Genomic DNA, 57,671 nt, shown 5'->3' with positions numbered 1-57,671 from the left:
CGGCTATGCCGCGTACAGGTCGTGAGCTGGCCTACTGGCACGGAGACGGTCACGGCTGCTTTCCTCGAGCCGGTGGATGACAAGCGTCCTGCTGGTTATGCGGCGCGCGAGGCCAATCTGCGCCTGCGCTATGTCATCGAGATGCTGCCGGAGGCGGTCTGCGTGTTCGACGCCAACGACCGCTATGTTCTCTGGAACCAGAAATACGCCGAGCTTTACGCCGATATAGCCGAGCATCTCAGGCCCGGTGTCGCCTTTGAGGATATATTGAGGACCAGTCTCGCCGGCGACGGGATGCGCGAGCTCGTCGAGGACAAGGAGACGTGGTTCAGAGCCCGCATGCAGAAATTTCGTCAGCCGGTTTCGCAAGAAGAGCAGCAATTGCGGGATGGCCGGTGGCTGCGCCACGACGATCGGCGCACGCCCGACGGCGGCGCGATCGGCATGCGCATTGATATTACCGGCCTCAAACAGCGGGAAGACTGGCTTCGCCAATTGTTCAACGCCAACCCCATGCCCATGCTTTTGTGCGACGGCGATAGTCTTACCATTCTGCAGGCCAACCAGGCAGCTGTTGATTTCTATGGCTTCCAACCTGCGACGCTACTATCGAAGCGAGCCTGCGACATGCATGTCGACGGCGAACTCCAGGCATTCGAGAAAGTCCTCCTTCATCTCGACGGTGACTGTGATGCGCGGACGATCTGGCGACAGACGACGCGGGACGGATCAGAGCGCCACGTGCTGATCTATGTTCGTCAGCTCCACGAAGGGGCCGAGCATCGGCTGCTGCTCACCGTGGCCGATGTCAGCGACAGAATTCTTGCCGAGACTGWAGCCAATCGTTTGGCGCATCACGACATTCTCACAGGTCTGCCAAATAGGATGCAATTCTACAAGGCGCTCGAAAAAGCCCTTGCATCGGAGGACCGGGAAAAGGTCATAATCTGCTGTCTGGATCTGGATGGGTTCAAGCCCGTCAATGACACGTTTGGCCATGCTGCCGGGGATGAAGTGCTGAAAAATGTTGCCAATCGGCTGCAGATGCATGCGCGAGGTCATTTGGTCGCCCGGCTCGGGGGCGATGAATTCGCAATCCTGATGACGGGAGAAAGAGGCGAAGCCATCGATCTCGCCGAGCGCTGCATCGGCGCGTTCGAGCAGCCTTTTACCATCAATGGTCTTGCCATCCGCCTCGGCATCAGCGTCGGCATTGCTGCAGCTGATGGAGTGGACCACGAAGCGCTCATGCAGGAGGCGGACCGGGCGCTCTATCGCGCCAAGGCCGATGGTCGCAACATCTGGCGCATGACACTTCAGGATCTGCCTGTTCCGAAGCGGGCCAAAGCCTGATCGGTCCGTCAGCTCTCGTCCTGCCTTGCTGCAAGCAGCCAATCGCGAAACGTTCTTGCCTCGCGCGAGAGGCCCTTTGCCTCGATGAGCCAGTAGGCCTTGTCCATATCGGAAGCCCTCTCGAAGAGGGAGACGAGTGAACCAGCCGCGATCTCCTCTGCGATCAGTGCGGTTGGGCAAAGTCCGATACCCTGGCCGCTGATCAACGAGCCGATCATGAGATTGAAGTCGGCAAAAACAGGTCCGGCCTTCGGCGCGGAATTGATGCCGGCGCCTGACAACCAGCGCGCCCAGGCATCGATCGTCTCGTCGTGCAGGATTTCACAAGCAAGCAGGTCAGCTGGCTTGTGAAAGGGGCCATGCCGGGCGAGGAATTCCGCAGAACAGGTTGGTCTGGTTGCTGCATCCAGGAGCTTGATGGCGCTGGGGCCTGGTCGCACGCCGTGGCAGACCAGGAGATCGGCACCTGCCGCTTCGGGCGTCCTGGCATCGAGCGCATAGACGATGTTGATCCTGATATCGGGATAAGCAATTCTCAGTCTCGGCAGCTGCGGAATGAGCCATCGCACTGCCATCGAGGGAATGCACGCAACGCCGACCGGGCGGCTGTTTGCTTCCAGCCTCAACTGCCCGGCGGCGACTTCGATATGCGCCAACGCATGCGTGACGGCTGCCCCGAATTCCCTGCCCGCGGCTGTCAGTGTCACGCCCCGGCTATGCCGCAGAAACAAGGGGATACGGAGCCAATTCTCCATCGCCCTCACGTGCTGGCTGATGCCGGCCGGTTTCAGGTTCAGTTCGGCAGCCGCCCGGACGAAGCTTTCGTGGCGTGCGGCGGCTTCGAATGCCCGCAGTGATGCGAGGGGAAGGTTTCTCATGTCAGGATGACTAAGCAAAACTTGCCCATAGGGCAAGAAACATCTCGGTTGCCCAATGGCGCAACCTCGCTAAGAGTGCTCGGCGACTTATTGTGTGTCACCGGGCGCAGCACCGGAAGATCGCCAGCAGAGCGGAACTAACCGGATGTCGAAGCAGTCGATAGTGCCAATTCCTTCTGACGCAGCCGAGCGGCGGTCAGCACCGCCCGTGGTGGTCTATCCCGTCGAAACGCTGCCGTCTGCGGATCTCGGTCTGCTCGAGGCCGCCCGCGAAACGCTGACGAAGGTCAGCGAGGTGATCGTGCCACCGCGCGAGGCAAGCAGCTTCCACGTTCCGCAGGGGCATTTCTTTCGCATCGTCAGCATCGACGGTCCGCAGGTCGGTGACCTCAATCTGTGGAACGCTGCCGATCTCACCGAACGGTTTTTCAGCGGCAAGACACGGGCTCTGCACGCAACCCATGTCGGTGTCGGCGATCGTCTCTGGAGCACATTGCCGTATCTGCGCCCTATGGCGACGATCACCTATGACAGCCTCGGCTGGTATGGCTGGGATGACGACGGTGCCGGCATTCATGATGTCATCGGCACACGCTGCGATCCTTATACGAACCGATTGCTGAAGGGTAGCGACTACCACCATTGCTGCCATTCGAACCTGACGCGGGCGCTCGCTGCCGACAGCGGCATGCCGCTCGAGCAGGCCGAGATGCATGTGCATGACGTGCTCAACGTCTTCATGTGCACCGGTTTCACCAGGGACACGCACCAGTATTTCATGAAGGCCAGCCCCGTCAGGCCCGGAGATTTCATCGAGTTCTTCGCCGAGATCGATCTTCTCGGCGCCTTGTCGGCCTGCCCGGGTGGCGATTGCGCCGCAAGCCATTCCAGCGATATGGCCGCATGCTATCCGTTGAAGGTCGAGATATGGAAGCCCGATCCCGCGACACTCGCCAACTGGACGTCGCCGGCGCGAAATCTCTATCCGAGGACGCATCGATAAATCGGTAAGTCGCACGGCTCTTTCATCGAAGAGTGGTCAGACGATCAGGATTGCCCTGAAATCATTCACGTTGGTGCCGGTCGGGCCGGTTTCGAAGAGGTCACCGATCGCCTTGAAACCGGAATAGCTGTCATTGCCGTCGAGCACCCGGCGCGGGTCAAAGCCGGCGGCGCGCAGCCGCTTGACGGTACTGCCGTCGGAAAATGCGCCGGCATTGTTTTCCGAGCCGTCGATGCCGTCGGTGTCGGCGGCAAGCACATGGATGGCGTAGTGCCCGTCGATTGCCAATGCGAGCGCCAGCGCGAATTCACCGTTGCGGCCGCCTTTGCCACCCTTGCCACGCAGTGTCACCGTCGTCTCCCCGCCGGAGAGAATGACGGCCGGCTTCGTGAAAGGCCGGTCGCGGCCGGCGACCTCGCGAGCGATCGCCGCATGTACCAGCGCCACGTCGCGCGATTCCCCTTCGACGGAATCCGACAGGATCGCTGGCGTGATTCCCTGCGAACGTGCAAGTTCGGCGGCTGCCTCCAGCGATACGCCGGCCGATGCGATGATGTAGTGCTCATGGCCGGCAAAGGCCGGATCGTCCGGCCGTGGCGCATCGGCCTTTGGGGAGTTCAGATGATCGATAGCCGCCTGCGGCAGCTTGAGGCTGTACTGCTGGATGATCTGAAGCGCATCGTGCCGGGTCGAACCGTCGGGAACGGTCGGGCCTGAGGCAACATGGGCGGGATTGTCGCCGGGAATGTCCGAGACGATCAGGCTGACGACGCGGGCCTTGGTCGCAGCAGCCAGCCGCCCGCCCTTAATGGTCGAGAGGTGTTTGCGCACGACGTTCATGGCCGAGATCGGTGCGCCGGAAGCCAGAAGCAACTCGTTCAGGAGGATCTCGTCCTGCAGCGTCAGCCCTTCGGGTGGGGAAGGCAGGAGCGCCGAGCCGCCGCCGCAGATCAGTGCGATGACGAGATCGTTTTCACCCAGGCCGGCGACGGTTTCCATCAGTCGTCTGGAGGCGGAAAGGCCGGCGGCATCGGGAACCGGATGAGCAGCTTCGATGATCTCTATATGATCGGTCTCGCAACCGTAGCCATAGCGGGTGACCACCACGCCTTCGAGCGGTCCATCCCACACGCTTTCCAGCGCGCGTGCCATCTGCGCGGCCCCCTTGCCGGCGCCGATTACGACTGTCCTACCATCAGGTCTCTCCGGCAAATGCGCGGTAATACCTGTCAGCGGATCGGCGGCGCGCACGGCGGCTGAAAATAGCGAAGTCAGGAAATTGCGGGGGGAGGGCATGGACATGATGATCTCTCTGGAGACACGGGCAGAAAGGATGGCTTCCACGTTTGTAGGCATGGCTGTCGACATATCGCTTGTCAATGCAGGAGCCGTCCCCATCCGTTCGGTGTGATTGATAATCGTCCGGAGGTGGCTATCTATTGGCGAGAAAAGCAACAATCATTTGGAGAATTTGCAATGGTCAACGAACAGCAGTTGATCTCGAAGATTACCTGGCGGCTCATGCCATTCCTCGGAATCCTTTACCTCATTGCCTATATCGATCGTCAGAATGTCAGCTTCGCCAAGCTGGAAATGGTCGGCGCTCTCGGCATGAGCGAATATGCCTATGGCCTTGGCGCCTCGCTCTTCTTTATCGGCTATTTCCTTTTTGAAGTACCGAGCAACCTATTCCTCGACAGGTTCGGCGCACGCGTCTGGTTCGCCCGTATTCTCGTATCCTGGGGCATCGTTACCATCCTGCTCTCCTATACGCAGAATGCGACAATGTTTTACATCCTGCGTTTCCTGCTCGGCGTCTGCGAGGCGGGCTTCTTTCCGGGCGTCCTCTATCTTTTGACGCTCTGGTTCCCCTCGGATTATCGCGGCCGCATGGTGGGTCTCTTCATGATCTTCAGCGCACTTGCCAATGCCGTCGGCGCGCCTGTTGGAGGCATGTTGCTCGATCTCGACGGCTTCCTCGGCCATGCCGGCTGGCAATGGGTCTTTCTGGCGACAGGCATTCCGGCCGTCATTGCTGGTGTCGTTACCTTCTTCTACCTCTATGACCGCCCTGAAAACGCGAGGTTCCTCAGCAATGAGGAGAAGGGCTGGCTGGCAGACCGCCTAGCGTCGGAAAATTCCGGCATGGATCACAATGCCGAGAACGGCTTCAGGGCACTCATCGACCCTCGTGTCCTGTTGATGGCGCTCTGCTACATCGCCTTCCCGCTTGCCGCCTATGGTCTCAGCTACTGGCTGCCGACCATCGTGAAAGCCTTCGGCGTCAGCAACACGGTGAACGGTTTGCTCAACATCATTCCGTGGATACTCGTGGCGATTGCGCTCTGGGCGGTGCCGACTGCCGCCGACAAGGCGAAGGCGAAGACGCCTTATATCGTCATCCCCGCCTTCATCGGTGCGGCCTGCCTGCTGCTCTCGGCGCTTGTTCCGAACAACACGCTGCAGTTTATCTTCCTCTGCATTGCCGCGGCCGGCATCTTCGCACCACAGCCGGTCTTCTGGAGCCTGCCGTCCCGCTTCCTTAAGGGCGCGGGTGCTGCGGCGGGCCTGGCAGCCATCAATTCTGTCGGCAATCTCGGCGGCTTCGTCGCTCAGAACGTCGTGCCTTGGATCAAGGACGAAACCGGCAGTACGATTGCGCCGATGTTCTTTCTGGCTGTCTGCCTTGCGGTCGGCGCCCTGCTCGTCTTTGTCGTCGCTACGGTGATCGCGCGCAAGGAGCATGATGCCGTGCCGCACGGCGCCTGAGGCCTTAGAAATGTCGAAGCCCCGGCATCAAAGATACCGGGGCTTCTTTCCGCGAATGCAGCCGGACGGGGCATGAATTAGGAGGAAATCTCCTCGAGCCTGCGTCCACCGGTCTCGATCATCTGCGTTGCCGCAAGCGCGCCGATAACGGCGACGATCCCGAACATGATGAAGACCGACTTGATGCCCTGTGCGCCGACCATGTAGCCGACCGTCGTCGGACCGACGGCTGAGGCGATACGCAGCCATGATGTCGCAAGGCCCGTTCCGACCGCGCGCATGCGCGTCGGGTAGATTTCCGGCGTATAGAGGTAGAGTACGGCGTTGACGGAGCCGACGACGCCATAGGCAAGTGTAGCCAGCAGAATGAGTGACCAGAGGCTATTTGCACCACCGGCGGCGAGTGCGGCCAAGAGAACGGCACCGACGAGGAACGAGATGACGGCCCAGGTGCGTCGCCCGATACGGTCGATGCAGAAGGCGCAGGCGAGCAGGATGACGACCTGTGCGACATTGGTCATCGAGGCTGCCCGCAGCGCACTGCCGAGTTCCAGTGAATAGACGGTGTGATAGAGCGTCGGCATCCAGTTGTTGAGGCTGTTGGCGACAAAGAACGAGCTTGCCCAGAGGATCCAGGCGACGATGGTGCGCATACGGAAGGTCGGTGACAATAGTTCCCGCCAGCGGCTGCGTGTCCGGGGCGCAGCGGCCTGGCTTTGACCGCCGAGCGCCAGCGTCGCTTCGTTATAGGCGCGATCGTCGAAGGAATAGCCGGGATCCTTGCGCCGCGCACTTTCCTCGGCGTGGCGGATCACTTTTTCGGCTTCGTCCAACCTGCCCTGGCCGATCAGCCAGCGCGGCGATTCCGGCAGCCGATAGAGCATATAGGTAATCAGCAGACCCGGAATCCCGCCAAGGAGGAACAGTGATTTCCAGCCGAAGACCGGCACGATCAATGTGCCGACCTGGCCGGTCACCATCAGGCCGATCGGAAAGATCAGCTCGTAGAGCATGAAGTTGCGCCCGCGACCCTTGGCGCGCAAAAGCTCGCTGATATAGGTGGCCGCGACGGGCATTTCGCCGCCGACCCCGATACCTTGGATCAGTCGGCAAATGAACAGCATCTGGAAATCGCCGACCAATATGCAGGCAAGACTCATGACCGACATCAGCGCGGTCGCGGATGCGGCCATGTGAACGCGGCCGAGCGTCTCCGCTAGGCGGCTAAAGAGGAGGGCGCCGACGAGCTGGCCGATGTAGCTTGCCGCAATCATCCAGCCGATCTGAGCCGGCGTCAGTGCCCAGAGCTTGATCAGGATCGGCAGAACAAATGCCAGCGAAAGAGCATCGAAGGCATCGAGGAATGTAGCGCTGCCCATGATGATACGCGCCCGGCGGTGCCAGGGCGTAAAGGGGATCGCTTCGAAGCGTGCAGTCAAAACCGCGGCGCGGCCAGCCAACCGCGTCTGCTGCGGGTCGTCGTGCGAGACCTCGCCCGCAACCGGGCCGGCAACCAGTATGCTATTGTTATCGTGCATATCATCCTCCCAGATCGGCACGGTTCAACACGCCGGCGGCGCCCCCTGCCGCCAGCTTCGCCCTAATGGGCGGCAGCTTCAATCATCTTGGCGATCGCCTCTGCGATGACATCGCTGCATTCAATTGGCGTCAGATGCCGGGCGCCCGGCAGGATCGTCAGGGACGCCCCGGGGATTGCCTTTGCAAGCTGGCGGGCACTCTCGATCGGGGTCGCATAGTCTTCTTCGCCGACAATGACGCAGACCGGGAAATGAAAACCGGAAAGCGCACTGCGAAGATCGGCATTGCCGAGCATGATGCAGGTCGCCTCATAGGCATCGAGATCGTTGCGGACAAAGATCTCCATCATCTCCTGGATCTTGCGCGGATTTTCCGCCCTGAAACGGTCGCCGAACCAGCGGGTTGCCTGGAAGGCGGCCATCGAGGCGAGGCCTTCGGCCCGCGCTTTCTGAGCCCGTGCCCGCCATTCCTGCGGTGCCTTTTCTCCATACCAGGCCGTGGTATCGATAAGGGTCATTGCCGACACCCGTTTCGGGTGGCGGGCGGCAAAAGCCTGCGCGATGCAGCCGCCCATGGAACAGCCCGCAACGACCACCTTGTCCCAGCCGACCTTGTCCAGCACCTCGGCGACGTCATCGGCGTAGCGTTCGATTGCTTGGGAATAGGGCGCGCGGCTGCTCCAGCCATGCCCGCGGCAGTCGATGCAGATTATCTCGGCCTGCGCCTTCAATCCGTTGACAACATCCGTCCAGATGCTGCCGTCAAGGGCGAGCGAATGGATTAGCAGCAGGCGCGGCTTTCCCGGCGTGCCGTATCGCCGAAAGGCGATAGTTGCCTCATCCGAGACGGTCACGAACTCGTAGTGACCGTCCATCATGCGGGTTTCTTGCTGCAATATTGCGCTGTTCCGATCAGCCGGCCATGGCCAGTTCGTTTTCGCCGACAAGCGGCACGTTCCAGGCGTCATAGCCGTAGAGCCATGTCGTATCCTCGTTTCCGCCCGACATCCATGTGTTGGCGCTGGAGATGGCCTGAATGCGAGACGTACGCGGCTTGCGGTTGGCCTCGTAACGGCGGAAGGCACTTTCGATGTCGTCATTGTCGACGGCCTCAAGGCAACGCGCCAGCACGGCGGCGTCCTCGATCGAGGTTGCGGCACCCTGCGCCATATAGGGCGTCATTGGATGGCAGGCGTCTCCGAGAAGTGCAACGCGGCCATCGCTCCAGCGCGGCAGCGGTTCGCGTTCGAGAATTGCCCATTTGTGGCAATCCGGGCAGGCGTTGAGTACCATCTGCACTTCCGGATGGAAGCCCTCATAGGCAGCTCTCAACTCCTTGACGTCACCCTTTGCCGACCAGGATTCGGCCGTCATCCAGTCGGCCGACTCCGGAACGCTGGTGACGAAATACAGCGAGCTGCGATCTGCGGCCGTGTAATAGATCACAATGTGCCGGTCGACGCCCCACCATTTCGTTCTTGAAGGCGCAATCTTGCCACCGTTCATCAGGCTGGCATCGAAGACTGCGCGATAGGCGATACGTCCCTTGTGAAGCGGCGCATCCGGACCGACGATGATCTCGCGCACCAGCGAGTGAACGCCATCAGCGGCAATGACCGCATCGGCTTCAACCTTGGTGCCGTCAGCGAAGGAAAGACTGACGCCTCCGTTCTTCTGATCGAGGCCGACGAGCTTCTTGCCGAGATGGACGATCTCAGGCGGAAGCACCGAGTAAAGCGCTTCATGGAGATCGGCACGATGCATGCAGAGGAACGGCGCACAGTAGAGGCTCTCCGGCATCGGCAGTTCGCGCTTGATCTCGCCGGAGTCCCAGACGCGGTTGAGATGGGAATAGGGTTCGAAGGCAATCTTCTTGAGGCGATCCAGCACGCCGATGCCACGTAGCACATGCGAAGAATTGGGCAGCATCTGGATGCCGGCGCCGACGCGCGCGAATTTCGGCGCCTGCTCGTAAACCTGGACGTCGATACCGACCTTGCGCAGTGTCGCCGCAGCGGCAAGTCCGCCCATGCCGGCGCCAATGATTGCGATCTTCGGTTTGCTCTTGGCCATGTCGTCTCCTCCGTGTCTCGGTCAAGTTGGGGAGAGCCTAGAGGCGTGACATCGGGATGTAAAATATTTATATTGTTCAACACTTAAACTCAAAAAGTCCTAGGATATCCAGTGGAGCTCAGACATCTCAGATATTTCGTCGCCGTCGCCGAGGAGGGGAGCCTCAATCGCGCTGCCGAGCGCCTGCATATCCAGCAACCGCCCCTCGGCCAGCAGATCCGGGATCTCGAACATGAGCTTGGCGTCCAATTGTTCGACCGGTCTCCGCGCAGGGTCGCACTCAACAGTTCGGGCGAGCTGTTCCTCGAGGAGGCACGCGATATTCTGAGAAGGTCGCAATTGGCGGTCGACAATGTACGCCGCTTCAGCCAGGGCGAAAGCGGCCGGCTGTCGGTCGGCTTTACAAGCTCGGCCTCTCTGCACGTGCTTGCGCCCCAGTTCCTCCAGCAGTTTCGCCGGGCCTTTCCGCTCGCCGAGATCGTGGTCGAGGAGAGCGAGACCTACGAGCTAATACTGGCCCTTCAGCAACAGCGAGTCGATGTCGCGCTGTTGCACATCGACGCGAAGCGCTTTCCAGAACTGACGGCACGGGCCCTGTCCGAAGAGGATATGCTTGTCGCAGTCCCGCGCAGCCACCCCTATGCAGAGGCGGAAGATGAACCGCTGACGCTCGATATGCTCCACGGTGTCGATATGGTCGTCTACCGGCGCACGGACGGGCCTGGAATATTCGAACGGCTGATGGAAACCTTCCAGACTGCCGGCGTTGCACCGCGGATCGTCGATGAGGTCTCTCGAATCATCGCCGCCATCAATCTGGTGGCCGGCGGCCGTGGCCTGACGGTAGTGCCGGCGTCCATGCGCGTGCTTCATCGGGAGTCTGTGGTCTATCGGCCGCTATTGCCCGGCCAACTACCGCCCCTGCCATTATACGTCGCCCACCGCGCCGATGCGCGGCTTGCCCTCATCCGCAATTTCGTCGATCTGACGGAGAAGATCGCATCAAGTTCATCCGCGACCAGCGAGGCTGGGCGAACAACCTAGTAGGTTTAGGCCAATTCATCCTGCAGAGAGCGGCTGACAAGCGTCAGGAGATCGTCTCTTACCCTGGGCGCTGCGGCGATGACCGGGCCGCCGGTCAAAAGTGTGCCCTTGCCGGGGAAGGCTTCGGTCCAGCCGCCGGCTTCGCGGATCATCAAGAGCCCGGCCATGCAGTCCCAGGCGTTGATATGCGGTTCATAATAGCCAGCGAGCCGGCCGCAGGCGACCTGCGCCAGCATGAGCGCACCGGAGCCGTTGCGGATGAACATGCCGCCCGCCTCCAGCAGCAGGTGGATGAAGATCGACACCTGCTTCAGCGGAATGCGGAAATTGGCGCCCACACCGAGAAGCCCGGTGCCGATGCTGGTGGCCTTGTCGACGCTGATTGCCTTGCCGTTCAGAAAGGCACCTTCGCCTTTCCTCGCCACGAAAAGATCGCCCGATGTCGGCTGGCAGATGAGGCCAAGCACCGTCTCGTCGCCTTTCATGACGGCGATCGAGATGCACCACTGATCGATGCCGTGCACGAAGCAGCTCGTACCGTCGATGGGGTCGACGACCCAGAGGTAGCCCGAGGGGCCTTCCGCCAGTCCTTCCTCCTCCCCGAGCACGCCATCATCGGGAAATGCGGCGGTGATGCGGTCGCGGATCATCGCCTCCACGGCTTTGTCGGCCTGGCTCACCACATCCTGGCCGTTCAGTTTATGGCCGGTTTCCAGTGATGAAAGATCGGAGAAGTAGGAGAGCGCCTTTCCCGCCGCATCGAGGATCACGTCCTTGGCAAGTACGAAGCGGGCATCATCAGGAAATTCGCAGTGCATGGGAATCTTTCGGAAGGGAATCAGGGTCTGAAGCTCTGGCGGATGACGAACTCTGGAATGACGCGTTCATAGCCCGGCGGCAAGTCCGGATTTCCAAGGCGTCGCTCCATCAGTTCGACGGCGCGCATCGCCATGACGAGTGGGTCCTGGCGGAAGGTGGTCAGCTGATAACTGAGCCAGGACGCTTCGGGAACGTCGTCGAAACCGATGATGGCAACATCCTCCGGAATCCGCAGCTTCACCTCCTGCCGCACATAATCCATCAGGCCGAAGGCGATCTGGTCGTTGGCGCAATAGACGGCGTCGGGGCGTACAGAATTCGAAAACAGCGCCCGCCCCGCGGCGATGCCGCTCTCATAGTCGGAATCCGCGCCACGGCCGATGAAGACCTCGGCGCCGAGCCCTTCCGCCGTCGACAGAAAGGCGCTCTCGCGCTCGATAATGCTCGGCGTACCGGTGTTGGAACCGGCAACCGCCAGCCGGCGCCGTCCGGCCTCGAAGAACACCGTCGCCGCCTTGCGGGAGGCTTCCGAATTGCCGGCGCGCACATGGTCTGCATCCGGTTCGGAACGGCCGATGACGACGAGCGGCTGGCCATTACGCTGGGCAAGCTCGAAGAAGCTCGCCGGCGGCGAGCCCGACAGGATGATGATTGCCTCGGCGCGGTGGCCGATCAGCATCTTCTGGGCGGCCAGCAGTTCGTCCTCGGTCTGCCCGGTGTTGATGAGGATCGGTATGCTGCCGCGCTGGATCAGGAATTTGGCAAGGGCGGCGGCAAGATGGGCGCGGAAGCCGATTTCCGGTTTCGTGGCGACGATGCCGACGAGGCGGCTCTGATTGGCCAGCACGCCGCGCGCAAGATCGTTGACGTGGTAGCCGAGCTCCTGGGCGGCACGCAGCACCTTCTCGCGCGTCGCGGGCGCAACGCTTGCGCCCGGCGTAAAGGTGCGCGATACGGCCGAGCGGGAAACGCCGGCGAGCTGCGCCACCTGTTCGGCGCTCACGAAGCGCATTCGTTCCTTCTTCGGCGTCTTGCTGTCATTCACAGGACCATCCCTCATCGGTTTTCCCTCAATGCCCAGCGCGCGACAAAACATCCGCCTCCCAAAACCGCCCGGTATCAGCATTGAAAACTGGTGCTGGACGAGCCGCAGAAAGACGGGTGATGCGATCTGGCAGTCTCCGCCAGCACATGTATAGAGGAGCGATGGCAGCAAGTTGACATTGGTCCGCGCCGGAGAGGCTGGCCATGTTTTGCCGTTTCAGGAATCCGTCCCGGTCCATTTCTCTGCCCGTTGCACAGGTGCAATCGTGTCGCACAGCCGTGCAATTGCCCGGACCGACAACTAGCGGCGGTTCTTTGCAGACGCATGACAGATGGAGGATTTTTCCGCCTCGGCGGATGGGTCACAACTGATGTCGCCGACAGCTTTCGTCAATTCTGGGGAGCATGGCCGAGATTGCAACTGCAATCCCGGCCGAGGGGGCGAAAGGCAGCGGCGATGACCAAGGATCAGGTCAACGCCGCTTCAATGCTGTACGGTATCGGTTGTCGCAAGCGGCTAGTCGCAGACCCGGACGGTTTCGGTATGATAGCCGCCGTCGTAACGATTACGAACGTCACGGTCCTCGTACCAGCATCTCGGCGGCGGTGGGCCTGCATCGTAATAGCGAGGGCCGTCGACATAGCGAGGACCGCTATTGACTATCGCGCCACCAATCAGGCCGCCAACGACACCTGCGGCAAGGCCGCCGGCAATGGCACGGCCGGTATTGTCGTGGTGATGGTGATCGCGCGCCGCAGCAGGCTGAATAGCCGAGCCTATAAGGGCCGTCGCAATCAACAGACTGCCAACAATTCTCTTCATAACATTCTCCTTAGTCGCAAATCGCCCCTATAGAACATAAAATGCTCCACGGCGGCGTTTGTTCGTTCAAATCTTGCACCTTTTGAGGCAAGCCCGCCAAGAAACGGTGCGTGGGGCCTCAATTTATGTTTTGCACTGAAATCCTCACGGCGAATTCCACCGAGTCAAACGCGCAATCGCAACTGCGGGCATCAGGAAGTCAGCGAGAGCTGTTCTACGATCCGCCGGATTGCCTCCCGATCACTGATCTCGCCCGTATGGACGCCATAAGTCGTAACGAATGCACCGTCAGCGCCTCTGCCAAATGGCGGATGAGATCCGTTCGCCATTGATGATCTGGTTTCCTCATCTCCTCAAGGATGGCGCCAGCGATATGAAGCGCAAAGGGGTCGTTCGCGTAGAGAATGGGGCCAGTCTGATCGTCATTGCCGTGGATGGACGTATTCAGGCATGAACTGTCACTGAGTTGCTCCGGATCGATCCCAATTCGAAGCATTGCCGGAATCGCGCCACCCAGCCGGGCAGGACTTCCAACAGGAACCACAATGATATCGCCTGCCCGGCAGGAGACTTCGCGGGACGCCACCTGGGTGTAGAACCGAAATTGCCTGGAAGACCTTAGTCCTTCAGGATTCGCTTTACGCATCTGAAGCCAACGTGGCTGGTGGACGTGTCTTCGGGTTCCGCATGGCGGGCGGCGGGACGGTAGCGCCGGCAGTAGTTCGGCGCGCAAAGATGCGATCCGCCTTTCAGCACCCGCCTTGGAATTCGTATTTCCGGCTCGCGGGGATCGAAGCTCGCCTCTCGATCGCCGCCTCGGGGATTCCGCGGAATGCAGCATGATTTCGCCGCAGGCTCCGAATGGCGAGGCGACCAGAAATCCGACGTCCATTCCCAGACGTTGCCGATCATGTCGTGGATGCCGTAGCCGTTCGCCGGGAACGATCCGACAGGTGATGTTCTATCCGCTCCTGTGGGCTTTGTGCTCACTGTGGGAAACGCGCCCTGCCAGATGTTGGCCATGAGCTTTCCGTCAGGGATCAATTCGTCGCCCCATGCGAATTCGGCGTCCTCGAGACCTCCCCGAGCGGCCAGCTCCCATTCGGCCTCGGTCGGCAGGTCCTTCCCGGCCCAGTGGGCATACGCTAGGGCGTCGCTATAGGCAACATGGACGACCGGATGGTCGAGCTTCCCGCGGATATCGCTGCGGCCGCCATAAGGATGCCGCCAGTCGGCGCCGAACTTGAACGACCACCACTGTCGGATGTCGGGGCCGACGACGGTTTTCGGCTGAGTGAATACGAGCGATCCGGCGCGCAGCATCCTGGGAATCGCGCCGGGATAGTCGGATGCGTTTGGAGTTTTTTCTGCGACGGTGACATGACCGGTGGCTTTGACGAACGCCGCGAACTGACGGTTGGTCACGGGGGTCACGTCCATCCAGAGGCCGTCAACCTTTACCGGATGGGCGGGGGCCTCCTCAGGATAGTGCCTATTCGATCCCATGGTGAACGTTCGGGCAGGCACCCAGGCGAAGCCACCAAATCCCATATCGTGTGCGTCCACTGCGCTCATGGCACTGCCCCCTGCGAGCAACTTATGACACGTGGTTGCGGTTGCTGCCTATTGTCCTTTAGGGAGGTCTCGATGCGGTCGCAGGGATACGGCGTGGACGTCTCCCATCACTGGCAACTCGTAGCCTCGTCCAGACGGATTCCCCAAAGGGCAATATCTGCTGCCGACAATACAATGTAGAAAATGGATGGAAGAGCGGAAATCCCTCTTCCGCAAGCCGAGGGTGGCCGTGCGGGCCGAGGAGCCGCGTCTTCACCGAAAAGATCTGGTCCAATTTGCTGGTCAGTAAACTTGGACGTCGCCGACAAGCCCCTCTTTTGCTCTGACTTATCTTTCAACTAACCTTGGCCGCCAATGCGGCCCCGTGAGGGAGGAATTCGAAATGAGGCGGACTACAAAGTTCATAACAGCAGCAATGGCGGTCGCAGGCAGCCTGTTGGCGAGCACGGCGGCAATACATGCGCAGGAGAGCAGGAAACCCAACATCCTGTTCATCATGGGTGACGACATCGGCTGGATGCAGCCGAGCATCTATCACCAAGGTCTCGCGGTCGGTGAAACGCCCAATATCGACCGCATCGGCCGGGAAGGGGCGAAGTTCATGACCTACTATGCCGAGCAGAGCTGCACGGCAGGGCGGACCGCGTTCATCACCGGCATGCAGCCGGTGCGCGTCGGTATGGTTCTGCCGGAGATTCCCGGAAGCCCGTCCTACCTGCGGGCCGGCACGCCTCACCTCGCCAAATTCCTAAATGATCTCGGCTACTCGACAGGTGAGTTCGGCAAGAACCATCTCGGAGATACCACCGAATCCCTGCCGACGGCACACGGGTTCCAGGAATTTTGGGGCTACCTCTATCACCTCGACGCCATGCAGGGGGTGAGCTTCCCCGACATCAACAAGACCCCAACCGAGCAGGGGATTGCACCACCATGCAGGAACACGCCGATTCCCGGGATAGCGGAAGACCCGGCGGCGGTGGACGCCAAGACCACGACCTGTCTCACCCCGCCGCGCCCAATGCTCGCATGCGCATCCTCCGACGGATCCCCGGCAAATCAATCCTGTAAGGACGAGGGGCCGCTGACGCTGGAGCGCTCAAAAACCATTGACGAGGAGATCTCGGCCAAGGTCATCGACTTCCTAGACAGGAATGACCCGAAGAAGACCAACAAGCCCTTCTTCGTCTGGTACAACCCGGCCCGCATGCATATCACGACAGTGTTGCCCGACAAATATCTGAACATGGTCGGCGAAGTCGGCGGCAAGGACTGGGGCGTCAACGAAGCCGGCATGAAGCAGATGGACGACAACATCGGCTACGTTTTGAAGAAGCTCGAGGAGATAGGAGAACTCGACAACACGATCATCGTCTTCACCACCGACAACGGCGCCGAGACGATCACATTCCCGGACGGCGGCACTACCCCGTTCAAAGGCGGAAAGCTCAGCACTTGGGAAGGCGGCATGCGGGCGCCGCTTGTGGTTCGCTGGCCGGGGCACATCGAGCCCGGTACGGTCAAGAACGACATGTTCTCGGCGCTCGACTGGCTGCCGACGTTTGTGAACATCGCAGGCGGCCCGAAGGGCGATGGTCTTAAGAAAGAGATCGAGGCGGGTACGTATCCCGGGATCGTCAAGACCACGCTCGACGGCATCGACCAGCGTGACTACCTGGAAGGCAAGTCTCCATCCGCGCGCGACAGTTTCTTGTACTATTCTGGCAAGGAGCCGTCGGCTGTGCGCTACAAGAACTGGAAGATGTATTTCGCCATGGTCTCCGACGATCCGGCTGGCTTTATTGGCGGGGTGATGCCGTACGCCTGGACACAGGTCGTCAATATCAAGCGCGACCCGTTCGAGACCTCGGTCGGGCAGCAGATCAAGACACTCTTCGGTATGGGCGGTGCCATCGCTTCGCCGTCCACCGCCTATGTCTATGACTGGAACATCCTGCCCATCGGGCAGCAGTTGTGGCTGAAGCATCTCGAGACCTACATCGACTTCCCGCCGCTTCAGAGCCCTGCAAGCTACAATCTGGAGCAGGTCATGCAGCAGGTCCGGGAGATGAAGACAGGTCACGATTGACGCGGGCGGTAGCGTAACGATGTCGGAGCGGACACCCTTCAGGGCGTCCGCTCCGCGCTTCACCTGTCAGGTCCTTGGCTCCCCCGATCGCCTCTATGCCATCGGCACGCAACGGATTAGGAGCCTCCGCGAGATTGATGAAAACGATGTCGCCCAAGTCTGGCTCGGGGAGCTGACGAAACGAGAACTTCTCTTGAACAGTGCGTTGCACCTGTCTGTTCTGGCCGGAATTGGCGTGACGGTTCTGCTGCTGTTTGGCTTCGGTGTCGCCTTCATGAGATACCGCCACGAACCGGGAGCCGCCGCGCTGTTCATGGGCGGCTCTTTGTTTCCTGGGGGCGTTGCTCTTCCGGCTTCTGCAGGACATCAGGCTGTCGCAAGCTGAGCACGACGACCGTCAGTTGCGATGATCGCCGAATTGCTCAAGGCGCTCTCGCCTCATCAGAAATGGAAGGACACCCCGACGATCGGCCCCTGTTGGACGACGTCGAAGACAAAACCATCGTTTTCGTAGTTGACGCCCAGTGCGCGGTATCCGGCCACTGCCGAGATGGTGTCGTTGAATTTGTAGCCGAGGCCGAGGCCCACGTCCCAGTCGACGTCGGCGCCGCCACCGCCCACCAGACCCCATCCCGTGAGATAGATTTCCGGGGTGAAGAAGTAGTTCCCGCGCAGGCCGACAACGGCATCCACCCACGTGGCACTGTCTTCCCGCTCCACGCCGGCCAGAAGTCCGCCATTGAAGGAGATGTCTGTCTCGACCGACCAGACTTTCACGCCGCCGACCACGTCAAGGTGGCCATTCTGATCTTCGAGCACCGCGTAACCCACGCCGAGAAGTCCTGCGAAGGTCTTCGATGTCACGTCGACGCTGTCGGCGAAGATGCCGCGGGGGGTATGCGCATCCGCACCCAGTTTGGTGTAGATCACGTCACCGACGATGCTGAAGCGATCATATCGTGCTTCGCCTGTCGCCATGAAGGCGAAGTCGAGATTGTCGAGAATGTCGCTGAAATCGGCATCGATGTCGACCTCGGGAAGCCCGAATTGCCGTACGTCCCCTGAAATCCCGGCAGCCCAGAAGTATGGAGCGACCGTGAATTCCCAGCCGCTCTGGGTCTCGACCGTTTTCGCTTCGGGCGTGAGCGGTGTGAGATCCGCGGCATTGCCGATCGATGCGGCAGAAACACCGGCCAGCAAGACTATCGCATGCAAGTGAATGGTCTTCATGAGAATCCCCCGATCTCGTTTGAACGCAGCACTGCTTCGAGTGAGGACTGTGTGGCGGGAAATGGATTCCCGCAACATGAAACACCTATTGGGGGTTGCTGTCGAGAAGGGAAAACCTAAGGGTGTGGCCCGCCGGCATCAGGCCTGTCTCCCGCTGGGAGGAGAGGGAAACGCGGTCAAAGTGGCGTTTCCCTGTTGAAGATCAATAGCAAGGCGGGTACGGATAGTAGCCGCATTGCTGGTCGTTGTAGTAGGGATAGTAGGGGCGGGCTGCAGCGGCCCCGATAGCGGCGCCGGCGACCACGCCGGCTGCGACCGGAGCACCGCGATACCAGGCGCCGTGGTAGACGGGTGCGTGCCAATAGGTGCCTCCGACACGGTTGATGTTGGTGTCGCCAATATGCACGTCGTCTCCACGGAAGTCGCCGCGGAAATTACCTCCCGCGAAGTCTCCGCCGTGGAATCCGCCGCCCCCGAAGCTGCCGCCGCCATGGAAGCCACCGAAGCCCCCACCGCCAAATCCTCCTCCACCCCCGAAGTGATCGATGAACAGCGCGGCCGGCCCAGACACACCGCTTAGGGTGCCCTCCAGAATGGTGATGTCGAAGGTCAGCGTCGTGCCATCGAGTTTCGGAGTCTTCAGCGTCACGACGGCGTCGCTGACGTCCGATCCATCGCCGCCCAGCACCGACACAGTCGCATTCGGTGGATCGACTGCGAAATTGTCCTTCCCCTCATCCCATTGCATGATGAATTGTTCGGTTGCCACATGACCGGCGGCTCGCACCGGTCGGTCAGCAAAGACGATCGAGTTTGCAGAGACACCGGTCAGAACGAGCTTGCCGTTTTCGATTTTGGCTCCGGCCGAATTGATGACCGCCAGCGACGGCACCGGGCCGGTTGGCGTGACTATCCCAATAGACTTTTCGAGCGGTACATGCGGCTTCTTCGGGGTGTCCTGCGCAAGGGCAGCGGTGGTGAGCGCGAAACCTCCGGCAAAGACCAACGTAGCCAAACGATCGATTTTCATGGTGATATCCTCCCAGCGGCGACGGGCGGCATGCCCGTCGCCTGATGAACCCATTTGGAATCTGCTGTCACAAGTCTTTGAGGCGCATCATCCTTAGTCCTTGAACATCTGCTTCCAGTCCGCCTTCATGTCGATGATGGTCCAGCCGGTGATCGCCGCCGCGTCGAGCGCCTTGTCGAGGCGGCCGAATTCGGTATTGCGGTCGTAGGCGTATTCGCGCTCCGCATCAGTGTGATGAACGAGCATGCCGAGACGCGCAGGCGCACCCGCCATCGTCGTCCACTGCAGCATTTCGAGATCGCCGTCGGAATTGCCGAAGGCGGCAATCGGCCGGCGGCCGATCTGCTCGTTGATCCCAACCGGCTTGCCGGCCTTGTCATCGATGAAGTTGACCTCTGGCAGGCGCCGCAAAGTCGGCATGTCGTCCTGCATCTTGAACTGCGTCTTGATCGAGGAACCGATGACCTGCTCCGGCGGGACGCCGTATACCTCCTCCGTCCATGGCCGCATGAACTCCACGCCACCACCGGACACGATGAATGTCTTGAAGCCATTGGCGCGCAGATAGGAAAGCAGCTCGACCATCGGCTGGTAGACGAGCTCGGTGTAGGTACGCTTGAACCGCGGATCGCGTGCCGTGGAAAGCCAATCGGTCACGACCTTCTGGAAGTCGTCGTTTGTCATTCCCGCATGGGTGACCATGATGAGTTCCAGAAGGCCCTTTTCGCCTGATGCGGCAAGTGTTTTCGTATCGCCTTCGAGCACTGCCTTGAACGGCTCGACGTTTTTCCACTCCGGATGTTGCGGAGCGAGCGCCTTTACGCGGTCGAGGGCGAAGGCAAGCTGGGTGTACATGGGATGCTCGACCCACAGGGTTCCATCGTTGTCGAACACGGCAATCCGTTCCGGTTCCGGCACGAAGTCAGGCGAACCCTGCTCGGTTACTCTCTCGACAAAAGAGACGATAGCCGCCTTGGGCGCGGTATCGTTCCACGAGGGCAGCGGATCGCTCTGGGCTTGTGCCGAAGCCGCGAGGAAAAGTGCTCCGATGACAATCGGGATCGGGTTCAGTGCCGAGTTGACGAGGTGGCAGACATTAAACATTGGATGTACCCCCATCAGTGAGAGTCCGCGCCCGGCGAGTTGCAGTGCACCAGCGCTTTCCAAGTCTACCGAATGCGTTCTCCCACCGATATTGCCCTTTGGGGAATCGAAGAACTCCAGCGGCAATCAACAGTGGTGCTTGCAGCGGATGACGCCACACCAAAAAGGTGTTATCCTCGCGCAGCTTTGGGGGGACGACCAATGGCCTTGGGCCAGGGGGTAGGTCGATTGCGGTGCGCTGGTGTCTTGCTGGCGTGGGTTTTGCTGATCGCTTCGAACTGCTGCGCCATCGCGTCGGAGACGTCGCAGGCAATCGTTGATCGGGTTCCACGGGTTCTCATTCTCTACCCATACGACGAGAGGCTCGTGGCGACGACTGTTGCCGGAGAGGCGTTGCGAAGCCGCTTGCTGCAAGCCACAGACAGCAGGATCGACCTGTTTTCGGAGTTCCTCGATCTGTCGAGATTCCCGGAATCCGATCACGTCGCGCGCATGGCGCGATACCTTGCGGAGAAGTACGCCAATTACCGCCCGGATGTGGTCGTCGCGCTCGGCAAGGAGTCTGCCAGCTTCATATCGACCAACCGCGAAACGATCGCTCCCGATGCGAAGATAGTGGCGGCAGGCTTCGGCAACTCCACTGCGGAGAACATCGATCTACCCGATGACGTGATCGGGGCGTTCACGACATTCGACATTCTGAAGACGGCCGAAATGGCCCGCAGCCTGCAGCCCAGTGCCCGTCATCTCTACGTCATGGGCGGATCGTCGGAGTTCGACCGAGAATGGCTGGCGACGGCGCGCGCCGATCTCGACGAGTTCTCCAAGTCGTACGAAACCACATACCTCGAAGATTTGACGATCGATGAATTCGTCGATCGTGCAGCCCATGTTCCCTCCGACAGCATCATCCTCGCGCTGACGGTGTTCAAAGATCGGGCAGGGCGGAATTTCATCCCGCGCGAGGCGATCAGGCAGATCGCAACAACGGCCAGCGCTCCAGTCTATGGCCCCTATCAGACCTACATCGGCTACGGCGTCGTCGGCGGCAATACCGTCACATTCGACACTTTGGGCCGCACCGTCGGAGATCTAGTCCTTGATCTCATTGCCGGCCGGGCGGTCGCGGATATGCAAGCACCTCAGACATACGTCGTGGATGCCCGGCAGCTCCGGCGTTGGGGGCTTTCGGAGGTGAACCTGCCCGCGGGCACCATCCAGATGCACAAAGAAAAGAGCCTCTGGGAAGAACACTGGTTGGCGGCAGCGGCGACGCTCGGACTCGTTTTGATGCAGGCGGGCGTCATCGCAGCATTGCTGCTCGAGCGACGCCGTCGCCGCGATGCGGAGAGCAGGTCACGCCTTCACCTGCTCGAAGCTGTCCATCTCAACCAGTCCGCAACGGCCGGCGCCTTGTCCTCGTCGGTCGCCCACGAACTGAACCAGCCTCTGGCGGCCATCCGAAACAATGCCGAGGCTGCGTCGGTGCTGCTGCGAAGTGGCAGCCCCGATCTGGAGTTGATCCAGCAGATACTTCTCGACATCCAGGAGGACGATCAGCGTGCGGGCGACATCATTGGCCGGATGAGAGGATTGCTCAAGAAGAGAAGCGAGATCGATTGGCAGGAGTTCGACCTGAACGACGTGGCTTCGAGTGCAATCCATATCATTCATGGCGAGGCCGAACGCAGGGGGATCGCGCTCAATACGAATCGACCGACGACGGAGCTGCCGGTGCGGGCGGACAAGGTCCATGTGCAGCAGGTCGTTCTCAATCTAGCCACCAATGCGATGGACGCCATGTCGGACGCTCCAGCCAAAAGAATGCTCACCTTTGCGACAGGAGTGGCGAACGAGAAGGCGGAGCTTTGTGTCGCGGACACAGGCAACGGCATTCCCGAAGACAGGTTGTCCAGCATCTTCGAGCCGTTCTACACGACCAAGCAGGCGGGCACGGGGCTGGGTCTTTCCATAGCGCGCGCCATTGTCGAGACCTATGGCGGCACAATCTCTGCTAACAACCGGCCTGAAGGCGGGGCCATCTTCCGCGTGGTCCTGCCTCTTTCTCGACGAGTGGAACGAGGCTGATGAAACCGGTCGTCCATATCGTCGATGACGACGAATCCTATCGAACGGCGACTGCACGGCTCCTCTCAGCCTTTGGTCTCAAGGTTGAAGCCTATGAGTCCGGAGATCAGTTTCTTGACCGCCTCCCAACTTGCGAGCCCGGCTGCGTTCTCCTTGACTTGCAGATGCCCGGCTTATCCGGACCGCAAGTTCAACATCGACTCTCCGCGCTTGCACCTCTTATCCCGGTCGTATTCCTGACGGGCGAAGGTGACATAAAGGCAGGCGTCGACGCGATGAAAGCAGGCGCACAGGACTTCTTGGAAAAGACCAGCTCGGCGGCGGTGCTGATGGAGGCGATCGAGCGAGCGCTAGCGCAATATGAGAGGCGACGGGCCGAGCACGACCGTCTGCGGAAACTGAGAGCCTTGATTGCGAGCTTGAGCGCGCGTGAAGCCGAAGTCTTTGGGCTGATCATCCGTGGCCATCTCAACAAGCAGATTGCGTATGCCCTTGGCATATCGGAGCGAACGGTGAAGGTGCATCGCCATCAGGTCATGGAGAAGCTCGGAGCACGCTCGCTGGCGGAGGTCGTATCGATCGCCGCCGACATCGGTCGTACTGCGACCCCGGGGTGATCGGACAATCTTCCCCTTAGGGCAATATCAAGCAACCGCCGACACGCCTACAATGACAGACAATTGTGTATCTCGCGCACTGTCACGCATGGGGGCATGAGGTGGGAAAGCTGCGCCGCACTGTCGCTGTCGTCGACGATGATGCGAGTCTACGTCGAAGCGTCGGGCGGCTCCTCAATGCCTACGGATTTGCGGCTGTCGAATATGCTTCGGCGGAAGCTTTTCACGTCCGCGATCCGAAGACGCCGATCGACTGTCTCGTGCTGGACATCGACCTCGGAGGCATGTCCGGCATCGAACTGCAGCGCAGGCTGAAAGGGGCTGGAGCGAAGCTGCCGATCATCTTCATCACCGCCCTGGAAGACATGCGCCTGCAGACCGAGGCGGAGCAGGCTGGATGTATCGCATATTTGCGGAAGCCCTTCGCGGGATCCGTACTCATCGACGCAATCAAGAAGGCGCTCGGATTGTGAGTTCTTGATCGAGGAGAGACCGCCACGACGGCAGGTCAAAAGGCGGACCAGTTATTCACCCCTTGGCAGGGAGGCTGAACATGGAATGGCTCAGACACTGGCGGCCGATGGCCGAAGCGCTGGCAATGGCATCATGCCTTAGTGTATATCCATTGACTGTCGGAGCGGCGTCCGCGCAGCAGGCGAAGCCGAACATCCTGTTCATTCTGGCGGACAATATCGGCTATGGCGACATCGGAGCTTACGGAGGCGGGGAGTTGCGCGGATCGCCAACGCCGCGCATCGACCAGCTCGCCTCGGAAGGACTGCGGTTGACGCAGTTTCTGGTCGAGCCTTCCTGTACGCCCTCACGGGCCGCCTTGATGACAGGGCGGTATTCCATCCGTTCCGGACTGTCACTGGTTGCGGTTCCCGGCACTCAATTCTCACTGCCTGAGAACGAGATCACCATGGCGGAGATGCTGCACGACGCCGGCTACGCTACTGCTATCTTCGGCAAGTGGCACCTCGGCGCGCAAACCTACAGTCAACCGCAAAACCAGGGCTTCGATGAATATTACGGAATTCCGCCCGGCGACACCTGGGACGCGTTCGGAATGATCCGCCAGGGCAGGCAGACCAAGACCGCCGATATCCCCCTCGACAAGGGGCCGCAAATAGTCACGGCGAACCGAGGCGAGCCGCTCAAATCCGTGAAACCTTACACAGAGGAGGTGCGTCGCGGGATCGACTGGGAGCTGGTGGATCACGGCGTCGATTTCATTAGACGTCAGAAGGCCGCGGACAAACCGTTCTTTCTGTACATGCCGATCTCCCGAACCCATTTTCCGAACCTGCCCTCGAAACGGTTCGAAGGCGTATCCCGGATCGGCCAGTTCGGTGACTCCCTAATGGAGGGCGATGCCATCGTCGGTACGATGCTGGACACATTGAAGGAGCTTGGCGTCGAGGAAAACACCGTCGTCGTCTTCGCCTCCGATAATGGGCCGGACGGTCCCGGCGCGAGTCGGTTCGGCGCCGACATGCCAGACATCGGGACCTCCGGACCGTACCGCGGCGCGTTGGGCGAAATTAGCGATGGCGCCATCCGCACCGCTGCCATGATCCGTTGGCCGCAACGGATCAAGCCGCGATCCTCATACGCGATGTTCTCCATCATGGACTTCTTTCCCACCTTCGCGGCTCTAGTGGGCGGCAAGATCCCGAGCGACCGGCCGATCGATGGTGTCGACCAGAGCAAACTCCTGCTCGGCGAAGATGACAATGGAGTGCGCGAGCATCTGCTGACCTTCGTCGGCTCGGAACTGGTCGCAGTCCGCTGGAAGCAGTTCCGGGCCTATTTTGCCGACGTAGCGCCGGGCCGCAGCGGTGCGGGCGGCGCAACCCTGATGGGTGGTGTCGGAGCGAGTGCTGCACCCATGAATGGTTATCCCAAGGTGTTCAATATCGAGGCCGACCCGCAGGAGGAGCACAATATCGGCGAGATGTACAACTGGATTCTCGGACCGATATTGAAGGTAGTGGAGGAATACAAGATGACCCTCCAACGATCTCCCAATCCGCCCGCGGCAAACATGACGAGGTTCTGATCCTGTGCTGCTCTGGGCACGATAAACGACTGGGCGAAAGCCAAATTCTCTGCGGCGGTGAGACCTGCCCGTCATCGTTCGTCTTGAAGCCATTTTGCCCAAAGCTGCATCATGCCCATGCGCAGAAAATGCAGGCCTTCGACCTTGCCGTTTTTCCCTTTCGTACTCACGAAGCAGAATGTCGTTTGCCAGTTAACCGTGAGAATGCGCCGTTTCACGCTACCCATGGCATTTAATCTGAGATTCGCGGGCGCGATTATCGGCCACTAACCACTTCTAATGCATCAGCAACGTTTTGAAATGGAGGCAATTTCTCGAAGAGATTAGCCTCCGACAGCCGACACACTAATCACTGCGATTCTCAAGTAATGTGCCAAAAACGGCATTCTCACGCTAACTGCCGCGTCTCGAATTAAGTGTCGAGGTATCCTCTTGAAGTCGTTGCAGACAGAATCTCATGATTAAATGCAAAACGACATCAGCCACGGAATGGATCAGCCTCAAATGCAAGTCCAGGTCAAAGCGTTGTGAAACTGAACACCTCTGGCGCCTTGCAGCGGTTCAGGGCATCCTGTGATGGCTGAAAATTGTGTTTATGGCAGTTGGAGGAATGCCGATGCGCTGCTTTACCGTGCTTGGACCCTCGCAGACCGGAAAATCAACAGTCGTGGAAAAGCTCGGCTCCCTGGAGGGGGCGCCGAGAAAATCCAGCTCCCCTTATGGATTGAACCTCACAGAATTCACCTTTGGAAACGAGGCGTGGTGTGCGCTGGATGCGCCAGGACCCAACGAAGCGTTGGCGCATGCACAGCACGCGCTTCTTGCCAGCGACGCCTGCATCCTGTGCGTTTCATCGGCACCCGAGGAGGCTGTGCTCGCCGCGCCCTATCTGCGGATAGTCGAAGCCTCGGGGACGCCGTGCATCCTCTTCGTCAACCGAATGGACGAACCGAGAGGGCGGCTGAGGAACGTGATCGCCGCGCTTCAAGACTATGCCAACCACACGCTTTTGCTTCGCCAGATCCCGATCCGCGAGGGGGACAGGATCATAGGCAGTTGCGATCTGATTTCGGAACGGGCGTGGCGCTACCGGGAAGGCCAGACTTCGGCGCTGATCGCAATCCCCGAAAGCGCCGCCGAACGCGAGCACGAAGCGCGCAGCGAGCTCCTGGAACACCTGTCCGAATTCGATGACTGGCTTCTCGAGGAACTGATCGAAGATCGCGAGCCGCCCAGCGACGCGCTCTATGCCATTTCATCGCGGGTTCTCAGGGAAAACAGGATTATTCCAGTCCTGATCGGTGCCGCAAGTCACGGCAATGGCATGATGAGGCTGATGAAGGCGCTGCGCCACGAGGCGCCGCCGGTAGGGGTTCTTCGGCAGCGTCTCGCTCGTGCAGGCAATGTCGATGAAAACAAGCTGACCGCCGTGAGCTTCCATGCCTATCATCGCCAGAATGTCGGTAAGACAGTGCTCGTGCGCGCGCTTGGCGAGGGACTGCGGCAGGGCGCATCACTGGGCGGCTCCAGCCTCGGCGCCGTACAAAATCTCGCAAACGGGCGGTCCAATTCGGCGGTTCTGCCTGCGCCGGGGGATGTGTTTGCGACGGTCAAGTCCGATCACTTGCACGTCCCTTCGCTCTTGACATCAGACGCAGTGGTTGCCCCGCCTGAATGGACGGAGCCACCCACGCCGATGCTCGAAAGGATCCTAGTTCCGGGCAGCGAGCGCGATGAAAACAAGCTTTCCGAAACGCTGGCAAAACTTTCCGAGACGGATCGCGGCCTGAAAGTCTTGCAGGAGGAAGGCACGGGCGCTCAACTCGTCCGCGCCCAGGGGCCGGTGCATCTGCGTGAACTTTGCCGAACGCTGTCCGATGTCTTTCACATCTCCGTGACCGACCGAACACCCAGCCCGATCTACCGCGAGACGATCACGAAACCAACGGAGGTTCATTACCGCCATCGCAAACAGACCGGCGGTGCCGGGCAATTCGCGGATGTGAAGCTGAGCATTCACCCTAACGAGCGTGGCCAAGGCTTCACCTTTGGCGAAACCGTCAAGGGCGGCGCCGTTCCGCGCAACTACATCCCTGCTGTCGAAGCAGGCGCGCGCGAAGCGATGGAGAAAGGGCCGCTCGGCTTCCAGGTCATCGATGTCGGCGTAACGCTGTTCGATGGTCAGCACCATGCCGTCGACAGTTCGGAACACGCCTTCAGGACTGCGTCGAAAATGGGGGTGCGACAGGCGCTTTCCGAAGGGTCGGCCGTTTTAATGCAACCGGTCTTCCGCAGCGAAATTCACATTCCGTCGATCTATTCCGGCAGCCTCGTCCAGATCGTCTCCGCTCTCAAGGGTCAGGTTCTCGGCTTCGACCGGGATGAAACCGCTAAGGGATGGGACATCTTCCGGGCGCTCATTCCGGGCGGCGCACTTGACGATCTGGCGCGAGCGCTGCGCTCGGCGACGCAGGGCATTGGGTATTTTTCCAAGACCTTCGATCACTTCGATGAGCTATACGGCAAGGAAGCGGACGCCATCGTGAGGGCACATGAGGAACTAGGCGTCGCACACTGAAATGTTCGCGCCACTTCATGCTCGTTCGCAGAATGGGGCTCATGTCGTTTGGCAGTTACACGTGAGAATGCGCCGTTTTTGCCGCGTCTAGAATTAAGTGTCGAGGTATCCTCTTGAAATCGTTGCATTCGCGGCGCTCACCGAAACTTCGCCGCCGATAGACCCGAGCAGGGCTACACGATGGGGGCCGTTGGCGGGAAGCGGGACGAACTCTTCAGCAAAAGCCGGTGAGTGCGAGCTGTTACCGGGCAGGCCCGGAAAATGTCATGTTCGGTGACGTTGTGTCATGTCGCGTGACGCGTGATAGCATCAGGTCGCCGATTCCGTCACCGTCTCTTCCAGCACATCTTCGGGAATATCGTCGAAGGAAGCGTAGTTGAGGTTATAGAGCTTTGAATAAAGCTTGCCGTTTTTCATGAGCTGCTGGTGATTGCCGCTTTCGACGATTTCGCCATTCTGCAGCACGATGATGCGATCGGCTTCGCGGATCGTTGCCAGGCGGTGGGCGATGACGAGGCCGGTGCGGTTTTCGAGCAGCTTTACCAATGCCCTCTGGATCAGCATCTCGGTATAGCTGTCGATATTGGCTGTCGCCTCGTCGAGCACGAGGATCTTGGCGTCCGCCACCAGCGCGCGGGCAAAGGAGAGAAGCTGGCGCTGGCCGAGCGAAAGATTGCCGCCGCGCTCGCCGAGTATGCTGTCATAGCCTTGGGGCAGGTGCATGATGAAGTCATGCGCACCGACGGCCTTGGCGGCCTCGATCACCTGTTCGCGCGTGGCCTCCGTTTTATGGTAGCGGATGTTTTCGAACACCGTGCCGGTGAAGAGGAAAGGCTCCTGCAGCACCATGGCGATCTGCTGGCCGAGCGAATCCTGCGTCAGCTCGCGAACATCGTGGCCGCCGACCACGACCTGGCCCTGCTGCACCTCGTAGAAGCGGTGGATCAGTGACATGCAGCTCGACTTGCCGGACCCCGTCGGGCCGACAAGGGCGACCGTCTCGCCCGGATTCACGCTGAAGCTCACATGCTTGAGCACCGGATGTTTGGGATTGTAGCCGAAGACGACGTCGCGGAATTCGACGGAGCCGTCCATGTCGGGCGACAATACCTTGGCATCCGGAGCGTCCTTGATGTCGATAGGTACATCGAGAACGTCGGTCAACCGCTGGCCGGAGGCCATCGCGCGCTGCATGACCGAATATTGCAGCGTCAGTGAGCGGATCGGGTCGAAGAAGCGCTGGATGTAGAAGAGGAAGGCGACGAGCACGCCGACGTCGAGCGCCTGATTGAGCACACGCGAACCGCCGACGACGATGACGAGCGCCATGGCGATGCCGGTCAAGGAATCGACGATCGGTACCATGACCTGGGCGTAACGCGCTGCCGTCAGATGCGTCAGCAGGTTGGCATGCGCCTTGTCGTCGTAAAGTTGGAAATTGACGTCCTGCCGGTCCATGCTCTGAACGGCGCGAACGCCGTGGATCGCTTCGGCAAGTGCGCCGTTTGCCACCGAATTCGTCTCATGCGCGGCCATGAAGGATTTACGGGCCAGCGGCAGCCAGAACAGGCGTACAACGAAGAGCACCGGCAGCGCGGAAAGCGTCAGCAGGCCAAGCTTGAAGTCGAGATAGAGCATCACGAAGACGATGCCGAAAAGTAGGAAAATATCGCCGACCGAGAGGACGCAGGTTTCCAGGAATTCCTGCATCGAATTGACGTCGCCCTGCAGGCGCGACATCAGTCGGCCGACCTCGGTCTTGTCCATAAAGGAAAGCGAAACGCGCTGCAGATGCGAGAACATCGCCTTGCGCATGTCGAAGAGCACGTTTTCGGCCACGCCGCCGACCAGCATTTCCTGCCAGTAGCTGGCTGCGTAGTTGATGAGAATGGCGATCAGGAAGGCGACGATCGCACCTATCAGCGCCGAGTTGCTGTCGTCCGGCTGCATGCCGTGATCGATGGCATAGCGGATGATGAGCGGAATGAGCAGCTGCATGCCGGTGAAGACAAGCACCGAAATCACCGACAGAATGACATCGCGCCGGTAGGGATGCACGAAGGCCCAGATGCGCTTGACGATGTTGGTATCGAAGACCTTGCCGAAGATTTCCTCTTCGACGCGCTGCGATCCGACGACCGCCCTTGGCGGGCGTCTGCCATCCTCGCGAACGTCCGGACGCTCGGTTTCCAGTTCCTCGGCCATGCTGTTTCCTCCTGCGCCGGTTTCTTACGCGCTCAAAGCGTCGTCGCCCGGTCGCACCTGCAAATCGTAAAGTGCCTTGTATCGTCCGCCGAGCGTCAGGAGCTCGTCATGCGTGCCCTGTTCGACGATGCGGCCGTCCTCGATGAAGAAGATCCTGTCGGCATGCATCAGCGAGCTCAGACGATGGGCGACGATGATCGTCACACGGTCGGCGGCATAGCGGCGCATGGCGCTGCGGATGCGCTGCTCGGTCGCCGCGTCGATTGCTGCGGTCGAATCGTCGAACACCATGACTGCAGGTTTCAGCATCAGCGCGCGGGCGATCGAAAGCCTCTGGCGCTGACCGCCCGAAAGCGAGACACCGCGTTCACCGACAACGGTACCGTAGCCGGTCGGCAGGCCGAGCACATAGTTGTGGAGCTGCGCGCTTTCGCTGGCGCGCTCGATGCGGCCTTCCTTTGCCCAGGGATCGCCATAGGCGATGTTGTTCTCGATCGTCGTGGTAAAGAGGAAGGAATCCTGTTGCACGACGGCGACGGAGCGGCGCAGCGACTGCAGCGTCGCCTCACGGATATCCTGGTCGTCGATGGTGATCTTGCCGCCGGTTGCGTCATAGAAGCGTGGGATCAGGTGCGCGAGCGTCGACTTGCCGCTGCCGGGCGGGCCGACGATGCCGATCGTCTCGCCACGCTTTGCCTCGAAGCTCACCTCATGCAGAACCTCATGCATCGGCGAACTCGGATAGGCGAAGCTGACATTCTCGAATCGCAGCGTGCCATCGGTGACCTTCAGCTCCTTGGCATCAGGGGCATCGCGAACGGCGATTTCCAGATCCAGCAGCTCGAAGAGGCGCGTGCCGCAGGTCGAGGCGCGGGCAAAGGCGTTGACCATCAGGCCGAGCTGGCGCACCGGCATCTGCAGGATGGTCATGAAGGTGAGGAACGAGGCGAGTGTGCCGACGGTGATCTCGCCGGAATGCACCTTGGTGCCGCCGACCCACAAGACCAGACCCATGGCCGCAAAGAAGGAGAAGGTCATGGCGCTGGTGTTGATGACGCGGATGCCGACGCGCTGATGGGCAAGCTCCAGCGCATTCTTGGAGGCCGCGTCGAATTTCGAAAGCTCGTGCTCCTGCGCAGCGAAGGCGCGGACCACGCGGATGCCACCGAGGTTTTCCTCCATGATACGCGTCAGCACCGACAGCCGCTGCTGCAGGTCGAGCCAGGTGGCGCGCAGGCGAAGCTGCGTGACGGAAGAGCGCCAGCCGACGAAAGGCACGAAGGAGAGCGCCAGCAGACCGAGCACGACATCCGTGGTCAGAAGCATATAGGCGCCGATGCCGATCAGCATGGAAAGCAGGAAGACGCGCACGAGGGCGGTCGAGAAATACATGCGCACGCCTTCCAGATCGAGCAGGCCAATCGTGATCAGGTCGCCCGAATGCACGCTGTCATGGAAGGAGAAGGAGAGGCGCTGGATTTTTTCGTAGCAGGCGAGGCGCAGTTCGTAGCCCATGTGGTGGCCGACGGATTCGCTGTAGTAGTTCTGGATCATCGTGAAGATGCCGCGCAGCACACTGGCGCCAAGCAGAAGCAGCGCCGTTGTCAACAGCGCATCTTGCGCCTGCTGCCCGAGCGTGCCGCCGTGAAGCGCCACCTGCGTATGGTCGACCGCCTGGCCGAGCAGGCGGGGGATCAGAAGCTGGAAGGTGGAGGCGATCAGGGTAGCGCCGATGGCGAGGCCGGCTTGCCAGGGATGGCGGAAGGCCATGACGGTGATGCGGAACAGTGTGTAGAGGCCCTTGCCCCACCCTGCCGCGGTTGCAAGCGCCATCGAAGCCGAAGGCTTCGTCGCGCGTAAAGACGCATCGCTGCTCACGGTATTTTTTCCAATAGATGTGTGCTCAGACCAAGTGGCCCGGAAAGAAGGCAAATCCATGAAGGGATTGATAGCGCACCCACATTTGCCGATTCCGACAGGGGGTTCAAGTAAAGAATTCACCAGTCGGTTATTTTTACGTGAGCCTTCCTCGCATTGCACGGTAACGCTACCGTTGGGGCCCGCCGACTGCACGCAGCAGGCGCATTTTTCTGCCGGAAAACGAAAGTCCCGTAGCAGCGCATCGCGAGTGGAAATCCGTGTGCCGCGCATGTATGGTCCGCTCGCCAACCAGCACGAAGAGGGCGTTCGATGTCATCCACGGTCCGGATCGCAAATCAGTTTCTCACCGTCGACATTTCCTCGCTCGGCGCCGAAATGCAGGCGCTAACATCTAGCGACGGCCGCTCCTGGGTCTGGAACGGCGATGCCGCCTTCTGGACAGGCCGATCGCCGATCCTGTTTCCGATGGTTGGCAAGGCACCGAACGACATTCTAAAGGTTGGCGGTCACATCGCGCCGATGGCCCAGCACGGCTTTGCCCGTCGCAGTGAATTTGTGCTGGCATCCTCGTCCGAAGCGAGCTGCCGCTACGAGCTTGCCGCTTCGGAGGCGACGAAGGCTGTCTATCCTTTCGATTTCCTGCTGGCCGTCATCCATAGCGTCGAAGGCCGGGCTCTGACCGTTGCTGCCGAAGTCACCAACCGCGATATCAGGCCGATGCCTTTCGGTATCGGCTTTCATACTGCTTTCCGCTGGCCGCTGCCGGGTGCCGAGAACAAGCCGCATACAGTCACGCTGGACAATGGCGCCGAGCCGGCACTCGTCAGGCTTGAGGGCGGTCTGATCTCGCCGAAGAAACTTGCTTCGCCCTTCAAGTCCGGCAGCCTGGTGCTCAACCATTCTATGTTCGAGCACGATGCGATGATCTTTCCGGAAGGCGCAGGCCCCGGCCTGCGATATAAGGCTGAAGGCGGCCCATCCATGCATTTCAGCTTCGAGAACCTGCCCAATCTGGCGCTCTGGACCAAGCCCGACGCTCCCTTTCTCTGCATTGAGCCCTGGCACGGAACGGCTGCAGAAAATGGCGGCCCGGACGATTTGGAGGGTCGCCCCTATACAAAGGTGCTTGCTCCGGGCGAAACGGTGCGTTTTTCCTTCGCCGCCGAAATCCTCGCATAGGCTCGGACCCATTTTCCATTTTGGATCAGGGTGTTGGGCAGGTGGTAAAATAAACTTCTTGCCACCATGCGCTTTTCGCGCTTTCATACACGACTAGTTTAATAGACTATGGGGCGGACTGAGAATGTCTTTTCCGGCCTGGAATGGTTCCGAATGGAACCCGATTTAGCGGCGAACGTTTTGCATGGCCGCATGAACCTGCCCAACGCAGGGCTTCAAATGTTCTGCGTTGAAACCTTGATCGAGACACATGCGGATGAGCCGCAAGGGAGTTGAGATGACGGTTCAGGGACTTTTTTCCGGCAAGGCGAATGCGGCGGCCCAGATTTCCGCCGTGCCGCGCATTGCGATCGTTGGCCGCGGCTTTTCCGGCATGATGATGGCGGTGGCGCTGATGCGCACTGTGCGCACGCCGTTTCACCTCCAGCTTTTCGATCCGAACTCTACGGTCAATGGCGGCCAGGCGTTGGCGTCAGCAAGGTCCTCGACCATCCTTAATACGCGGGTGCGTGATCTCTCCGTTTCGCTCGGCGATCCCGACGATTTCAACGACTGGCTCTGTAGCAACGCCGAATTCCGCGCCGCCGTGCCAGCCGCAATCCCCGGTTTCCGGCAGATCTTCGTACCCAGGGAAATCTTCAGCGACTACGTCTACCAGCGCTTTTCAGAAGCGCTCGCTGCCCGCCGGGACATCACCGTCCAGGTTTGCCATGATCCGGTCGTGGCGATCCGCAGGAGCCATGGCAGCCGATTCCTGCTTGAAAGCGCCAATCCGTCTAATCCGCTTTTCGATACCGTGATCCTCGCGACAGGATACGGCCTGCCTCGACCCGAGGCCGAGGAGCAGGAGGTTTCACCGGTCAGGGCGCAGCGCCTCGTCGCTCGGCCGCATACAGTGCTGCTCGGCAGCGGCATTCGCGTCGTGGACCAGCTGCTGCAGCTTCGCGACGCCGGGTATGCCGGGCAGGTAACTATCATTTCACGGCACGGTTTCCTGCCGCAGAGCCATACGCCGAATTCCGCCGATCCGGTCTTCCCCGCTGAGGCGCTACCGCAAAGCCTGTCTGACATTGTCAGCTTCATCCGCCAGGCCTGCCGCGAGGCGGAAGAAGAGCGGCGAAGCTGGCAGTCGGTCATGAACGGCCTTCGCAGACACGCCCGTTCGCTCTGGCGATCGCTGCCGGCGCGTGAGAAGCGGCAGTTTAACCGGCATCTGCGGGCGATCTATGACAGTCACCGCAACCGCCTGCCGGAGACCATGCATCTGCGCCTCAAGCGGGAGCTTGCCGAGGGCCGCACGGTGCTCAGGCGCGGCCGCGCTGGGCGCCGAGGTCTCAGCGGACTGTTCTTCACGCCGGCCGGTTCGTCGAGCGAGGAGGTCATCCACGCCGAGCGCATCATCGATTGCCGCTGCCATGCGCCTGATCTTTCCGCTCCTCTGATTCAGAGCTTGCTCGCGGCGCGTCTCGCTATGCCTGACGAGCTTGCGCTTGGACTGGCGGTCAATGCCCGCGGCGAAACGTTCCTGGACGACGGCTTGTCGATCGATGGGCTTTTTGCGGTCGGCCCGCTCGGCCTCGGCAGCCTGCCGGACATCGATCTCGTGCCTGAAATCGTCACGCAGGCCTATTCGGCGTCGGAACGAATTGCGGAACGCTTCTATCCGCAGAGCCAGGCGGTCTGAGGGAATTCGTCGTTTCAGCTGGAACCATCGGCCCAAGCCGGCGTTATAGTGCGCTGGTAAAGCGTTTAGAGGGGCAGATGGAAGCGGTGGATCGATATGATACGTCTCTACAGAACGAGGGGCGTTTTCGGGTGCTCGTCGATGCAATCACCGACTATGCGATCTACATGCTGAGCCCCGAAGGACATGTGACGAGCTGGAATTCCGGCGCCCAGCGTTTCAAGGGGTATCGCGCTTCCGAAATCCTCGGCCAGCATTTTTCCCGATTTTATCTTGATGCCGATCGCGAAGCCGGCCTGCCAGCCCGCGCCCTGGCGATTGCCACGAAAGAGGGACGCTTCGAGGGTGAGGGCTGGCGCCAGCGCAAGGATGGTACGCGCTTCTGGGCACATGTCATCATCGATCCGATCCGCCATTCCTCGGGCGAGCTGATCGGCTTTGCCAAAATCACCCGTGACCTGACGGAGCGCAAGGCGGCAGAGAACGCATTGAAGCGCAGCGAAGAGCAGTTTCGCCTTCTGGTTCAGGGCGTCTCCGATTATGCGATCTACATGCTCGACCCCGAAGGCAACGTGACGAGCTGGAATTCCGGTGCCGAACGCATCAAGGGTTATAGGTCGGAAGAGATCATCGGCCGACACTTCTCCACTTTCTACACGGATGAGGATCGCCTTAACGGATTGCCTCAGCAGGCACTGGCCACCGCGAGCCGCGACGGACGGTTCGAAAAGGAGGGCTGGCGCCAGCGCAAGGACGGTTCCCGCTTCTGGGCCAGTATCGTGATCGACGCGATCAGGGACGATTTCGGCGAGATCATCGGCTTTGCGAAAATTACCCGCGACATTACCGAGAAGATGGAGACACAGCGTGCGCTGGAGCGGACCCGCGAAGAACTTTTCCAGGCACAGAAGATGGAGGCGATCGGCCAATTGACCGGCGGCATCGCGCACGACTTCAACAATCTGCTGATGGCAGTGCTGGGCAGCCTCGAAATCCTCAAGAAGCGCATGCCGCAGAACCCTGCATTGTCGCCGCTTGTCGACAATGCCATGCTCGGCGCCCAGCGCGGCGCGGCGCTGACCCAGCGCATGCTCGCCTTTTCCCGCCGCCAGGAGTTGCAGGTGGAGACGATCGATGTTTCCGAGCTTCTGCATGGCATGATGGACATGGTCGCGCGATCCCTCGGGCCGGTCTCCTCGCTTGAAACCGAATTTCCCGAGAGCCTGCCGACGATCGCGACTGACCCGGCACAGCTTGAGACGGCAGTGCTCAACCTCGTCGTCAATGCCCGCGACGCCATGCCTGGCGGCGGGCTTATTAGGATCAAAGCCACTGAAGAGGTTGTGCCTGACGGCGGCACCATGCCGGCCGGCCATTATGTGCGCGTCGCCGTTGCCGATGAGGGCGAAGGTATGGACGAAGAGACACTGAAACAGGCGGTGACCCCGTTCTTCACGACCAAGGGCGTCGGCAAGGGTACGGGTCTCGGTCTTTCCATGGTGCAGGGGCTCGCGGCTCAGTCCGGCGGCAGGCTCGTGCTGAAAAGTCGGCTCGGTGAAGGCACGGCAGCTGAGCTCTGGTTTCCTGTCACAGTAGCCGAAAACATTGTTGAACAGCCTGAACAATGCATGCCCGAAGCCGCAAATAACTCACGGCCGCTACGCATTCTTGCAGTCGATGATGACGGGCTGGTCCTGATGAACACCGCGCTGATGCTGCAGGATCTCGGCCACACGGTGATCGAGGCGACGGCCGGCGCCGACGCGCTCGATATTCTTCGCAACGAAAACGTCGATCTCGTTATCTCCGATCATGCCATGCCGCGCATGACAGGCTCGCAGCTTGCGCTGGCAATCCGCAGAGAGTGGCCGAAGATGCCGATCATCCTCGCAACTGGTTTTGCCGAGATTCCTGAGGGTTCTGGCATTATCGATATACCGCGCCTCGGTAAACCCTTCTCACAGGCGCAGCTTGCGGAGGCGATCAGCCGCATTGCCCAATAGATCTGTCGTTAAGACATTCTGCGAAGCCTGACTTCATTCCGCACGATATAGACGAGCAGCCCCGCCACCATGATCGCCAGCACATACCAGGTGATCGCATAGACAAGGTGGTTGTTCGGAAAGTCGAGGACCGTCAGCCCTCCGACGGGTAAGCCGCCGGCGTTGGGTGTCGCGTCAGCGTCGATGAAGAAGGGGGCAACGTCCGCAACCCCACGCTTTTCGGCGATGGCTGCGACATCGCGCGAATACCAGCGGTCGGCAGCCGGATCGTTGGAGCGCAGCAAGATGCCCTTCGGCTCGGTCATGCGCATCAGCCCAGTGACGGTTGTCGGCCCCGTGATCTGGCTTCGCGACCGTGAGGCGGGGTCGCGACGGTCGGTCGGTACGAAGCCGCGATTGATTGATATCGCGCTGCCGTCCGCGAGCCTGAACGGCGTCAGCACCCAATAGCCGGTGCCGAGCGCTGTCGATGCTGTGACCAGCGTTTCCTTGTCGTTTTCGAAAGTGCCTGTAGCCGTCACTCGCCGGTATTCGTCATCGGCGGCGCTGACCTTGCCCCAGTCGGCGCGAGTCGGCGGGGTGACGGGTTCGGCGTGGACGCGCGCATCGACGCGAGCGATGAGATCGAGTTTCCAGGAGAGGCGATAGACTTGCCAGGTGCCGAGCGCGATCAGGGCGGCGACGAGAGCCAGAAGGCCGAGCCCAAGGATCGCAAGGGTTAAGGCCGAACGCGGCCTGTCCTGTTGGTCGGAAGAGATATCGGTCATAGGTAAACCGCAACGGGCGGCGTTGCCGCCGCCCGTTCCTTTGCCTTTATGGCATGTTCTTCATCATTTCAGGGCTCATCGGCATCATGTTCGTATTCAGATGATACATGACCCAGAGCGAACCCGAGAGAGCGATGGCGACGATGATGATCGTGAAGATCAGCGCCATGATCGTCCAGCCGCCTTCCGACTTCGTGTTCATGTGCAGGAAGAAGATCATGTGAACGACGATCTGCACGGCGCCGAGCACCATCACGAAGATGGCGGTCACGACATGATTTGCGAAGACCTCTCCCATGACCAGCCAGAAGGGGATGGCAGTCAGGATGACGGAGAGAATGAAGCCCGTCACGTAGCTCTTGAAACTGCCGTGACCGGCCTGGTGCCCATGGCTGTGGCCGTGGTGAGCCTCGTGGGCATCCTCATGTGCAGGTGCTTGCGAACTCATCCGAGAACTCCCATCAAGTAAACGAAGGAAAAGACGCCGATCCAGACGACATCGAGGAAGTGCCAGAACATCGAAAGGCACATCAGACGGCGGCGGTTGGCTTCATGTAGGCCATGCATGGAGACCTGCACCATCAGCGTGATCAGCCAGATAATGCCGAAGGTGACGTGCAGACCGTGCGTACCGACCAGCGTGAAGAAAGACGACAGGAAGGCGCTGCGCTGCGGACCGGCGCCCTCGTGGATGAGGTGCACGAACTCGTAAAGTTCGAGGCCGAGGAAGGCCGCGCCGAAAAGGCCGGTTACGGCCAACCAGAACAGCGTTTCCGCCTTTGCGTTTCGCTCCATCTGCAGCATGGCAAAGCCATAGGTGATTGAGGAGAGCAGCAGCATCGAGGTGTTGATGGCGACCAGCGGCAGATCGAAGAGATCGGCCGGCGAAGGGCCGGCTGCATAGCTGCGGCCGAGCACGGCATGGGTGGCAAACAGCACTGAGAATATCAGGCTATCGCTCATCAGATAGAGCCAGAAGCCCAGATTGGTGCTGTTCTCCGGATGATGGTCTTCCGTCAGATAGAATTCAGGCTTTTGGGCCGTGTCGATAGTATGATCGCTCATGGTCTCTTACACCTGTTCGGCAAGCAACTGCGTGCGCTTGCCTTCCGTTTCGGTGACTTCATCCGCGGGGATATAGAAGTCGCGGTTGTAGTTGAAGGTATGGCCAATCGCGACGACGAGCATGGCAACGGCTGAGACGACCACCAGCCACCACATGTACCAGATCAAGCCGAAGGCGAGCGCGATACTGATGGCGGACAGAATCGCACCGGTGCCGGTATTCTTCGGCATGTGGATCGGCTTGAAGCCGCCGAGCGGACGCTCATAGCCGCGATTCTTCATGTCGTACCAGCTGTCGTGATCGTGCACGACCGGCGTGAAGGCGAAGTTGTAATCCGGCGGCGGTGAAGAGGTCGACCATTCCAGCGTGCGGCCGTTCCACGGATCGCCACTGTCGTCGCGCAGCTCTTCGCGCCTCATGAAGGAGACGACGATCTGGATCAGGAAGGACGCGATGCCAAGCGCGATCAGGCCAACGCCGAAGGCAGCGATGATGAACCAGATCTGCAGCGACGGATCGTCGAACTGGCTCATACGGCGGGTGACGCCCATCAGGCCAAGCACGTAGAGCGGCATGAAGGCGAACCAGAAGCCGATCTGCCAGAACCAGAAGCTCATCTTGCCCCAGAAGGGATCGAGCTTGAAGCCGAAGGCCTTCGGGAACCAGTAGTTCACGCCGGCGAACATGCCGAAGAGAACGCCGCCGATGATCACGTTATGAAAGTGGGCGATCAGGAATAGCGAGTTATGCAGCACGAAGTCGGCCGGCGGGACGGCAAGCATGACGCCGGTCATACCGCCGATGACGAAAGTCACCATGAAGCCGACCGTCCAMAGCATCGGCACCTCGTAACGGATACGGCCGCGATACATGGTGAAGAGCCAGTTGAACATCTTCGCCCCTGTCGGGATCGAGATGATCATCGTGGTGATACCGAAGAAGGAGTTGACGGAAGCGCCCGAACCCATCGTGAAGAAGTGGTGCAGCCAGACGAGGTAGGAGAGGATCATGATCACGCAGGTGGCGTAGACCATCGAAGCGTAGCCGAAGAGGCGCTTGCCGGAGAAGGTTGCGACCACTTCCGAGAAGATGCCGAAGGCCGGCAGAACCAGGATGTAGACTTCCGGGTGGCCCCAGATCCAGATGAGGTTGACATACATCATCGGATTGCCGCCGAGGTCGTTCGTGAAGAAGTTCGTGCCGGCATAGCGGTCGAGCGACAGGAGAGCGAGCGTTGCGGTCAGGATCGGGAAGGAAGCGACGATCAGGATGTTGGTGCAGAGTGCGGTCCAGGTGAAGACTGGCATCTTCATGAAGGTCATGCCCGGGGCGCGCATCTTCACAATGGTCGCAATCAGGTTGATGCCTGACAGCGTTGTGCCGACACCGGCCACCTGCAGGCCCCAGATGTAATAGTCGACGCCGACTCCAGGACTATAGGCGGCGCCCGAGAGCGGCGGATAAGCGAGCCAGCCTGTCTGAGCGAATTCACCGATGAAGAGCGAGATCATGATGATGATCGCGCCCGCCGTCGTCATCCAGAACGAGAAGTTGTTCAGGAACGGGAAGGAAACGTCGCGGGCACCGATCTGCAGCGGCACCACGAAGTTCATGAGGCCGGTGACAAAGGGCATCGCCACGAAGAAGATCATGATGACGCCGTGGGCGGTGAAGATCTGGTCGTAATGGTGCGGCGGCAGCGGGCCTTCATTACCGTTGAAGGCGATCGCCTGCTGCACGCGCATCAGGATGGCATCAGAGAAGCCGCGCAAAAGCATGATGACGGCCAGGATCACGTACATGATGCCGATCTTCTTGTGATCGACGCTGCAGATCCAGTCGCTCCAGAGCGAAGCCCAGAACTTGAAATAGGTGATGATGCCAAGCACCGCGATGGCGCCGATGACGACGCCGATGAAGGTCACGACCAGGATCGGCTCGTGATACGGGATCGAGTCGAGGGTCAACCGGCCGAAGATGAACTTCAGGAGGTCAGGATTGGAAAACATGGAACAACCCGTTCATTATGTCTTGCGACGCAAAGCGCCAGGTTAATTGTTATTGTTGTTGCTGAGCCGGCGCCGGAGTGCCGCCATTGTTCATGCCGGGCATGGAATGGCCGTCATGCTGCATGTCCATTCCGGGCATGTTCTGCATGCTGTTGCCATCGGCGCCAGCGGGCGCTTCCGTAGCTGGGGCTGCGGCCGCCGGTTCGACGGTGCCTTCCTCGGCATGGCGGTTGTCGTAGGTCAGCTTTTCGCGGTTTTCTTCGCTTTCCTTGCCGCCGCCGCCCATCATGTCGATGTGCATCATTTCGCTCGCACACATCTTGCCGGGCGTGGCGCACATGTTAAGGATCGCGTCGTAAAGATCAGCATCGGCGCCGGCGTAATAGCGCACCGGCTCCTTTTCGCTCGGCTTTTCGAGCTTCAGATAGGCGTCGCGGTTGAGCATCGTGCCGCGCTGCTTGACCTGCGCAACCCAGGCATCAAAGCCCTGCTGGTTCAGTCCGTGGAACTTGAAGCGCATGTGCGAGAAGCCTTCACCGCTGTAATTTGCGGAGAAGCCGTCATACTCGCCTTCCTTGTTGATGACGGCATGCAGTCTCGTTTGCATGCCGGGCATGGCATAGACCTGGCCGGCAAGGGCGGGGATGAAGAAGGAGTTCATCACCGAGGAGGCGGTGATCTTGAAGTCGATCGGCACGTCGACGGGAGCTGCTAGCTCATTGACCGTCGCAATGCCGAGGTCGGGATAGAAGAATAGCCATTTCCAGTCGAGCGCCACCACCTCGACGGTCAGCGGCTTGGTATCCGCCGGAATGGCACGGTCCGCATCGATACGGTCGAGCGGGCGGTAGGGATCGAGCTTGTGCGTGGAGATCCAGGTGACGGCGCCAAGCGCGATAATGATGGCGAGCGGCGCCGACCAGATCACGATTTCAAGGCGCGTGGAATGATGCCATTCGGGCGCGTAGTCCGCGGCCGCATTGGTGCGCCGGTAGCGCCAGGCGAAAAACAGTGTGAGGAAGATCACCGGAATGATGATCAACAGCATCAGCACCGTGGAGACGATGATGAGGTCACGCTGTTGGGTGGCGATATCGCCTGAGGGCGACATGACCACCATGTTGCATCCTGCCAAAAAAAACAGCGGCAAGATTAATAGAAGGCGGGAAAACTTCYGCAGTTTTGGCACGTCTCTAAGCTCTTTTTGTTTCGTTCGATTGCCGACTAAAGCACTGGCACGATGAGCGATATGAGGTCTTTGGTCGCAGTGCAACATGCATTTTGCACCGCGGGAGAAGTCAGCTTCCACGGCGCCCCGCAAATCCTGATAAAAGTGAGAAGGAAATTTTTCCGGCGCCGCTTCGTGTATAGCTGAAAAGCGTGGCTTTGCCCAATAAAACTCTGGAATAGGTCGGGATAGGTATCACACGATTTTTCCATCGCATCGATTTTTGAGAATTCGGCGTCAACTATTTGCGCAACAAGGACTTGATAAGCTGCAAATATGGAACAAGATCAGCTTGAGGTGCTTTGCAAAAAGCACCTTAAACGAGGGAGGCGTTTCATATGGCTACTGCCACACATTTAGGACCATCATCTTCATCGCTGGAGCGGGATGCGCGGCGCATTCACGATGACAAGCCGGTTTCGCCCGGCAGCATCGCCATCGGCGTGGTGATCGGTCGCATGTCGGAGTTTTTTGATTTCTTCGTTTACGGCCTCGCATCCGTTCTCGTCTTTCCGCAACTCGTCTTTCCCTTCGCCCCGGACCGGCTGACGGCCACGCTCTATTCTTTCGCGATTTTCTCACTGGCCTTCCTCGCCCGTCCTGTCGGCTCCGTCGTCTTCATGACGATTGACCGCTTCTATGGGCGCGGCACCAAGCTCACCATCGCGCTTTTCCTGCTTGGCGGCTCGACGGCATCGATCGCCTTCCTGCCGGGCTACGATGAAATCGGCTACTGGTCGATTGCGCTATTGGCGCTCTTCCGGCTCGGGCAGGGCTTTGCGCTCGGCGGCGCGTGGGATGGCCTTGCATCGCTGCTTGCCCTCAATGCGCCGCCGAATCATCGCGGCTGGTATGCAATGATCCCGCAGCTCGGCGCACCGATCGGCTTTGCGCTGGCGAGTATCCTGTTCGGTTACTTTGTCGCCAACCTCTCCCCGGAAGACTTCCTCTCATGGGGCTGGCGTTATCCGTTCTTCGTCGCCTTCGCGATCAACGTCGTCGCGCTCTTTGCCCGCCTTCGGCTTGTCATGACCAAGGATTTCGGCACGCTCTTGGAACAGCATGAGCTTGAAGCAGCACCAATCCTCGACGTGCTGCGCGTCCACGGCCGCGATATCCTGATCGGCGCTTTCGTGCCGCTTGCAAGCTTTGCCATGTTCCACCTCGTCACCATCTTCCCGCTCAGCTGGATGAGCCTTTACGGCAACCAGCGGATCGGTGCCTTCATGGTGGTGCAAGTCATCGGCGCCGTGGTCGGCTTCGTTGCCATCATTGCCTCGGGTGTGATTGCCGACCGCATCGGCCGGCGTAAGCAGCTTGCGATCTGCGCTGTGCTGATTGCGATCTTCAGCTTCATCGGCCCGTTCCTGATTGGCGCCGGCAACACCGGTCATGACGCCTTCCTCATCATCGGCTTCGGCGTGCTCGGCCTTTCCTTCGGCCAGGCGACCGGCTCCATCTCGTCGCGCTTCGGCCGCGGCTATCGCTACACTGGTGCGGCCTTCACCTCCGATCTTGCCTGGCTGATCGGCGCTGGCTTCGCACCGCTGGTGGCGCTCAGTCTGTCGAGCCAGTTCGGCCTGCCCTTCGTTGGCTACTACCTGCTCTCGGGCGCGATCTGCACGCTGGCGGCTCTTGCATTCAGCAGGGCGCTGGAGCAGCGTGAGTAGCGCATAGGCATAACGAAATGGCCCGCCTGGGAAACCAGGCGGGCCATTTTGTTTGGGATCTATTTTCGGGTTCTACTGCGCCATCTGCGGCTGCTTGGCAGCGCGCGCGGCGGTCAGTTCGGCAGTCGTGTGGTTGAGACGGTCGGCGAGCACGCGCATGATCTCCACGGCCATTTCCGGGAAATCGCTCAGAAGCTTGAGGAAATGTTCCTTGCTGATGCGCAGGACTTCGAGCGGCGAGGTGGCGCGCACGGTCGCGGTACGCGAGACGTCGCAGAGAATGGCAATTTCGCCCACGATGGAATTGACCTCAACATCGGCGACCTTGATTTCGCCGGCAGGTGAGGAAACGATGATATCGGCGGTGCCTGACAGTACGACATAGGCGGCGTCGCCAACATCGCCCTGACGGAACAGGTTCTGGCCGGCGTTGTAGGTCATACGGTCGGAGGTGAACGCCAAGAGCTTGAGTTTCGCCGGTGCGATCCTCGAGAAGATCGGCACCCGCCGCAGCATTTCGACTTCATCTCTCAACAGCATGAGCGTTATAACCCCCTGCCGCATGGTCCTTGATCATGCGCTAAAAACCAATTCCAAGCGCCTTGCGAGCGCCGTCTCTGCCGCCCCAATAGAATATTACGATAACAGTTCCTTGAACATCCCGTTTTTCTCGGAAAGTTCCGGATAGTTGCCCGCCTCGGCAAGATCGCCGCGATTGAAGAGCAGAATCCGATCGAAGATTTCCGCAAGCTTGGCGTTGGACAATACCCAGATGATCGCCGGGCGCTTGCCTTCCTCGTGCAGGCCTTCGATGATGTTGTGGGTGATCTGGTCCTGGATGCGTTGGTCGAGCGCCGGGATCGGCCGGTTGAAGATGAAGTAGTCGGAACGCTTGAGCAGGGCGCGGGCGAGATTGAGCTTCTGCCGCTGCACCCCCGTCAGGCGCTTGCCGCCGGAGCCGACGTCAAATTCGAGCCCGATCGACAATACGTCGTCATAGAGATCGAGCGCATCGAACAGTTCACCCATGATGAGGCGGATGCGGTCGGAGGCATCGGCCTGCTGATAGGCGATGCGGCCGAAGAGCACATTGTCCATCAGGCTCGCGGATGCCGTGAAGCGGCTGATGTCGTAACGCTCGATCAGCTCGGCGAGATCGTCGGGGATGTTCTGGTGGAACTGCTTGCGGGCGCTGACGATCTTGTCCATCAGCGCCTGGGTCAAGAGGCCGAAGCGGTGCCGTGGTTCGATATAGGCRAAGCTCAGGCGGATGATGCTTGCCCGGTCTTCCGGCGTCGCATCCTCGAAGCGCTTGCCCTGCAGCTTCTGCAGCAGCGCCTGGTAGGTCGGAATGTCGTCCGCCGTCATGAAGGTGAGCTGCTGGAAGAAGGGGTGATCCGGCGGCAGGTCGTGGAAGAGTTCCACCGCGTTCTCGGCGATTTCCAGGCCCATAGCATAGAGATCTGTGCTGAGCCCGGTATCGCGGAAGAGCTGCTGGAAATAGGGATGGCCGGCAAGCCGGCGGTTGTTCATCAGCGGCCGCTTCATCGTGCCGAAGAGCAGGTTTTCGCCGACGGTCGCCTGTGTGTTGTAAGCGTCGAAATCGAAGGGCACGACGATAGCGTCGAGGTTTTCCCTGGCAAGCCGCTCGCGCAGCGACGTCCGAAGCTTGACGATATGGCTGCCGAGCGCAGTATGAACCTCGGTGTTGACGGTGGAACGCAGCGCCAGATCCAGAATGTCCTGCGACATCATGACGGCGTCGAGCACCGGCCGGATCGCCTTCAGCAGGTCTTCAGGCCCTTTTGCGCCGGCAGCATCGTAGTCGACCCAGTCGCTGTTGAGATCGAGCGTCGGATTGCCGGCCTTCTGCGATTCAGCCACATGCCATTTGTATTCCTGCGCGGCCTTGCCGTCATATTCGGGCTCTTTCATCGGAGCATGCTTGAGGCCGTAGACCAGATTGTCGCGGAGCGTGCCGTGGAAGAAGTAGCTTTCGGCGGACGCATAGGAGATGCGCCGGCCGGTGATCGATTCCGGCAGATCCAGCAGGTCCTGCCCGTCGATGGTGATGCGGCCGGAATCCGGCCATACGAGACGGCCGAGCGCTTCGGCGAAGGCTTCTGCACCGCTGCCGTTCGGCCCGACGATCGCAACCGTCTCGTTCGGTTTGATCTCGACCGAGACGTGGTCGACGAGGCGGGCGCCGCTGTCGTCGCTGACAGAGAGGTTTGTGACGACGAAGGCACTGGTCAGCGGTGCGACCGGCGCCGTTGCAAGCTCCTGGATGCGGCTGTCGATCAGCGGCTCGACATTGAACTGCTCGTAGACCTGCGCATATTTGACCTGCACGTCCTGGCGCATCTGGTCCCAGTCGATCAGTTCCTTCAGCGGGCCGGGCAGGTCCTTGTAGGCGGAAATGACGGCGACGAGCTGGCCGATGTCGAGCCGACCCTGCAGAGCCAGATAGCCGCCAATCGCGTAGAAGAGGAAGGGTGTGACCTGGGCGAGGAAGTTGTTGATGAACTTGACCAGGAACTTCCACTGATAAAGATCGTAGCGGATCGAGAAGATGCGGCCGAGGCGGGTTGCGATATCGGCGCGCTCGAAGTTGGAGGTGTCGTTGCCGTGGATCGTGCCGATGCCGTCAACGATCTCCCCCACGCGCCCTGAAAGTTCACGCGCGGTCAGCTGCCGCTGACGGCCGAGTTCGAGCAAGCGCTTGCGCATGCGGGGAATGACGATCGCCTGGACGCCGACGATGCCCGCCGCGATCATGCCGAGCCAGAAATTCTGGATGATGATGAAGGCAAGCGCGGTGATCGCCTGGCCGCCGAGCAGGGCGGGCGAGACGAAGGCGTCGCCCGTGAAGCCGCCCATCGGCTCCACCTCGTCCTTGATCATGGTGGCGATTTCGGCCGATTTCACCCGCTTGAAATGGGCGGGCGGGAAGCGCAGCACGCGATCGATAAGCTCGAAGCGGATACGGCGCAGCATGCGTTCGCCGAGCCGACCCTTGTACGTATTGATATAGAACTTGAAGAGGCCGTTCAGCACCACCAGCGCCAGGAAGACGAGGCTCAGTGCCATCAGCATCTGGAAGCGGTTGAGCTCCAGGCCCTTGAAGAGTTCGACATGGCCGATCAGCGGAATGTCGTAGGCGATATGCATGAAGATCTGTCGCGCCCCCGGCCCCTCGAAGCCGTCGCCTTGAATAGGTCCGTTGACGATCTGCTTCGGCAGGTCGAAGGACAGGAAGTAGGGCACCATGGAAAATGCGACGACGAGCAGAATCCAGAGCTGCTGCAGCCGCGTGTTCTTCCAGATGTAGCGCGCGAGGCTTTTTTCCATGGCTAACCGTCAGACTGTGGGAAAAGTCCGTACAGCGATCCTGATGCTGGGGAAGAGGGAATCTCCGAGTACAGGACCATGCAGTCAGACCGCCGATATCGCAACGAAAACAAGGCGGAGCGGACTGATGTCGAAACGCCGATTCTCGCCGGAATTTTTCTTATATCACATGAATTTTAGAATAGGCGAGGGTTTCAGCCGATCATTGAACGAATGATGGCGGCACTTTTTGCGGCTCCGTCGAGATCGAGGGAAATGGCCGGACGCGGTGGGGCGGCAAGCGCCCGCTCGACCGCAGCTTTGACATCGTCGAGGGTCAGCCCCTGCTCCGGCAGGATTTCGGCAAGACCGAGCGCCTGCAGTCGTGCGGCGCGCACGGTCTGCTCCGTTTCGCCTGCGGCCACGAAGGGGATGAGGATCGAGCGGCATTGCGTGCGCAGGAGATCACCCACCGTGTTGTAGCCGGCCTGCGAGATCGAGACTTTGGCGCCACGCAGCAGCGAAGGGAAATCCTTGCGGAACCGTACCAGCGTGACATTGGCGGGTGCATCTTCCGACAATGCGGAAAAATCGGCTGCGGGAAGGTTGGGGCCGGTGATTAGCAGCCAGCTGATATCGGCAGGCAGGAGTGCGGCCGCCTCGCGCGCGGCGCGGATCAGCTCCAGCCCGACGGCGCCGCCGCCTGCCGAAGCGATGATGTCGAATGTCTCGGATGGTTCCGGCGCCGGCGACGGAGCAACGAGACCGGTATAGCGCAGCCGATCGGCGATCTCAGCTGTCAGAGGGAAAGTATCTTCCAGCCGCACGAAGTCAGGATCGCCATGGACGAACACGGCGTCGAAATGGTCCTTGACCAGCTTGACGGTTTCCTCGTCGCGGCCGGGCTTGCGGTTTTCTTGTAGGATGTCGCGCACGGAACTCAAAAGCTTCGGGCGCGGGCTGGCCTTTTCGATCGCCTCGAGCAGCGGCAGCAGTTCGAAGCGCATCTGCCGGCGCCCGAAGGGAAAAGCCTCGATGATGACAACGTCAGGCTTTTCCTCGTCGAAGGCTTTGAGAAGCAGGTCGCGGCGATTGGAGAGGAATTCCTCGTTGGCTGGCTTCCCATCGGCAGCAGCAAGACCGGAAAAGCCGATATTGCTGGCGACGACCGGCGGCAATTCGACTGTTCTGACACCCTCGCCCGGAAAGCCCGGCACGGGCAGGCCGCCGGTAACGACCGTTACCTCGAAACCATCCTTCACCAATGCATTGGCGATACGGCTCGCACGCGCAATATGGCCGATGCCGAGCAGATGCTGGACATAAAAGAAGATGCGGGGAGCCCTCATGACGCCTTCTGCCATTCTGCCTCGAACAGGCCACTCAACTGCCGGATGCTGGAGTGATAATCGAAGTGGCCGCGCACGCGCTCCTCGGCCGCGTCGCCCAACCGCTTGCGCAGATCGGGATTACGGATCGCCGTCTCGAGTGCTTTTGCAAGCGCTGACGGATCTTCCGGTGGCACGACCAGACCGTTCTCACCATCGCTCAGCAGTTCCGGTACGCCTGAGACATTGGTGGAGAGACAGACGAGCCGCTGACTGGAGGCTTCGACCAGCACATTGGGCAGTCCGTCGCGGTCGCCATTGGTGGCGATGCGGCAGGCGAGCGTGAAGAGATCGGCGCGGCGATAATGCTCAAGCACATCTTCCTGCGCCAGCGCGCCTTTCCAGGTGATGCGCTCGGCAAGGCCGAGTTCAGCCGCAAGTTTCTTCAGCTTGGAAAGCTCCTCGCCGCCGCCGATATGGTCCATGTGCCAATTCAGTTCTTTCGGTAGCAGGGAAAGGGCGCGCAACAGTACGTCATAGCCCTTCTTTTCCACTGCGCGGCCGACGCTGAGGATGAAGGCGGGGTCGGCGGGATCGCTGCCATTGCGGTTCGAACGCTCGCCGGCGAAATGGCCGAAGCGGGCAAGGTCCAGGCCGTGATAGCTCAGATGTACCGCATCCTTGCGGCCGGTCAGCGCTTTCATATGCTCGTAGCCGCTGCGGGTGCAGGTCACGGCCCAACGGGCGCTTCCAAGCTTCTGGCCGAGGTCCCAGTCGGGCGAGGTCCAGATATCCTTGGCATGGGCGGAGCAGGTCCAGGGCGTGCCTGTCAGAATGCTCGCATATTCCGTCACGGAAGCTGGCGTGTGTATGAAATGAGCATGCAGCCATTCGCCGTTGTCAGGCCATTCGCGCGCCAGCACCAGGGCCTGTCCGAGCCGGCGGAAGCGGTTGCGAGAGATATCGCGCGGCAGATCGGCGAAGAAACGCTTCATCAGCGCACCGAAGCCTGGTTTCGAAAAACCGGCGAAAAGGCCCTTCAGCACACGGATCGGCTCTTCGTGCAGATATTCCGGCAGATAGACGACGCGCGCCTTGATCTCGTCATGGACAGGATGACGCTTCTTGTCGGTCGGCCGGCGCATGGAAATCAGCGTCAGGTCGAAGCCGGCCTTTTCGAGACCGAGCAATTCCTGGGCGATGAAGGTTTCCGAAAGGCGAGGATAGCCTTTCAGCACAACGAGGATCTTGCGGCGTGGCGGCAAAGGATGGCTCTTTATTCTGCGCCGACGAGGGAAAGATGGCGTCCTCGGCTGTCCAGCCATCCGCCAACGGTGCGGGAAATATGATCCAGCCCCTCAAGGTGCATGTTGCAGCCGCTCTTCGACGGCGGCAGCCGCGAGGGCAGGCGCTTCAGCGTCTCCGCCATGACGGAGGGGTCGGCCGAGTGCTCAGGCAGCAGCATGTCGATGAGACCGAGTTCGCTGGCGCGGCGGGCGCGCAGAAGCTGCTCCTCGCGCGGGGCGACGCGCGGCACGATGAGCGCCGGCTTGTCGAAGGAGAGGATCTCGCAGTAGGTGTTGTAGCCACCCATGGCGACGACGGCGGTCGCGCCGTCGATCAACTCTTCCATGTGATTGTCGAACTCGATCACCTCGATATAGGAGATCTTCTCCCCTTTTTTGACCAGCTTTGCACGTTCGGCCGCCGGCATGTAGGGGCCGAGCACGACAAGCGCCTTCTGCGTCAGCGTCTCGTCGGCCTCATAGGCATTCATCACGTCGTGAACGAGATCGGAGCCGTCGCCACCGCCGCCTGTCGTCACCAGGATATAGTCATCCTTGCGGGCATTCAGCGAGTTCTTGCCCTTGGAGACGCTACGCTGCAGGAAACCGACGAAATCCATCTTGCGGCGAACCCCCGGGGGCACGTCGAGGCCGACAAGCGGATCGTAGAAATCCGGCGGCCCATAGACCCAGATGCTGTCGTAGTACTGGTCGATCTTCTGCATGACGCTGTTTCTCTTCCACTCGGCTTCAAGCAGATGTGGTGCGTCCATGATCTCTCGCAAACCAAGCACCAGAGTGGTGCCGCGCGACTTCAGATAGGCAAGCGTTTCCTCAATCTCGCCCTTCAGGCCCATAGGCTCCTTGTCGACGATGAAGATATCGGGCTGGAAGGTTTCGGCGGTATGACGAATGCTCGATTCGCGCATCTTCAGCGTGTCCTGAAGATCGATATGGCTGGCGAGCGACGTATATTCACCATTGCGAAGCTTGATGACGCTCGGGATCTTCACGAAATCGACTCGCGCGCGGTAGTCGAAGGCGCCGGCAATCGTCGCGCCCGAGATGATGAGAATATTCAGGCCGCGATAATCCTCGACGAGGGCATGGGCGATCGTGCGGCAACGGCGCAGGTGGCCGAGGCCGAACGTATCGTGGCTGTACATGAGGATGCGCGCATCTTCGAGGCGTCTGGCCATGTGGGTGCCCTCTGAGGTGGACGACATACTTCTACCACCCCCGTAAATCGGAGGCCACGAGGCGGCGGACGCGAAGCACCCCGCCGAACTCGACGTTATTTGTAGGGATCTGCCGCATCGCGCAAGCCATCTCCCAGAAAATTGAACGCCAAAATCACCAGCACCACCGGAACGATCGGGAACAACAGCCATGGGTAGAAGGCGATCACGCTTACGCTCTTGGCTTCCGTCAGCAGGATGCCCCAGCTGGTGATGGGCGGCCGCAGGCCGAGGCCGAGGAAGGAAAGCGCCGTCTCACCGAGGATCATACCCGGGATGGAAATCGTGGCGGATGCGATGAGATGCGACATGAAACCGGGCACGAGATGCCGGCCGATGACACGGGGGGTGCTGGCACCCATGAGCTGGGCGGCCTGGACATAATCTTCCTCACGCAGTGCCAGAAGCTTGGAGCGCACGGCGCGGGCGAGACCTGTCCAGTCGATGATGCCGAGAATGACGGTAATGCCGAAATAGATGACGATCGGGCTCCACGTCACAGGCATGATGGCGGCAAGCGCCATCCAGAGCGGCAGCGAGGGCAGTGATTGCAGCACTTCGATCAGGCGCTGCACGATGAGATCGAATACGCCGCCCCAATAACCGGCAAGGCCGCCGATGACGATGCCGAGCACAAAGCTGATGGAAATACCGATCAGCCCGATGGTGAGCGAGATGCGCGCGCCATAAAGGATGCGCGAAAGCACGTCACGGCCGAGACGGTCGGTGCCGAGCAGGAACATCTGCCCGCCGATTGCCGGACAAACGAGATGATAATTGGAAGCGACAAGCCCCCAGAGTTTGTAGCCATCACCACGGCAGAAGAAGCGGATCGGCTGGATGTCCTTCTGATTGTCGGTATAGAGACGGTGCAGGGTGTCGATATCGAGCGTCATCTGCCGGCCATAGACGAAGGGGCCGACGAAATTGCCCTGGCTGTCGAAAAGACGGACGCGCTGAGGCGGCGAATGGATAAAGTCGACGTTGCGGGTATGCAGCCCGTAAGGCGCCAGGAACTCGACGATCAGGATCATCAGGTAGACGGCGGCAAGGAAAATGCCGGATGCAAGCGCCAGCTTGTGGCGCTTGAACTTCCACCACATGAGCTGCTTCTGCGAGGCGAGGTGGATACGCGACTGCGCTGATGTCATCGTCTCCGTTGCGATCGGATCGAACGGGGCGGTCGAAACATAATGCGGCAGCGGTGCACCGGGTGCGGGTAGGGGCGACATTATTTGGTGCTCCTGCCTTGCAGACGGATGCGGGGATCAAGGAAGCCGAGYGCGATATCGGAAATCAGCACGCCGATGACGTTCAGGAAAGCGAGGAACATCAGGAACGAGCCGGCAAGGTACATGTCCTGGCTCTGCAGCGCCTTGATCAGCATCGGCCCGGTCGTCTCCAGGGACAGCACGATGGCGACGATCTCGGCGCCTGATATGATCGACGGCAGGATCGAGCCGATATCGGCAACGAAGAAGTTGAGCGCCATGCGCAGCGGATATTTGATAAGGGCGCGTATCGGATGCAGGCCCTTGGCGCGCGCCGTCGTCACATATTGCTTCTGCATCTCGTCGAGCAGGTTGGCGCGAAGGCGGCGGATCATGCCGGCTGTGCCGGCCGTTCCGACGATGACAACGGGGATCCAGAGGTGAGCAAGGATCGACCTCGCCTTATCCCAACTCATCGGTTCGTTCAGATATTGCTGGTCCATCAGATGGCCGATGGAGAGCCCGAACCAGACATTGGCGAAATACATCAGGATCAGCGCCAACATGAAGTTCGGGATGGCGATGCCGAGCAAGCCCAGGAAGGTCAACCCGTAATCGCCCCAGCTATATTGATGGGTCGCCGAATAGATGCCGATCGGGAAGGCGATCAGCCAGGTGAGAAGGATGGTTGAGAAGGAGACGAGGATCGTCAGCCACAGGCGGTCGCCCACAACGTCGGAAACCGGCAGCTGATATTCGAAGGAATAGCCGAAATCGCCGTGCAGCATGCCGCCGACCCAGAAGAAGTAACGCACGATCTCCGGTTGGTCGAAGCCGTATTGATGGCGCAGCTCCTCGATTTCCTGCAGGTTTGCAGTCTCGCCCTGGGCGCGCAGTTCGGCGATCTGGCTTTCGAAGAAGTCACCCGGCGGCAGTTCGATGATGACGAAGACCAGCGCCGATATCACGAGCAGGGTCGGCACCATGGCGGCGATACGCCAGAGGATATAGCGGATCATCGCTCAGGCCTCCTTGAACCAGAAGGTGTCCGGCATGTAGACGCCGAGGAAGGAGGTTGGATCGAAGCCGTAGAGCGCGTGCTCCGGCACGTTCTGCATTTTGGCGGATCTGAGGATCGGCTGCAGCGTGCTGTTGATGAGGCCGATCGAAAAGACCTGCTGGGTATAGAGGGACAGCATCTTGTGCCAGATAACCTCACGCTCTTCCGTCGTGGCACTTGCGCCCCACTGATTCAGGAGATCCACAAGCTCGGCCGCCTCCGGCAGATCGGGCGCCTTGCCCTCCTGACCGGCCGAAAGATAGTACATGCCCCAGAGCGGCCATTGAAGCTGGTCATCGAGCGTAGGGGCTAGTCCATAGGGAGACATGTCGGCGGTCGGCACGCCGTTATCCAGCCCGTACCAGATCGACATCATGATCGAGCCGCTCATGGCGCGATTGCGGAAGACGTCGCGCTGCGAGGTGCGGGTGAAGAGCGCCAGACCGATATTGGCCCAGTGATCGTGCACGAGTTCCAGAACGTCCGTGTCGAGATTGCTCTCGCCGGCTGTCTCGACGGTGATCTCGGCGCGGCGTCCGTCAGGCAGCAGGCGGATGCCATCGCTGTCGCGCTTGTCGAGGCCGAGTTCGTCGAGCAGCTTGTTGGCGGTGTCGGGGTCGAAATTCACATAGGCGTCGGCATATTCCTGCTTGAAGAGCGGGCTTTCGGGCAGCACCGTATCGGCACTCGCCTTGCCGAGGCCGTAGAAGGCCACCATGTTGATCTCATGCCGGTTGATCGCCAGCGACAAGGCTCGGCGGAAGCGCACGTCGCGAAAGAGCGTGCGCCAGGCTTCGTCGGCGACATTGAGGTTCGGCAACAGTGTGATGCGCGAGCCGCGCGCCATCTTCCAGAGATTGACCTTCACCGGGAAGCGCTTTTCAGCCTCTTTCAGGAAGGTGTAGTCGTTGAAGTCGATGCCGGTCGCCTGCAGGTCGGATTCGCCCGCACCCGCCTTGGCAGCGATGATCGAGGAGGAGGATACGTTGAGGATGAAGCGGTCGAGATAGGGCAGTTGCATGCCGTTCTCGTCCACGCGGTGGAAGAACGGATTGCGCTCGAAGACGAACTGATCGGCCGGCGGAGCCGTGCGGTTCTGCCAGGGATCGAGCGTCGGCAGATCGGGATTGTTGGGTCGGGAAGCGAGGGCCATCTTGATGTGCAGATCGGCCCACTTCTTGGCGCGGTTCTTTTTCATCAGCTCTTCGAGCTTGGCCTTGTCCTGAAAGCCTTTGTGGAACTGTTTCAGGTAATGGCCTGGGCCATAGATAACGAGCGGCAGAGGTCCGGCAAGCGCCGACAGAAAAACCGGGTTGGGCTTGTCCCAGCTATAGCGCACAGTCAGCTCGTCGAGCACTTCGAAGCGCGGCAGGGAGCCGTGCGGACGCAGCTCCAGAGCGCCGCCGCCGGGCGTCAGTTCCTTGTTGAGGATGACTTCTTCCCACCAGTAGCGGAAGGCTTCCGCCGTGAAGGGATGACCGTCCGACCATCTGTGCCCCTCGCGCAGACGGAAGGTGAAGATCGTGTCATTCTCCGAGGTGAAGTCGCGCAGGATATCGGGCTGGAACTGCAGCTTCATGTCATAGCCGACCAGCCGGGAATAGCCGTAGACCGTCATGTAGCGGATATCGCGCACACCGCCGATGATGGTGCGCACATTGCCGCCATAGGTGCCGGGCACGCGGCCCATGTCCTTGAGATTGACGATACGCGGCTCAGTCGGAATGCGCTCAGCCATTGGCGGCAGACTGCCGTCAGCGACCCTGGCCTTCAAAAATTCTGGCTCGGCGACCTGCTGGGCCCGAAGCACCGAAGGCGCGATGACCGAACCGATCAGGCCACCGAGAAAGATGCGGCGCGTCACCATCAGACTAGCTCCTTCGCATCGGCGCCCTTGCGGGCGCGCACCAGATGGCCGCCGCCGAGATCGGCATAAGCGAGTTCGGAGGCGTCATCGTGGTCCGCCCGGAAGACAGGCCCCCAATTTTGCTTATCGGCCGCTCCGTTTTCCTGCAGCGCCTTGAAGTCGAGCGGCCGGTCGAGATCCGGGAATGGAACGGCGGCAAGCAATGACTTCGTATAGGGGTGAACCGGATTGCGCAGAATGATCTCACGCGGGGCGATCTCGACGATACGGCCCTTGCACATGACTGCGATGCGGTCTGCCATGTAGTCGACGACTGCGAGATTGTGCGAGATGAACAGATAGGTGAGCCCCAGTTCTTTCTGCAGATCTTTCAGAAGGTTGAGGATCTGCGCCTGCACAGACACGTCGAGGGCCGATACCGGTTCGTCGAGGATGAGAAGCTTGGGGCCAAGGGCGAGCGCGCGGGCAATCCCGATGCGCTGGCGCTGGCCACCGGAGAAGCTGTGTGGATAGCGGTTGAGGTAGCGCCGGTCGAGGCCGATCGCGCCCATCAGCGCCTCGACCTTGGCCCTGCGCTCGGCGCTGTTGCCACGATCGTGGATTTCGAGCGGCTCGCTGAGGATATTGCGCACCGTCATGCGCGGCGAAAGCGAAGAAACCGGGTCCTGAAACACCATCTGGATCTTGGTGCGCAGGTCCTGCAGTTCCGAACCCTTGACGGAGAGGACGTCGATGACATCCTTGCCGTCGTTGAAGACGACCGCGCCGCTGTCAGGCGTGATCGCGCGCATGAGGATCTTGCTGACGGTCGTTTTGCCGCAGCCGGATTCGCCGACGAGCCCCAGACATTCGCCACGGCGGATATCGAAGCTGACGTCGTCGACAGCGTGCACGACCGTGGCTTCCTGGCCGCCGAAGAAGCTACGCTTGCGTGTCTTGTAGGTCTTCGAAAGGTTGGCGACGGAAAGGAGCACGCCGGGCGCTTCCTTTTCGACCGGCTTCTTCTTGCCGATCATCGATTCCAGGTTGACCGGAACCTCCCGCAGAGCTTTCAATCGCTCGCCCGGCTTCATGTCGAAATGCGGAACCGCAGCCATCAGGGCCTTGAGATAGGGATGTTGCGGATTGCGGAAGATTGCCTCGACCGGGCCGGCTTCCATGATCTCGCCGTGATAGATCACCACCACTTCATCGGCCATATTGGCGACGACCCCGAGATCGTGGGTGATGAGCAGCATGGCCATGCCAAGCTTGGCCTGCAGGTCGCGCAGCAGTTCGAGAATCTGGGCCTGGATCGTCACGTCGAGCGCGGTGGTCGGCTCGTCGGCAATCAGGAGCGCTGGCTTGCAAATCAGCGCCATGGCGATCATGGCGCGCTGGCGCATGCCGCCCGAAAGCTCGAACGGATACATGTCGTAGGTGCGTTTCGGATTGGAAAAGCCGACGAGGCCAAGCATTTCCTCGGTGCGCTCGCGCGCTTCCTTCTTGTCGGCATTCGTGTGGATCAGCAAAACCTCGCCGATCTGATTACCGACCGTGTGGAGCGGTGAGAGCGACGTCATCGGCTCCTGGAAGATGGTCGCCATACGGCGGCCGCGCAGGTCGCGCATTTCGGCGCTATCACGCGACAGGGAGAGAATATCGGTCGCCTTGCCATCCAGCGGGTCGGTAAACAGGATGCGGCCGCTCGCATGGGCCGGTGCCGGCAGGATGCCCATGATCGACTGGCTGATAACAGATTTGCCGGAGCCGCTTTCGCCAACGAGGGCAGTCACTTTCCCCGGCAGGATGCGGAGATTGGCTTCCTTTACGACGCGCAGTCGGTCGCCGAAAACGGAGAAGGCGACGTCCAGATTCTCAATACGCAACAGATCGGCTGCAGACGCCATACCAACGAAATTCCCCAGTCTTTTGTGTTCCCGTTAAGGCACACTATCGTACCGTAAACGGGGTGTCTAGTTGATGACAGGCATGGGGAAAAGCAGCGCATGGCGTCTATTTTACAAGGCGCTTGATGCGAGGGTTCTCATGTACGGTGCAGCGGCTAAAGCGGCTGCAATGTTCGCGCGTGATTACTGAATGAATTTTTCGATCGGCGTACGTTTTACCTGTTTCTTGTCGCGGTGAAGCATGATGACCTGTTCGGCTTCCGAAAGGCCGTTCTGAACGGATTCGCGGAAGCCCTCGTCGACATGGAGGCCGGATGCCGGCGCCCGCGGTTGCAGCACCGTCACCTTCTGGCGAATGCCGCGCAGCTTTTCCTCGCCGAGCGTGATCCATTCGCCGCCGCAATAACCAGCGAAGGCCTGGCTCGCGACGACCTCGCGGCTGTATTTCTTCGTCAGCACCTGCAGGCGCTGCACCTCGTTCACTGCAGAGCCGAAGGCGGAGAAGGTAAGGCGGTCCTTCAGGCCGACATTGCCGAACATGACGTTGCCGACATGCAGGCCGATGCCGTAGCCGATCTTCGGAAGGCCCTTCGCCTCGCGATCCTTGTTCAGTTCGGCAACCCGCGCCTGCGCATGATGCACTGCTGAAAGCGCTGCCTCGCAGGCGATCTTGGACGGGTCCTTGTGGCGACCGCAGGGATAGACGGCCAGGAAGCCGTCGCCGAGGAAACTCAGGATTTCGCCGCCGTTGCGGTTGAAGGGCGCGGCGATCGCGTCGAAGAACTGGTTGAGCGTATCGATGTAGGCCTGCCTGCCTTCCTTCTCGGCATACATGGTCGATTCGCGCATATCCGCCATGACGAGAGCGGCGCGGATCGTCTCACCATCGCCACGGCKAACCTGGCCGTTCAACACGCGTTTGCCAGCATCCCCGCCGAGATAGGTGGTCAGCATATTGTTGGCGAGCTTGGCAAGCACCGCCATCTTGGCGGCAACCGCCAGATGGTTCTGCATGCGCAGCAGCGCGTCGATCATATCGTCGGAAAAACCGGC

Annotated in this window: 44 protein-coding genes and 1 pseudogene (2 of these 45 cut by a window edge); 15 read left to right on the top strand and 30 right to left on the bottom strand. The window is 60.3% G+C overall.

From position 1 onward, the window contains the following. A protein-coding gene (locus AC1DTN_RS13215) for a diguanylate cyclase domain-containing protein (protein ID WP_477921310.1) crosses the window boundary here: on the top strand, nt 1–1,353 show its 3' portion. Its footprint begins 222 nt before the window's first position; the window shows 1,353 of its 1,575 coding nt (coding positions 223–1,575); its start codon lies beyond the left edge, outside the window; it ends in the stop codon at nt 1,351–1,353. A gap of 8 nt (nt 1,354–1,361) precedes the next feature. Here the strand turns inward: AC1DTN_RS13215 and AC1DTN_RS13210 are convergent, their stop codons facing one another. Further along, a complete protein-coding gene (locus tag AC1DTN_RS13210) occupies nt 1,362–2,231 on the bottom strand; it encodes a LysR substrate-binding domain-containing protein (protein WP_477921308.1) in 870 nt (289 codons plus the stop codon). A 145-nt stretch (nt 2,232–2,376) separates the two neighbouring features. Here AC1DTN_RS13210 and AC1DTN_RS13205 point away from each other — a divergent pair, with 145 nt between their 5' ends. Continuing rightward, nucleotides 2,377–3,234 carry an urea carboxylase-associated family protein gene (locus AC1DTN_RS13205; RefSeq protein ID WP_477921307.1) on the top strand — a complete coding sequence of 286 codons (858 nt, stop codon included), beginning with the start codon at nt 2,377–2,379 and terminating at the stop codon, nt 3,232–3,234. A 36-nt stretch (nt 3,235–3,270) separates the two neighbouring features. Here AC1DTN_RS13205 and AC1DTN_RS13200 read toward each other — a convergent pair whose 3' ends face one another. Further along, nucleotides 3,271–4,536, bottom strand: coding sequence for a glycerate kinase type-2 family protein (locus AC1DTN_RS13200; RefSeq protein WP_439017543.1), 1,266 nt, complete (start codon nt 4,534–4,536; stop codon nt 3,271–3,273). Between the two features lie 174 nt (nt 4,537–4,710). Between AC1DTN_RS13200 and AC1DTN_RS13195 the strand changes: the two genes are divergently transcribed. Next, nucleotides 4,711–6,003, top strand: a complete 1,293-nt coding sequence (locus tag AC1DTN_RS13195) for an MFS transporter (protein WP_477921306.1) — start codon at nt 4,711–4,713, stop codon at nt 6,001–6,003. A 77-nt stretch (nt 6,004–6,080) separates the two neighbouring features. Here AC1DTN_RS13195 and AC1DTN_RS13190 read toward each other — a convergent pair whose 3' ends face one another. The 3 genes from AC1DTN_RS13190 to AC1DTN_RS13180 form a co-directional block, all read right to left on the bottom strand. Then, nucleotides 6,081–7,541, bottom strand: coding sequence for an MFS transporter (locus AC1DTN_RS13190; protein WP_477921304.1), 1,461 nt, complete (start codon nt 7,539–7,541; stop codon nt 6,081–6,083). Between the two features lie 62 nt (nt 7,542–7,603). Then, complete coding sequence (locus AC1DTN_RS13185) at nt 7,604–8,419, bottom strand: alpha/beta fold hydrolase (protein ID WP_477921303.1); 816 nt, start codon at nt 8,417–8,419, stop codon at nt 7,604–7,606. A gap of 34 nt (nt 8,420–8,453) precedes the next feature. After that, nucleotides 8,454–9,614, bottom strand: a complete 1,161-nt coding sequence (locus tag AC1DTN_RS13180) for an FAD-dependent monooxygenase (protein ID WP_477921301.1) — start codon at nt 9,612–9,614, stop codon at nt 8,454–8,456. Between the two features lie 111 nt (nt 9,615–9,725). On the opposite strand from AC1DTN_RS13180, the gene AC1DTN_RS13175 reads away from it, so the two are divergent. Further along, nucleotides 9,726–10,658 carry a LysR family transcriptional regulator gene (locus AC1DTN_RS13175; protein ID WP_477921299.1) on the top strand — a complete coding sequence of 311 codons (933 nt, stop codon included), beginning with the start codon at nt 9,726–9,728 and terminating at the stop codon, nt 10,656–10,658. 5 nt (nt 10,659–10,663) lie between these two features. Here AC1DTN_RS13175 and AC1DTN_RS13170 read toward each other — a convergent pair whose 3' ends face one another. The 4 genes from AC1DTN_RS13170 to AC1DTN_RS13155 all read right to left on the bottom strand — a co-directional run bounded on the left by AC1DTN_RS13170 (nt 10,664) and on the right by AC1DTN_RS13155 (nt 14,919). After that, complete coding sequence (locus AC1DTN_RS13170; RefSeq protein ID WP_477921298.1) at nt 10,664–11,476, bottom strand: inositol monophosphatase family protein; 813 nt, start codon at nt 11,474–11,476, stop codon at nt 10,664–10,666. A 20-nt stretch (nt 11,477–11,496) separates the two neighbouring features. After that, nucleotides 11,497–12,537, bottom strand: coding sequence for a LacI family DNA-binding transcriptional regulator (locus AC1DTN_RS13165; protein WP_477921297.1), 1,041 nt, complete (start codon nt 12,535–12,537; stop codon nt 11,497–11,499). 501 nt (nt 12,538–13,038) lie between these two features. Next, entirely contained in the window at nt 13,039–13,344 is a 306-nt protein-coding gene (locus tag AC1DTN_RS13160; protein ID WP_477921296.1) for a hypothetical protein, read from the bottom strand. Between the two features lie 618 nt (nt 13,345–13,962). Further along, nucleotides 13,963–14,919, bottom strand: a complete 957-nt coding sequence (locus AC1DTN_RS13155; protein ID WP_477921295.1) for a formylglycine-generating enzyme family protein — start codon at nt 14,917–14,919, stop codon at nt 13,963–13,965. A gap of 415 nt (nt 14,920–15,334) precedes the next feature. Between AC1DTN_RS13155 and AC1DTN_RS13150 the strand changes: the two genes are divergently transcribed. Both AC1DTN_RS13150 and AC1DTN_RS13145 read left to right on the top strand, forming a co-directional pair. Then, complete coding sequence (locus tag AC1DTN_RS13150) at nt 15,335–17,008, top strand: arylsulfatase (RefSeq protein WP_477921294.1); 1,674 nt, start codon at nt 15,335–15,337, stop codon at nt 17,006–17,008. A gap of 19 nt (nt 17,009–17,027) precedes the next feature. After that, nucleotides 17,028–17,393, top strand: a complete 366-nt coding sequence (locus AC1DTN_RS13145; RefSeq protein WP_477921293.1) for a hypothetical protein — start codon at nt 17,028–17,030, stop codon at nt 17,391–17,393. Nucleotides 17,394–17,449: 56 nt separating this feature from the next. Here the strand turns inward: AC1DTN_RS13145 and AC1DTN_RS13140 are convergent, their stop codons facing one another. The 3 genes from AC1DTN_RS13140 to AC1DTN_RS13130 form a co-directional block, all read right to left on the bottom strand. Continuing rightward, on the bottom strand, nt 17,450–18,238 hold the full coding sequence (locus tag AC1DTN_RS13140) for a hypothetical protein (protein ID WP_477921292.1): 789 nt from the start codon (nt 18,236–18,238) through the stop codon (nt 17,450–17,452). 202 nt (nt 18,239–18,440) lie between these two features. Next, entirely contained in the window at nt 18,441–19,268 is an 828-nt protein-coding gene (locus AC1DTN_RS13135; RefSeq protein WP_477921291.1) for a hypothetical protein, read from the bottom strand. 93 nt (nt 19,269–19,361) lie between these two features. After that, complete coding sequence (locus AC1DTN_RS13130) at nt 19,362–20,372, bottom strand: HAD family hydrolase (protein ID WP_477921400.1); 1,011 nt, start codon at nt 20,370–20,372, stop codon at nt 19,362–19,364. A 201-nt stretch (nt 20,373–20,573) separates the two neighbouring features. Here AC1DTN_RS13130 and AC1DTN_RS13125 point away from each other — a divergent pair, with 201 nt between their 5' ends. The 4 genes from AC1DTN_RS13125 to AC1DTN_RS13110 all read left to right on the top strand — a co-directional run bounded on the left by AC1DTN_RS13125 (nt 20,574) and on the right by AC1DTN_RS13110 (nt 25,139). After that, nucleotides 20,574–22,460 carry a sensor histidine kinase gene (locus AC1DTN_RS13125; RefSeq protein WP_477921398.1) on the top strand — a complete coding sequence of 629 codons (1,887 nt, stop codon included), beginning with the start codon at nt 20,574–20,576 and terminating at the stop codon, nt 22,458–22,460. Beyond that, nucleotides 22,460–23,077 carry a response regulator transcription factor gene (locus AC1DTN_RS13120; protein ID WP_113182319.1) on the top strand — a complete coding sequence of 206 codons (618 nt, stop codon included), beginning with the start codon at nt 22,460–22,462 and terminating at the stop codon, nt 23,075–23,077. Before AC1DTN_RS13125 ends, AC1DTN_RS13120 begins: the two co-directional genes overlap by 1 nt. 101 nt (nt 23,078–23,178) lie before the next feature. Beyond that, entirely contained in the window at nt 23,179–23,550 is a 372-nt protein-coding gene (locus tag AC1DTN_RS13115; RefSeq protein ID WP_113320630.1) for a response regulator transcription factor, read from the top strand. 80 nt (nt 23,551–23,630) lie between these two features. Beyond that, nucleotides 23,631–25,139 (top strand): arylsulfatase, encoded by a 1,509-nt coding sequence (locus tag AC1DTN_RS13110; protein ID WP_477921289.1) that lies wholly within the window; start codon nt 23,631–23,633, stop codon nt 25,137–25,139. 71 nt (nt 25,140–25,210) lie between these two features. Here AC1DTN_RS13110 and AC1DTN_RS13105 read toward each other — a convergent pair whose 3' ends face one another. Beyond that, entirely contained in the window at nt 25,211–25,366 is a 156-nt protein-coding gene (locus AC1DTN_RS13105) for a hypothetical protein (protein ID WP_477921288.1), read from the bottom strand. Nucleotides 25,367–25,755: 389 nt separating this feature from the next. On the opposite strand from AC1DTN_RS13105, the gene AC1DTN_RS13100 reads away from it, so the two are divergent. Next, nucleotides 25,756–27,717 carry an elongation factor G gene (locus AC1DTN_RS13100; RefSeq protein WP_477921287.1) on the top strand — a complete coding sequence of 654 codons (1,962 nt, stop codon included), beginning with the start codon at nt 25,756–25,758 and terminating at the stop codon, nt 27,715–27,717. A gap of 309 nt (nt 27,718–28,026) precedes the next feature. On the opposite strand, the gene AC1DTN_RS13095 is transcribed toward AC1DTN_RS13100, so the two are convergent. Beyond that, nucleotides 28,027–29,922, bottom strand: coding sequence for an ABC transporter ATP-binding protein (locus AC1DTN_RS13095; protein ID WP_477921285.1), 1,896 nt, complete (start codon nt 29,920–29,922; stop codon nt 28,027–28,029). Between the two features lie 24 nt (nt 29,923–29,946). Beyond that, on the bottom strand, nt 29,947–31,800 hold the full coding sequence (locus tag AC1DTN_RS13090) for an ABC transporter ATP-binding protein (RefSeq protein ID WP_477921283.1): 1,854 nt from the start codon (nt 31,798–31,800) through the stop codon (nt 29,947–29,949). A 312-nt stretch (nt 31,801–32,112) separates the two neighbouring features. On the opposite strand from AC1DTN_RS13090, the gene AC1DTN_RS13085 reads away from it, so the two are divergent. From AC1DTN_RS13085 to AC1DTN_RS13075, 3 genes are all read left to right on the top strand, one after another. Further along, nucleotides 32,113–32,982 carry an aldose 1-epimerase family protein gene (locus tag AC1DTN_RS13085; protein WP_477921282.1) on the top strand — a complete coding sequence of 290 codons (870 nt, stop codon included), beginning with the start codon at nt 32,113–32,115 and terminating at the stop codon, nt 32,980–32,982. 277 nt (nt 32,983–33,259) lie between these two features. After that, on the top strand, nt 33,260–34,666 hold the full coding sequence (locus AC1DTN_RS13080; RefSeq protein ID WP_477921281.1) for an FAD/NAD(P)-binding protein: 1,407 nt from the start codon (nt 33,260–33,262) through the stop codon (nt 34,664–34,666). A gap of 77 nt (nt 34,667–34,743) precedes the next feature. Next, nucleotides 34,744–36,669: a hybrid sensor histidine kinase/response regulator gene (locus AC1DTN_RS13075; RefSeq protein ID WP_477921280.1), complete on the top strand. Its 1,926-nt coding sequence runs from the start codon at nt 34,744–34,746 to the stop codon at nt 36,667–36,669. Between the two features lie 8 nt (nt 36,670–36,677). On the opposite strand, the gene AC1DTN_RS13070 is transcribed toward AC1DTN_RS13075, so the two are convergent. The 5 genes and pseudogenes from AC1DTN_RS13070 to cyoA all read right to left on the bottom strand — a co-directional run bounded on the left by AC1DTN_RS13070 (nt 36,678) and on the right by cyoA (nt 41,700). Next, nucleotides 36,678–37,436 carry an SURF1 family protein gene (locus AC1DTN_RS13070; protein WP_439017624.1) on the bottom strand — a complete coding sequence of 253 codons (759 nt, stop codon included), beginning with the start codon at nt 37,434–37,436 and terminating at the stop codon, nt 36,678–36,680. Between the two features lie 46 nt (nt 37,437–37,482). Continuing rightward, the gene (gene cyoD / locus AC1DTN_RS13065; RefSeq protein ID WP_025669824.1) at nt 37,483–37,884 is read right to left on the bottom strand and encodes a cytochrome o ubiquinol oxidase subunit IV; all 402 of its coding nucleotides are present in this window, start codon (nt 37,882–37,884) and stop codon (nt 37,483–37,485) included. Further along, nucleotides 37,881–38,501, bottom strand: a complete 621-nt coding sequence (gene cyoC, locus AC1DTN_RS13060; protein WP_439017625.1) for a cytochrome o ubiquinol oxidase subunit III — start codon at nt 38,499–38,501, stop codon at nt 37,881–37,883. Before cyoC ends, cyoD begins: the two co-directional genes overlap by 4 nt. 6 nt (nt 38,502–38,507) lie before the next feature. Beyond that, a complete protein-coding gene (gene cyoB / locus AC1DTN_RS13055; RefSeq protein ID WP_439017626.1) occupies nt 38,508–40,511 on the bottom strand; it encodes a cytochrome o ubiquinol oxidase subunit I in 2,004 nt (667 codons plus the stop codon). Between the two features lie 42 nt (nt 40,512–40,553). Then, nucleotides 40,554–41,700, bottom strand: a pseudogene (cyoA, locus tag AC1DTN_RS13050) (ubiquinol oxidase subunit II). A gap of 377 nt (nt 41,701–42,077) precedes the next feature. On the opposite strand from cyoA, the gene AC1DTN_RS13045 reads away from it, so the two are divergent. Next, nucleotides 42,078–43,409, top strand: coding sequence for an MFS transporter (locus AC1DTN_RS13045; protein ID WP_439017627.1), 1,332 nt, complete (start codon nt 42,078–42,080; stop codon nt 43,407–43,409). Between the two features lie 72 nt (nt 43,410–43,481). On the opposite strand, the gene AC1DTN_RS13040 is transcribed toward AC1DTN_RS13045, so the two are convergent. The 10 genes from AC1DTN_RS13040 to AC1DTN_RS12995 form a co-directional block, all read right to left on the bottom strand. Further along, the gene (locus tag AC1DTN_RS13040; RefSeq protein WP_025669918.1) at nt 43,482–43,949 is read right to left on the bottom strand and encodes a cyclic nucleotide-binding domain-containing protein; all 468 of its coding nucleotides are present in this window, start codon (nt 43,947–43,949) and stop codon (nt 43,482–43,484) included. A gap of 96 nt (nt 43,950–44,045) precedes the next feature. Continuing rightward, the gene (locus tag AC1DTN_RS13035) at nt 44,046–46,760 is read right to left on the bottom strand and encodes an ABC transporter transmembrane domain-containing protein (protein ID WP_477921279.1); all 2,715 of its coding nucleotides are present in this window, start codon (nt 46,758–46,760) and stop codon (nt 44,046–44,048) included. Between the two features lie 194 nt (nt 46,761–46,954). Further along, nucleotides 46,955–48,088 (bottom strand): glycosyltransferase family protein, encoded by a 1,134-nt coding sequence (locus AC1DTN_RS13030; protein ID WP_477921278.1) that lies wholly within the window; start codon nt 48,086–48,088, stop codon nt 46,955–46,957. Next, nucleotides 48,085–49,332 (bottom strand): glycosyltransferase family 4 protein, encoded by a 1,248-nt coding sequence (locus AC1DTN_RS13025; protein ID WP_439017630.1) that lies wholly within the window; start codon nt 49,330–49,332, stop codon nt 48,085–48,087. The genes AC1DTN_RS13030 and AC1DTN_RS13025 overlap by 4 nt, the downstream gene beginning before the upstream one ends. A gap of 11 nt (nt 49,333–49,343) precedes the next feature. Next, the gene (locus tag AC1DTN_RS13020) at nt 49,344–50,552 is read right to left on the bottom strand and encodes a glycosyltransferase family protein (protein ID WP_439017631.1); all 1,209 of its coding nucleotides are present in this window, start codon (nt 50,550–50,552) and stop codon (nt 49,344–49,346) included. Between the two features lie 95 nt (nt 50,553–50,647). After that, nucleotides 50,648–51,823: an ABC transporter permease gene (locus tag AC1DTN_RS13015; protein ID WP_310382422.1), complete on the bottom strand. Its 1,176-nt coding sequence runs from the start codon at nt 51,821–51,823 to the stop codon at nt 50,648–50,650. After that, the gene (locus tag AC1DTN_RS13010; protein ID WP_439017632.1) at nt 51,823–52,821 is read right to left on the bottom strand and encodes an ABC transporter permease; all 999 of its coding nucleotides are present in this window, start codon (nt 52,819–52,821) and stop codon (nt 51,823–51,825) included. The genes AC1DTN_RS13015 and AC1DTN_RS13010 overlap by 1 nt, the downstream gene beginning before the upstream one ends. Nucleotides 52,822–52,824: 3 nt before the next feature. Continuing rightward, complete coding sequence (locus AC1DTN_RS13005; protein WP_477921277.1) at nt 52,825–54,729, bottom strand: ABC transporter substrate-binding protein; 1,905 nt, start codon at nt 54,727–54,729, stop codon at nt 52,825–52,827. Further along, nucleotides 54,729–56,618 carry an ABC transporter ATP-binding protein gene (locus AC1DTN_RS13000; RefSeq protein ID WP_113323664.1) on the bottom strand — a complete coding sequence of 630 codons (1,890 nt, stop codon included), beginning with the start codon at nt 56,616–56,618 and terminating at the stop codon, nt 54,729–54,731. Before AC1DTN_RS13000 ends, AC1DTN_RS13005 begins: the two co-directional genes overlap by 1 nt. A gap of 183 nt (nt 56,619–56,801) precedes the next feature. Then, nucleotides 56,802–57,671, bottom strand: the 3' portion of a protein-coding gene (locus tag AC1DTN_RS12995; protein WP_477921276.1) for an adenylate/guanylate cyclase domain-containing protein. 471 nt of this gene lie beyond the right edge of the window; 870 of the gene's 1,341 nt are visible here — the last part of the coding sequence; the start codon falls outside the window, past its right edge; its stop codon occupies nt 56,802–56,804.

This window comes from Rhizobium sp. 01T444 (assembly GCF_056398305.1).
The sequence above is the reverse complement of the archived record's forward strand: the minus strand, read 5'-3'. Positions and strand labels throughout refer to the sequence as shown.

What these genes read in the sequence shown, in the direction of transcription:
- AC1DTN_RS13095 (WP_477921285.1), bottom strand. Translation starts at nt 29,922, where the DNA reads ATGGCCGAGGAACTGGAAACCGAGCGTCCGGACGTTCGCGAGGATGGC.
- AC1DTN_RS13145 (WP_477921293.1), top strand. Translation starts at nt 17,028, where the DNA reads ATGTCGGAGCGGACACCCTTCAGGGCGTCCGCTCCGCGCTTCACCTGT.
- AC1DTN_RS13080 (WP_477921281.1), top strand. Translation starts at nt 33,260, where the DNA reads ATGACGGTTCAGGGACTTTTTTCCGGCAAGGCGAATGCGGCGGCCCAG.
- AC1DTN_RS13085 (WP_477921282.1), top strand. Translation starts at nt 32,113, where the DNA reads ATGTCATCCACGGTCCGGATCGCAAATCAGTTTCTCACCGTCGACATT.
- AC1DTN_RS13195 (WP_477921306.1), top strand. Translation starts at nt 4,711, where the DNA reads ATGGTCAACGAACAGCAGTTGATCTCGAAGATTACCTGGCGGCTCATG.
- AC1DTN_RS13180 (WP_477921301.1), bottom strand. Translation starts at nt 9,614, where the DNA reads ATGGCCAAGAGCAAACCGAAGATCGCAATCATTGGCGCCGGCATGGGC.
- AC1DTN_RS13155 (WP_477921295.1), bottom strand. Translation starts at nt 14,919, where the DNA reads ATGAGCGCAGTGGACGCACACGATATGGGATTTGGTGGCTTCGCCTGG.
- AC1DTN_RS13015 (WP_310382422.1), bottom strand. Translation starts at nt 51,823, where the DNA reads ATGTCGCCCCTACCCGCACCCGGTGCACCGCTGCCGCATTATGTTTCG.
- AC1DTN_RS13165 (WP_477921297.1), bottom strand. Translation starts at nt 12,537, where the DNA reads ATGAGGGATGGTCCTGTGAATGACAGCAAGACGCCGAAGAAGGAACGA.
- AC1DTN_RS13100 (WP_477921287.1), top strand. Translation starts at nt 25,756, where the DNA reads ATGCGCTGCTTTACCGTGCTTGGACCCTCGCAGACCGGAAAATCAACA.
- AC1DTN_RS13030 (WP_477921278.1), bottom strand. Translation starts at nt 48,088, where the DNA reads ATGAGGGCTCCCCGCATCTTCTTTTATGTCCAGCATCTGCTCGGCATC.
- AC1DTN_RS13105 (WP_477921288.1), bottom strand. Translation starts at nt 25,366, where the DNA reads ATGGGTAGCGTGAAACGGCGCATTCTCACGGTTAACTGGCAAACGACA.
- AC1DTN_RS13005 (WP_477921277.1), bottom strand. Translation starts at nt 54,729, where the DNA reads ATGGTGACGCGCCGCATCTTTCTCGGTGGCCTGATCGGTTCGGTCATC.
- AC1DTN_RS13140 (WP_477921292.1), bottom strand. Translation starts at nt 18,238, where the DNA reads ATGAAGACCATTCACTTGCATGCGATAGTCTTGCTGGCCGGTGTTTCT.
- AC1DTN_RS13150 (WP_477921294.1), top strand. Translation starts at nt 15,335, where the DNA reads ATGGCGGTCGCAGGCAGCCTGTTGGCGAGCACGGCGGCAATACATGCG.
- AC1DTN_RS13000 (WP_113323664.1), bottom strand. Translation starts at nt 56,618, where the DNA reads ATGGCGTCTGCAGCCGATCTGTTGCGTATTGAGAATCTGGACGTCGCC.
- AC1DTN_RS13170 (WP_477921298.1), bottom strand. Translation starts at nt 11,476, where the DNA reads ATGCACTGCGAATTTCCTGATGATGCCCGCTTCGTACTTGCCAAGGAC.
- AC1DTN_RS13070 (WP_439017624.1), bottom strand. Translation starts at nt 37,436, where the DNA reads ATGACCGATATCTCTTCCGACCAACAGGACAGGCCGCGTTCGGCCTTA.
- AC1DTN_RS13040 (WP_025669918.1), bottom strand. Translation starts at nt 43,949, where the DNA reads ATGCTGTTGAGAGATGAAGTCGAAATGCTGCGGCGGGTGCCGATCTTC.
- AC1DTN_RS13075 (WP_477921280.1), top strand. Translation starts at nt 34,744, where the DNA reads ATGGAAGCGGTGGATCGATATGATACGTCTCTACAGAACGAGGGGCGT.
- AC1DTN_RS13045 (WP_439017627.1), top strand. Translation starts at nt 42,078, where the DNA reads ATGGCTACTGCCACACATTTAGGACCATCATCTTCATCGCTGGAGCGG.
- cyoC (WP_439017625.1), bottom strand. Translation starts at nt 38,501, where the DNA reads ATGAGCGATCATACTATCGACACGGCCCAAAAGCCTGAATTCTATCTG.
- AC1DTN_RS13135 (WP_477921291.1), bottom strand. Translation starts at nt 19,268, where the DNA reads ATGAAAATCGATCGTTTGGCTACGTTGGTCTTTGCCGGAGGTTTCGCG.
- AC1DTN_RS13185 (WP_477921303.1), bottom strand. Translation starts at nt 8,419, where the DNA reads ATGATGGACGGTCACTACGAGTTCGTGACCGTCTCGGATGAGGCAACT.
- AC1DTN_RS13160 (WP_477921296.1), bottom strand. Translation starts at nt 13,344, where the DNA reads ATGAAGAGAATTGTTGGCAGTCTGTTGATTGCGACGGCCCTTATAGGC.
- AC1DTN_RS13205 (WP_477921307.1), top strand. Translation starts at nt 2,377, where the DNA reads ATGTCGAAGCAGTCGATAGTGCCAATTCCTTCTGACGCAGCCGAGCGG.
- cyoD (WP_025669824.1), bottom strand. Translation starts at nt 37,884, where the DNA reads ATGAGTTCGCAAGCACCTGCACATGAGGATGCCCACGAGGCTCACCAC.
- AC1DTN_RS13210 (WP_477921308.1), bottom strand. Translation starts at nt 2,231, where the DNA reads ATGAGAAACCTTCCCCTCGCATCACTGCGGGCATTCGAAGCCGCCGCA.
- AC1DTN_RS13020 (WP_439017631.1), bottom strand. Translation starts at nt 50,552, where the DNA reads ATGGCCAGACGCCTCGAAGATGCGCGCATCCTCATGTACAGCCACGAT.
- AC1DTN_RS13125 (WP_477921398.1), top strand. Translation starts at nt 20,574, where the DNA reads ATGGCCTTGGGCCAGGGGGTAGGTCGATTGCGGTGCGCTGGTGTCTTG.
- AC1DTN_RS13190 (WP_477921304.1), bottom strand. Translation starts at nt 7,541, where the DNA reads ATGCACGATAACAATAGCATACTGGTTGCCGGCCCGGTTGCGGGCGAG.
- AC1DTN_RS13130 (WP_477921400.1), bottom strand. Translation starts at nt 20,372, where the DNA reads ATGTTTAATGTCTGCCACCTCGTCAACTCGGCACTGAACCCGATCCCG.
- AC1DTN_RS13200 (WP_439017543.1), bottom strand. Translation starts at nt 4,536, where the DNA reads ATGTCCATGCCCTCCCCCCGCAATTTCCTGACTTCGCTATTTTCAGCC.
- AC1DTN_RS13110 (WP_477921289.1), top strand. Translation starts at nt 23,631, where the DNA reads ATGGAATGGCTCAGACACTGGCGGCCGATGGCCGAAGCGCTGGCAATG.
- AC1DTN_RS13120 (WP_113182319.1), top strand. Translation starts at nt 22,460, where the DNA reads ATGAAACCGGTCGTCCATATCGTCGATGACGACGAATCCTATCGAACG.